Raw genomic sequence first — 56,297 nt, forward strand, 5'->3', positions numbered from 1 at the left:
CCCTTTGGTCAGGGGAGCCAGCGCGGGCTGGGAAAAGATCAATTCAACGACATAGGCGACGGCAACAAACAGCAGCAAGCCGCCAATCACCTTCTCCAGCGGTTTTTGCCCGCGCCGCTGCAGCATCAGGATCAGGAAAGTCGCCACCCCGGTCAGCACCGCCCCTTGCAGAAGCGATACACCCAGCACCAGCTTAAAGCCAATCGCAGCGCCGATAAATTCGGCCAGATCGGTGGCCATGGCGATGATTTCCGCCTGTACCCAGTAAAACCACACGACCGGGCGCGGGTAATGGTCGCGGATCTGCTCGGCCAGGTTTTTACCGGTGGCAATGCCCAGTTTGGCAGAGAGCACCTGGATCAGCATCGCCATCAGGTTGGCCCATACTACGACCCACAGCAGCTGATAGCCAAAGCTGGCGCCAGCCTGAATATTCGTGGCGAAATTACCCGGATCGATATAGCCAATGGCAGCGACGAAAGCGGGCCCCATTAAGGCGAGCTTCACCTTGCGCGCGGCGCGACTACTGCTATTCTCAACGCGACTGCTAGTCATCTTCTGCCTCTGGAAATATAGCCTTTGCTATGTTTCATGCTATCAAAATGCGAATGATTATCAAGTTCATTTAGAATGGAGATAATAATTGCTGTGATAGGAGGGAACAATTGCTGGCCGGATATGGAAAAGGGCGTCAGAAAACCCGATCGCGCCAAATATTAAGAGTAGTACAAGAATGCAACTTTTAAAACCTTTACGTAACATAACAAAAGTGGATGTTTGATCACTATTTTTGCCATTGGTCACAGTTCCTTGCAATAGTGTGCAATTGATCTCGTTTTCTTTAAAGCCGTTGCATAGAATGTGCACGGAAATTTAACCTGCCTCATATTTGGAGCAACTATGGACCGCGTCTTGCATTTTGTCCTCGCGATCGTTGTGGTGGCTATACTGGCCCTGTTGGTCAGTCATGACCGTAAAAAGATCCGTATTCGTTATGTTGTTCAACTGCTTGTCATTGAAGTCCTGCTGGCCTGGTTCTTCCTGAACTCCGATATTGGTCTGGGTTTTGTGAAAGGCTTCTCCGAGATGTTTGAAAAACTTCTCGGCTTTGCCAACGAAGGGACAAACTTCGTGTTCGGCAGCATGAACGACAAAGGTCTGGCCTTCTTCTTCCTTAAGGTTCTGTGCCCTATCGTCTTCATTTCCGCTTTGATCGGTATTTTGCAGCATATTCGCATCCTGCCGATTGTTATCCGCGCCATCGGTACCGTGCTGTCGAAAATCAACGGCATGGGCAAACTGGAGTCCTTCAACGCCGTAAGCTCGCTGATCCTCGGCCAGTCGGAAAACTTTATTGCCTATAAAGATATTCTCGGCAAAATGTCGCGCAACCGTATGTACACCATGGCAGCGACCGCGATGTCCACCGTATCGATGTCCATCGTCGGCGCGTATATGACCATGCTGCAGCCGAAGTACGTCGTCGCGGCGCTGGTGCTCAACATGTTCAGCACCTTTATCGTGCTGTCGTTGATTAACCCGTACCGCGTGGAAGAGAGTGAAGAAAATCTGCAGATGTCGAATCTGCACGAAGGTCAAAGCTTCTTCGAGATGCTGGGCGAATACATTCTGGCGGGCTTTAAAGTCGCGATTATCGTGGCGGCGATGCTGATCGGCTTCATCGCGCTGATCTCCGCGCTGAACGCCCTGTTCGCCACCGTGACCGGCTGGTTCGGCTACAGCATCTCCTTCCAGGGGATCCTTGGCTATATCTTCTACCCGGTCGCCTGGGTGATGGGTGTGCCGGCAAGCGAAGCGCTGCAGGTGGGTAGTATTATGGCCACCAAGCTGGTCTCCAATGAATTCGTCGCCATGATGGATCTGCAGAAAATCGCCTCGACGCTCTCCCCGCGTGCGGAAGGCATTATCTCTATCTTCCTGGTCTCCTTCGCCAACTTCTCGTCTATCGGCATCATCGCCGGGGCGATTAAAGGTCTGAACGAAGAGCAGGGCAACGTGGTTTCACGCTTCGGTCTGAAGCTGGTTTACGGCTCCACGCTGGTCAGCGTACTGTCTGCTTCTATTGCGGCTCTGGTTCTGTAACAGGCGCCAGTCCTCTGAGCCGGGCAATGCCCGGCTTTTTTTTACCCGTCATTTGCCCAGCGGCTGGGGCTTGCCCACCAGGTAGCCCTGCAGATAATTCACCCCCAGCTCCAGCAAGCGCGCTTTTTGCGGTTCGCTTTCGACATATTCCGCCACCACGCTCATCTGTTTCGCCCGCGCCATCTCGACAATCGATTTCACCATAATGGCGTCCAGCGGGTCAGTGAGGATGTCGCGAACGAAGCAGCCGTCAATCTTGATGATATCGGCCTGCAGATGCTTCAGCCGTTCATAGTTCGCATACCCGGTGCCAAAGTCATCAATGGCGATGGCGCAGCCAAACGCGCGCAGCGCTTCAAGATTTTGCTGGCTGATGTCGGCATTGGAAAAGGCCTGCTCTTCAGTGACTTCAATAGTGATAAGGCCTGGTGAGACCGCATAGCGTTGAAACAGCGCGATAATCTGCGCGGCGCTGTCCTTTTGCATTAGAGTTGCAGGCAGCAGATTGACCGAGAATCGCTGGCCAGGGTGCTGATGAAGCACGCTGAACAAGGTCTCCAGCACCAGCATGTCGAAACGTTGGCTGAGGTTAAACTGCACAATCAACGGGATAAACTGATCGGGCATAATGACGCTATCGCCACAGCGCATGCGGGTGAGGATCTCATGATATCCCTCCCCTTCCCTGTTATGAATCGGCTGCGCATAGAGCATCAGCGCCCGCTCTTTAAGCACCTGCTTGACGCGCATGAGGAGGCGCACCTGCTCGGTGGTTTGATCCACCACCAGCTCCTGCTCCTCATCCAGGGCCAGCACCCGACGTTCGCTACCCGCCTGTTCGGAAAGCCAGCTTAGCTGACCCAGCATCTGGTGAAGTCCCTCGCGCTGACCGTCGTCGCGGCCCCAGGCCGCGCCAAACTCCAGATCCAGCGGCTGATTGTGCCAGCTGAATTTTTTGTGATTGAGAACCGCGACCATATGATGCAAACGGGACGAAGGCTCCGGTCCGTCAAGCACGAGGATCAGTTCGCTGCCCGGCACCTGGAAAACTTTATCCGTCGCCCCCAGCAGCGGTTGCAACGCCCGAATAATCTGCCGTTTACAGTCCACCCCCATCATCAGGCCATAATGCCTGCTGAGAAAGTCGAGATTATGAATACGCAGGCTGCAGATAACCTGCTGCGGACAGCTCTGTAAATGGCTCTCCAGCGCGCGCAGGTTAGGCAAGCCAGTCAGCGGATCTTCTTCCGCCTGACTACGCCAGCGGCGTTTATTGCGGTCGCTACGGGCATAGGTGTCTGCCATATAAAACAAACAGATAGTAAAGGAGATCAGCACTGAGAGCACAAAGGATAATGAATACTCGCTTTGGACGCCCTGGAGAAAGTTTTTGTTATACACCACCAGTAAAAAAGCCGAGACCGACCATGAAATACGCAGCAGCGCATGACCAATTCGGCTAATCCCGATAAAGTAGACGATAAAAATCACCGGAACTAAATAACCGGCAATAAATTCAGACTGATACGGCGCACACAATAGCGTTAATATCACCGCCAGCGCAATAAACCAATATAGCGTAAAGGAACGATATTTTGCTGCCAGCCACGGTAAACATTCCTGCCGCCAGAAACGTCGGGCGTAGCGTGGATTGATAATCATCCGCATTGGATAATATAAAAAAGTGGTGAAAATTAATGCCGCGCTGATTAAACTTTGAATATCTATTACGGTATAAATCAATGGCATACTGCCAAAATAGCTGGTAATAGATAAGGGAAAAGCAAAATATTGCCCGGCAAGGTACATGGTGAGTTTCAGCAGCACCGGCGCGAAGAAGCCGCCCCAGAAGATCCGCGCTCCCATATGTTTTGCCGTCGGGCCACAGCGCCAGCGCTTACCCACCATCAGTCTTAGAATAGCGCAGGAGAAGAACACCGCAAACAGCTGACAAAAGAGTAAGATAAGCGCCTGCGGTAGCGTTAATTTAATAAGAAAGCAATTGGTGATGGCAAATGCGAGGATTAATGGCGCAATCGCATAGCGGCCAAAGATAAAAATAACAGAAAACATCACGCTAATGGGCAGCCAGGCAATATAAATAAGATTGCCATCAATAACCGTTTGCGGTGAAATAAAACGAGCCAGCGGAATAGCGACTAAACAGACGATAAAGGCCAACAGAGTTTTTTTGATATTAATGTTAATTTTATCAACCATTATTGTTAATTAAAACTCCGGCAACCTCATTACGTTTAATGGGGGAAATGTTATGTTGCTTATTTAGGGCAGGCAAGGTGATTTATCAGGAAAAAGTCTGAAATTACTTTCGATTTTAATTGCTGGAGATTAACTGACTTAAGCAGAAAATGCTTTACATGAAAATAGATAAAAACAAAAACCCCCGCCGAAGCGAGGGTTCTGAATTTTGGTGGAGCTAAGCGGGATCGAACCGCTGACCTCTTGCATGCCATGCAAGCGCTCTCCCAGCTGAGCTATAGCCCCACAGGACCTCTTTACGAACCAAATCCGCTGGGTGCAGAATTTGGTGGAGCTAAGCGGGATCGAACCGCTGACCTCTTGCATGCCATGCAAGCGCTCTCCCAGCTGAGCTATAGCCCCGTAACGTAAAGCGTGTCGTGTTGACGGGCGGCATAATATGAATTCCTCGCTCAGGTGTCAACGGCAAAATTATCCTTCTCGATTCAATCGCTGAAAAAGCAGGCAACCTGCTGACATTGCGAGCCTTATCGCAGCCAGAAGTTAAACAGGTCACCTTTACCAGTAAAAGGATGCTATAACATGGACAGCTAATTCCCATACATTTACTCAGGAAATAGTATGCTCAAGGAACGAATGACACCTGAAGAAATCGCCCATCTGACCGGCTACAGTCGGCAAACTATCAATAAGTGGGTGCGGAAAGAAGGCTGGCAGACCTCTCCGCGGCCTGGCGTCCAGGGCGGCAAGGCGCGCCTGGTCCATGTCAATGAGCAAGTCAGGGAGTTTATCCGCAGCGCCCAGCGCGTGGCGGAGACGCCCGGCACCTATTCTCCCCACGACAGCGATCTGGAATCGCTGCTGCTAACCCTCTGTAAAGAACTCACCCCCAGCGAGCAGAAGCAGCTTATGTCGCTGTTGCTGCGCGAGGGGATCACCGGGTTACTGCTTCGGTTAGGGATCCGCGATCGGTAAACCATGATGAAACTAAAAGATAAAATGACGCCCGCAGAGCTTGCCGACTGCCTGGGGCTGGCCAGACAAACGATCAATCGCTGGGTTCGGGAGAAGAAATGGCGCACAGAAGCGATACCCGGCGTTAAAGGGGGACGAGCGCGACTGGTGGTCATCGACCAACCGGTGCGTGAGTTTTTGACTAACATTCCCGCCAGACGCCATCTGTTTAGCGACAATCATCTCGCGGAATCGCCAGGCGCTTACCTGGTCAATGAGGCGGACGCGATCTGGCGGCAAATCACAGAAACCCTGCAACTGATGACTCCGGCAGAACAGCTGCAGCTCCGCGACCTGCTGGCCCGGGAAGGGATTAGCGGTTTTCTTGCCCGCCTCGGCATCGCCAGCCCGGCGTAACAGACAAAAAAAACGGCAGGAGTATATCCTGCCGTTATATCATCTACGTCCCCGTCAGGACGCCTGGCCTTCGCGCTCAGCGATAAAAGCCAGCGCTTTATTGATACGCTCTACGCTACGGGACTTGCCGATTGCATGGACGGTTACGTCAAGCGCAGGAGACTGCCCAGCACCGGTAACGGCCACGCGCAGCGGCATACCGACTTTACCCATGCCCACTTCCAGCTCATCAGCGGTTGCCTGAATCGCGTGGTGGACGTTTTCCGCCGTCCAGTCGCTAATCGCCGCCAGCTTGTCGCGGACGACCTCCAGCGGCTGACGCGCTACCGGACGCAAATGTTTCTTCGCCGCGTCGGCGTCGAACTCAGCGAACTCTTCATAGAAGTAGCGGCAGCTCTGGGCAATCTCTTTCAGCGTTTTGCAACGCTCGCCCAGCAGCTTCACCAACTCGGCCAGCTGCGGACCGTTGCGGGTATCGATATTTTCCTGCTCGATATGCCACTGCAGATGGGTCGCCACATACTCCGCTGGCAGCGTATTGATGTAATGATGGTTCAGCCACAGCAGCTTGTCGGTGTTGAACGCACTGGCGGATTTGCTGACCGCCCCCAGCGAGAAGAACTCGATCATCTCTTCGCGGGTGAAGATCTCCTGATCGCCATGGGACCAGCCCAGACGCACCAGATAGTTAAGCAACGCTTCCGGCAGGTAGCCATCGTCGCGATACTGCATCACGCTGACCGCCCCGTGGCGCTTGGAGAGTTTCTTGCCATCGTCGCCGTTAATCATCGATACGTGCGCGTATACCGGCACCGGCGCGTTCAGCGCTTTAAGGATGTTGATCTGGCGCGGCGTGTTATTGATATGATCTTCACCACGGATCACGTGGGTGATCGCCATGTCCCAGTCATCCACGACGACGCAGAAGTTGTAGGTCGGGGAACCATCGGTACGGCGAATGATCAGATCGTCCAGCTCCTGGTTGCTGAACTCGATAGGTCCGCGGATCTGATCGTCAAAAATAACTGACCCTTCCTGCGGGTTGGCGAAACGCACCACGCACGGCTCATCGTCGGCATGATGCTCGTGGCTATGGCGGCAGCGGCCATCGTAACGCGGCTTCTCACCGTTCGCCATCTGCTCTTCGCGCAACGCTTCCAGACGCTCTTTCGAGCAATAGCATTTATAAGCGGTACCGGCTTCCAGCATCTCATCGATCACGTTGTTATAACGATCGAAACGTTTGGTCTGGTAATAGGGACCTTCGTCCCATTGCAGATTCAGCCAGTTCATGCCATCCATGATGGCTTCAATTGCTTCCGGGGTGGAGCGTTCGAGATCGGTGTCTTCAATACGCAGTACAAACTCACCGCCGTGGTTACGGGCAAAAAGCCAGGAATAGAGAGCAGTACGCGCACCGCCAACGTGCAGATAGCCGGTTGGGCTTGGCGCGAAGCGAGTTTTGATTTTCATGAATTGGCCTTACGTTTAATAAAGATGCCGATAGACGGCAATGTCCGGTGGAAATTATGGGTCAATATTCTAACACCGTGGGCTGATTCCTCAATGTTGTTCCCGTCGGAACGTCGCGGTTTGCCATTTTTGTTTATAAATCATGCTATGACGCCGGTTTTACGATCGCTTTGTTTAATTTTACGACGAACGAACGAATTCTTTAGAAAAGGCGTTGACTCATTTTCAACTCTCCCTATAATGCGACTCCACACAGCGGGGGTGATTAGCTCAGCTGGGAGAGCACCTCCCTTACAAGGAGGGGGTCGGCGGTTCGATCCCGTCATCACCCACCACTACTTAACGTAGTCTCCGCCGTGTAGAACAGAAAATTGAGAAGTGGGTGATTAGCTCAGCTGGGAGAGCACCTCCCTTACAAGGAGGGGGTCGGCGGTTCGATCCCGTCATCACCCACCAATTTCTCGCCAGCTGGATTTTCTGTCAAAATGTGAAGTACCGAAGTGGGTGATTAGCTCAGCTGGGAGAGCACCTCCCTTACAAGGAGGGGGTCGGCGGTTCGATCCCGTCATCACCCACCACTTCGGGTCGTTAGCTCAGTTGGTAGAGCAGTTGACTTTTAATCAATTGGTCGCAGGTTCGAATCCTGCACGACCCACCAATGTAAAAAGGCGCCCTAAAGGCGCCTTTTTGCTATGCGCCGAACTCAACGATTCGAACCTGCAGCAGGTTCGGGTCGAACGCAGTGAGACAACGGAGCCGCTTGCGGCGACGGCCCGAAGGGCGAGGCGAAGTCGAGTCATCCTGCACGACCCACCAATGTAAAAAGGCGCCCTAAAGGCGCCTTTTTGCTATGCGTGGAACACAGCCCCGGCCACGAGCTTCCCCGTGGCGATAAACCGCGATCAACGCTGATACAGCGGATCTTCAACCCTGGCGGCGGTGAGATTGCCCCCTTCTTCTCGCACGATTTCCCATAACGCCTGGGCGGCGGTCGACAGCGAGCGGTTTTTCCGGCATGCCAGCATCAGCTGCCGCTCCATTACCGGAGCCAGTCGCTTTACCGCCAGATGGCTTCCCTGCGGTAACGGCAGCGCCAGCGCCGGCAGTACGCTGATGCCAATTCCCGATTCCACCATCGGAAACAGCGTTGCCGGATGGCCAATCTCCTGCACAATGTTCGCCCGGACAGCCAGCCTGCTGAGCGCCGCATCAATCAGCGGACGGCTGCCGGAAGCATAGTCCTGCAGGATCAGTCTCTCATTCTGTAGCGCCTGCCACGGCACTTCAGTCAGGCTGGCAAAAGGATGATCCTCCCGGCAGAGCAGCAAAAAAGGTTCCGCCAGGACCACCTCGCACTGCAGATCGGCCGCCGGGCCCGGATCAATCACGATGCCAAAATCCACTTCTCCCTGGCGAATACTCTCCAGGACCCACTGCTGGGGCCGGTCGTGCAGCACAAAATCGATATCAGGATAACGTCGATTACTGTGAGCAATACACTGCGGAATAAGGTGGGCGGAAATCGTCTGACTGGCGGCGACCTTAACGGTGCCACTCAGCTGCTGGCCTACCCGACCGGCATCGCGCAGCGTCACCGCAAGCTCATCGAGCAAACGCTCCAGCCTGCCTGCCAGCTGCTGACCCGCCTCGGTGAGGACCACCTCCCGGGTGGTACGGTCAAGGAGACGGACTCCGGTCTGATGCTCCAGCTCCTTGACGCTGTGGCTGACGGCCGACTGGCTTAAGCCAATCATCTCCCCCGCCCGGCTAAAGCTCCTGGCGCGGGCAACGGTAACGAATACTTTTAACTGACGCAGAGAGTAATTCATCTTTTTAATTCATGAATAGATGCAATAAATCAATTTTATTTCTCAAATCAAAAAAAGCACAATAGCGCATCTCTTTTCAGGAGCGTTTATGAAACTTTTCCGCATTCTCGATCCGTTTACGGCAACCCTGGTCACCGTTGTCCTGTTGGCCTCATTCTTCCCGGCCCGTGGCGCTTTCGTCCCCTTCTTTGAACATCTCACCACCGCCGCCATCGCCCTGCTGTTCTTTATGCATGGCGCCAAACTCTCCCGGGAGGCAATTATCGCCGGCGGCAGCCACTGGCGTTTGCATCTGTGGGTGATGTGCAGCACCTTTATCCTCTTCCCGGTGCTGGGGGTTCTGTTTGCCTGGTGGGCGCCGGTGAAGGTCGATCCGATGCTCTACAGCGGTTTTATTTATTTGTGCATTCTGCCGGCCACCGTGCAATCCGCCATCGCCTTCACCTCGCTGGCCGGAGGCAACGTCGCGGCGGCGGTCTGCTCAGCTTCGGCCTCCAGCCTGTTGGGCATCTTTGTTTCACCACTGCTGGTGGGGGTCCTGATGAACCTTCACGGCGCAGGCGGTAGCCTCGAGCAGGTCGGAAAGATCATGCTGCAGCTGCTGTTGCCTTTCGTGCTCGGCCATTTATCGCGGCCGTGGATCGGCAACTGGGTGGCGAAGCATAAGAAGTGGATTGGTAAGACCGACCAGACCTCGATTCTGCTGGTGGTCTACTCCGCCTTTAGCGAGGCGGTGGTGAACGGGATCTGGCATAAAGTGGGCCTGGGATCGCTGCTGTTTATCGTGGTAGTCAGCCTGGTGCTGCTGGCCATCGTCATCGCGGTCAACGTGTTCGTCGCCCGCCGCTGCGGCTTTAACAAAGCCGATGAAATTACCATCGTCTTCTGCGGTTCGAAAAAGAGCCTGGCCAACGGCATCCCGATGGCCAATATTCTCTTCCCGACCTCCATCCTCGGCATCATGGTGCTGCCGCTGATGATCTTCCATCAAATCCAGCTGATGGTCTGCGCGGTGCTGGCGCGGCGCTATAAACGGCAAACCGATGCGCGTCTCGCTCAGGAAAAAACTAACGCCGCCAAAGCCTAACGCGCTTTCTTCAGGGGCTGGACCAGATCGCTCAGCCCCTCGCTTTTAATCAGCAGGGTCAGCGCCATCAGCTCGCCGAGATGGCCGGCAGGGAATTGATCCTTGCGCGCGAACCACAATAAATACTCCTCCGGGACATCGATTAAACGACGCCCCTTGTATTTACCGAACGGCATCTCGGTATTGGCGATCTCGACCAGCTGCGCTTTATCCACGTTATTCTCCCAACAGGCGCATCATTTCGGCTTCGTCAATCACCTCGATGCCGAGCTCCTGCGCTTTCGCCAGCTTAGAACCCGCCGCTTCGCCTGCAATCACCAGATCGGTTTTCTTCGACACGCTGCCCGCCACCTTCGCCCCTAGCGCAACCAGACGCGCTTTGGCATCATCCCGCGACAACTGACTGAGGCTGCCGGTCAGGACGACGGTTTTGCCTGCAAACGGGCTGTCAATCTCTTCCGCCTTCACCACCACCGGCGCCGGCCAGTGAACCCCTTCCGCCAGCAGCTGCGCAATGACATCGCGGTTGCTCTCTTCGGCAAAGAAGTTGAAAGTATGGGTGGCGACGACGATGCCGACATCAGGGACCTTCTGCAGCTCCTCAATGGAAGCCTGCTCCAGGGCTTCGAGGGTGCCAAAATGCGCCGCCAGGCCTGCCGCCGTGGCTTCTCCTACCTCGCGAATGCCCAAGGCGTAGAGGAAACGCGCGAAGGTTGTCTCTTTGGCTTTCTCGAGAGCGTTGACCACGTTTTGCGCGGACTTCGGCCCCATCCTATCCAGCCCGGTCAGTTTCCCTGCGGTCAGCCGGAACAGATCCGCCGGGGTATGGACGTACTCTTTCTCCACCAGCTGGTCGATGATCTTATCGCCCATGCCGTCAACGTCCAGCGCACGACGGGAGACAAAGTGCTTGAGCGACTCTTTGCGCTGCGCGCCGCAGATCAGGCCGCCGGTACAGCGGGCTACCGCCTCGCCTTCCACTCGCTCAACGTCTGACTGACAGACCGGGCAGTGGGTCGGGAAATCAACATCCCGGGCATCTGCCGGACGTTCGGAAAGCACCACGTTGACCACCTGAGGGATCACGTCGCCTGCCCGGCGAATCACCACCTTGTCGCCGATTTTCAAGCCTAAGCGTTCAATCTCATCGGCGTTATGCAAAGTGGCATTACTCACCAGCACGCCGGCGACATGGACCGGCTCCAGGCGCGCCACCGGCGTAATCGCTCCGGTGCGGCCCACCTGGAACTCCACGTCCCGGACGAAAGTCATCTGCTCCTGGGCCGGGAACTTAAAGGCTACGGCCCAGCGCGGCGCGCGGGCCACGAAACCCAGCTGTTCCTGCAGCGCCAGCGAATCGACTTTGATCACCACGCCATCAATGTCAAAGCCCAGATGGGGACGATCTTCCTCGACTTTACGATAGTAAGTGAGCACTTCCTCGGGGGTATGGCAAAGGGTGACGCGATCGCTCACCGGTAATCCCCATGCTTTGAACTGCTGTAAACGGGCCGAGTGGCTGGCCGGCAGCTCACCGCCCTCCAGCACCCCAACGCCGTAGCAGAAGAAAGTAAGCGGTCGCTTCGCGGTGATGCGCGGGTCCAGCTGGCGCAACGAGCCCGCCGCCGCATTGCGCGGGTTAGCAAACACTTTTCCGCCGGTGCGGCGAGCTTCTTCATTGATTTTTTCGAACCCGGCCTGCGGGAGGAACACTTCCCCGCGCACCTCCAGGCGTGCGGGGATATTATCGCCATGCAGCCTGAGCGGGATGGTGCGGATGGTTCGCACGTTAGAGGTAATATCCTCGCCGGTGGTGCCGTCGCCGCGGGTCGCCGCCTGCACCAGCACGCCGTTTTCGTAGAGAATGCTCACCGCGAGACCGTCGAGCTTCAGCTCGCAGCAGTAGATGAGCGGGTCTGTGCTTTTCAGGCGATCCAGCACCCGCTTGTTGAAGGCCAGAAAGCTCTCTTCGTCAAACACGTTGTCCAGTGACAGCATCGGCACTTCATGGCGGATCTGGCTGAAGGCGGTCAGTGGCGCCGCCCCCACGCGCTGAGTCGGCGAATCCGGGGTAATCAGCTCCGGATGCTGGCTCTCCAGCTCGCGCAGCTCGCGCATCAGCCGGTCATACTCCGCATCGGGCACTTCCGGCGCGTCCATAACGTGGTACAGGTATTCATGATGGCGAAGCGTGGTTCGCAGTTCAGTCAGTTGTTGTTCGATCGGTTCCATATCACACCATCAATGATAAAAAACCCCCGACAGGCGGGGGTTGAGAAGGAGTTGAGATAACGCGGGACGTCAGGCGTTCGCGTCTTTCACTTCGCGAATACGATCCTGGTATTCACGCAGTTTTTGCGGCGTCATCATGCGACGCTGATCGTCAAGCACCACGCCGCCCACTTCATCGGCGATATACTGCGCAGACTGCAGCATCAGCTTGAAGTTCTGCAGCTCATCACCGTAGGAAGGGACCTGCATAAAGATAGTCACCCCAGGGGTCATCATATCCGCCATGCTGTCCGGATTGAAGGTCCCCGGCTTCACCATGTTGGCCAGGCTGAACAGCACCGGGCCGCTGCCGTCCGGGCTCAGATGGCGGTGGAAAATATTCATTTCACCAAACTTGAAGCCGGCCTGCTGGATGCTATTGATAAGCACCTCGCCGTTAAGCTGCGCGCCATGGTGCGCGGCGACGTTCATCACGATGACCGTCTCTTTACGCTCTTTCGGCTGCGGCGCTGCAGGCTGCTGCGGCTCTGTCGGCTGCGGTTCAGCCACCGCGGGCTGCGGCGCGGCAACAGGCTGTGGCGCAGGCTGCTGCGGAGCGGCCGGCTGCGGCTGGGCGACGGTCGGGGTCACCGGCTGCGGCGCGACAGGCTGTTGCATAACAGGCTGCGGCTGGTGTTGCGGTTGCACGGGCGGCTGCGCGGGTTGCGGCTGTTGCCAGCCCGGCTGTGGAGCCACATGCGGCGCAGACGGTTGTCCCTGCGGTTGTACCGGGGCCTGGCGCGGCGGCGGCGCCTGACGAACCGGTTCCTCAGGACGCACAGGCTGCTGCATCTGGCGCTCGTAAGGCGGCTGGTACTGGTGCTGCGGCGCCTGACGAGGGGCTTCATGCTCCCCATGCGCGCCGTGCGGAGCGTGAGTCACCGGATGAACGCGGACTTCACCTACGCCTTCAACATTATCATCAAAGTCGTCGTTTTCCGACTCATCGTCGCGCGACTTCATACGTTTCAGTGGGCGATCGCGAAACATCGAAGAACGTTCTTTACGGCTGGTCCAGAAACCATGTACCAGTAAAGCGATTATGGCGATCGCGCCAACAATGATTAATATCAGACGCAAATCCTGCATCATTATATTCTCTGTTGTTCTAACACCTTGCCACCACGGCAAACATTTACTCACTAAGAGTATTTGCCGATTACCTCAAGTGCAAGTGCGTCGGTCGCTTTCACCACATAAAGATGAACTAAATCGTGCTTTTTGCTGTTTTTTCGAACATTTCCTAACTGGTTATTGTCTGACGACCCGATAAAATAAGCGAGCATTCACACTGGATGTTAAAAAAGGAGCAATGCCTGGCTATGGTTTCATCATCCGCACCGACCCCGCGTAGCGGCGTACACTATTTTTCGCAGGGCTGGAAACTCATCGGGCTGCCGGGCATACGTCGTTATGTCTTCCTGCCTTTACTGGTTAACGTGCTGCTGATGGGCGGTGCTTTCTGGTGGCTGTTTACCCGTCTCGACAGCTGGATCCCTTCGCTGATGAGCCATGTACCTGACTGGCTGCAGTGGCTGAACTACCTGCTGTGGCCGGTGGTGGTGCTGTCGATCCTGCTGGTGTTTGGCTACTTCTTTTCTACTATTGCCAACTGGATTGCCGCCCCGTTCAGCGGCCTGCTGGCGGAACAGCTGGAAGCGCGTCTGACTGGCGCCACCCCGCCGGAAGTCGGCGTCTTTGGCATCATGAAGGATATTCCACGCATCATGAAGCGTGAGTGGCAGAAGCTGGCATGGTACCTGCCCCGCGCCATCGTGCTGTTGCTGCTCTACTTTATACCCGGCGTTGGCCAGACGGTGGCTCCGGTACTCTGGTTCCTGTTCAGCGCATGGATGCTGGCGATTCAATACTGCGATTACCCCTTCGATAACCACAAGGTCCCCTTCAGGACCATGCGCGAAGCGCTGCGCAGCCGCAAGGTGATGAATATGCAGTTTGGCGCGCTCACCAGCCTGTTCACCATGATCCCGGTGTTAAACCTGGTGATCCTCCCGGTGGCTATCTGCGGCGCCACCGCCATGTGGGTCGATTGCTATCGCGACAGACACGCCAGCTGGAAGTAGTCGTCACACCTCCCCCCGGGAGCGGCGAGCGCCGCTCCTTATATCTCCGCTTATTCCTTCTTGCTCATCATTATTTCCCTTACGCATATAGATATGCTAAATCCTTACTTCCGCATATTCTTTAAGCGGGTATGCTGATGCCGTACCCCCAAATTTCATACAGTTAAGGACGGGCCATGAGTAAGATTTTTGAAGACAACTCCCTGACTATCGGTCATACGCCGCTGGTACGACTGAACCGCATTGGTAACGGTCGTATCCTGGCAAAGGTAGAATCTCGTAACCCGAGCTTTAGCGTAAAATGCCGTATCGGCGCCAATATGATCTGGGATGCTGAAAAACGCGGCGTGCTGAAACCTGGCGTGGAACTGGTCGAACCGACCAGCGGCAACACCGGTATCGCCCTCGCCTACGTGGCGGCGGCACGCGGCTACAAGCTAACGCTAACCATGCCGGAAACCATGAGCATTGAGCGTCGTAAGCTTCTGAAAGCGCTGGGCGCCAACCTGGTGCTGACCGAAGGCGCCAAAGGCATGAAAGGCGCCATTCAGAAAGCGGAAGAGATTGTCGCCAGCAACCCGGAAAAATTCCTGCTGCTGCAGCAGTTCAGCAACCCGGCTAACCCGGAAATCCACGAAAAGACCACCGGTCCGGAAATCTGGGAAGACACCGACGGTCAGGTGGATGTCTTCATCTCCGGCGTCGGTACCGGCGGTACGCTGACCGGCGTCAGCCGCTACATTAAAAACACCAAGGGCAAAAAAGATCTGATCACCGTCGCGGTTGAACCGACCGATTCGCCGGTCATCTCCCAGGCACTGGCGGGTGAAGAGCTCAAGCCGGGCCCGCACAAAATTCAGGGCATCGGCGCCGGCTTCATTCCTGGCAACCTGGATCTGAAGCTGGTGGACAAAGTAATCGGCATCACCAATGATGAAGCGATCTCCACCGCACGCCGCCTGATGGAAGAAGAAGGCATCCTGGCGGGTATCTCTTCCGGGGCCGCCGTTGCCGCGGCGCTGAAGCTGCAGGAAGATGAGGCCTTTACCAATAAGAATATTGTGGTTATCCTGCCTTCCTCAGGTGAGCGTTATTTAAGCACCGCGCTGTTTGCCGATCTCTTCACCGAGAAAGAACTGCAACAGTAGTGCCAGCTTGTAAATAATGTGTAAAAAAGCACCTTTTCAGGTGCTTTTTTGTGGCATACGTCAAAGTTTTACCCCTCCTGGCATTGATTCACCTCGTAGGGTCTGGTATTTAACCAGCACATTTATTTTGATGCGCGAAATTATTCAGAAGAGGATTTCCGCCAGCTGAATCGATTTTATGATTTGGTTCAAGTCTTCCTTTCGCGGCATAATGTTTAATGACGTGCTAGACGTCAATGGCCCGCAGGTCTTCGCAGCGCCAGGCGCTGCCGACGCCAAGGCCGGAAACGTAACGCCGGCGCTAACAATACAGGCTAAAGTCGAGTCGTTAGACTAGACTTTAGGTCCACAACACTAAACCTATAAGTTGGGGAAATATAATGTTCCAGCAAGAAGTTACCATTACCGCTCCGAACGGTCTGCACACCCGCCCTGCTGCTCAGTTTGTTAAAGAAGCTAAAGGCTTCACTTCTGAGATCACTGTAACCTCCAACGGCAAAAGCGCCAGCGCCAAAAGCCTGTTCAAACTGCAGACTCTGGGCCTGACCCAGGGCACCGTAGTGACCCTCTCCGCGGAAGGCGAAGATGAGCAGAAAGCTGTTGAGCATCTGGTTAAACTGATGGCTGAACTCGAGTAAGTTCACGGGTTCTTTTTCATATCAGTCACAAGTAAGGTAGGGTTATGATTTCAGGCATTTTAGCATCCCCGGGTATCGCCTTCGGCAAAGCACTGCTGCTGAAGGAAGATGAAATTGTCATCGACCGGAAGAAAATTTCTGCCGATAAGGTTGATCAGGAAGTCGAACGTTTCCTGAGCGGCCGCGCCAAGGCCTCCGCCCAGCTGGAGGTCATCAAAACCAAAGCTGGTGAAACTTTCGGTGAAGAAAAAGAAGCCATCTTCGAAGGGCATATTATGCTGCTGGAAGATGAGGAGCTTGAGCAGGAAATCATAGCCCTGATTAAAGATAAGCACATGACTGCCGACGCGGCAGCCAATGAAGTTATCGACGGTCAGGCCACTGCCCTGGAAGAGCTGGACGATGAATACCTGAAAGAACGTGCGGCTGACGTACGTGATATTGGTAAGCGCCTGCTGCGCAACATCCTTGGTCTGGCTATCATCGATCTGAGCGCGATTCAGGATGAAGTCATCCTCGTCGCCGCCGATCTGACCCCGTCTGAAACCGCACAGCTGAACCTGAAAAAAGTGCTGGGTTTCATCACCGACGCGGGCGGCCGTACCTCCCACACCTCCATCATGGCGCGTTCCCTGGAACTGCCGGCCATCGTGGGCACCGGCAGCATCACGGCGCAGGTGAAAAACGGCGACTATCTGATTCTCGACGCGGTGAACAACCAGGTTCTGATCAACCCGTCTAACGAGCAAATTGAAGCGCTGCGTAATCTGCAGGCTCAGGTTGCGGAAGAAAAAGCCGAACTGGCGAAACTGAAAGATCTGCCGGCGATTACTCTCGACGGCCATCAGGTTGAAGTGTGCGCCAACATCGGTACCGTTCGCGACGTCGAAGGTGCTGAGCGCAACGGCGCCGAAGGCGTAGGCCTGTATCGTACTGAATTCCTGTTCATGGATCGCGACGCGCTGCCAACCGAAGAAGAGCAGTTTGCGGCTTATAAAGCGGTGGCTGAAGCCTGTGGCTCTCAGGCCGTTATCGTGCGTACCATGGACATCGGCGGCGACAAAGAGCTGCCGTATATGAACTTCCCGAAAGAAGAGAACCCGTTCCTCGGCTGGCGTGCCGTGCGTATCGCCATGGATCGTAAAGAGATCCTCCGCGATCAGGTTCGCGCCATCCTGCGTGCCTCCGCTTTCGGTAAGCTGCGCATTATGTTCCCGATGATCATCTCTGTTGAAGAAGTGCGTGCGCTGAAGAAAGAGATCGAAATCTACAAACAGGAACTGCGTGACGAAGGTAAAGCATTTGACGAATCCATTGAGATCGGCGTGATGGTGGAAACACCGGCTGCGGCGACCATTGCTCGTCATCTGGCCAAAGAAGTTGATTTCTTTAGTATCGGCACCAATGATTTAACGCAATATACTCTGGCAGTTGACCGTGGTAATGATATGATTTCACATCTTTACCAGCCGATGTCACCGTCTGTACTGAATCTGATTAAGCAAGTTATTGATGCTTCTCACGCTGAAGGTAAATGGACTGGCATGTGCGGTGAGCTTGCGGGCGATGAACGTGCTACACTTCTGTTGCTGGGTATGGGGCTGGACGAATTCTCTATGAGCGCCATTTCCATCCCGCGCATCAAGAAGATTATTCGTAACACGAACTTCGAAGATGCGAAAGTATTAGCAGAGCAGGCTCTTGCTCAACCGACAACGGACGAGTTAATGACGCTGGTTAACAAGTTCATTGAAGAAAAAACAATCTGCTAATCCACGAGATGCGCGGCCCAAATTACTGCTTAGGAGAAGATCATGGGTTTGTTTGATAAATTGAAATCTCTGGTTTCTGATGACAAGAAAGACACCGGAACTATTGAGATTGTTGCTCCCCTCTCCGGTGAGATCGTCAACATTGAAGACGTGCCGGATGTGGTTTTTGCGGAAAAAATTGTGGGCGATGGGATTGCCATCAAACCGACCGGCAACAAAATGGTCGCGCCGGTAGACGGTACCATTGGTAAAATTTTCGAAACCAACCATGCGTTCTCTATTGAATCTGATAGCGGCATCGAGCTGTTCGTTCACTTCGGTATTGATACCGTTGAACTGAAAGGCGAAGGCTTCAAGCGTATCGCTGAAGAAGGCCAGCGCGTGAAAGTCGGCGACCCGGTTATCGAATTCGATCTGCCGCTGCTGGAAGAGAAAGCCAAGTCTACCCTGACTCCGGTGGTTATCTCCAACATGGACGAGATCAAAGAGCTGATCAAACTGTCCGGTAGCGTGACCGTGGGTGAAACCCCGGTAATCCGCATCAAGAAGTAATGATTGCTGCATAGAAATGGCGCCGAAAGGCGCCATTTTTTTATATCGCGTGGGTCACCGGCTGATAGCATTTTTCGCGAGATAAGAGACGCAATCCTTCCGGGGTGCTCTCCAGAATGCGCCGCTCGCCGTCAGAGACCAGCAGTTCGCACTGATATCCTCCGGCCAGGCCGAACAGCGACCGCGCCACGCAGGCATCCTCCAGCGCCGCCTCCCCTGTGGTATCAAAATGACCAACAATGCGTCCCTGCTGACGGATCACTAACCGATAGCTTTTCATCTCTGTTGCTCCAGCGGCGGCAGGATCAGTTCGTCACACCCCTGCGCGGCAGTCCAGTTCATCACCTCCAGCACGCGCTGGGCGGCTGCTTCCGTCGCTGCCCCCAGCGCCAGGCCCGAAAGCAACCCGCTCACCAGCTCAGCGCAAAACAGATCGCCGGTACCCTTCAAGTCCGTCTCCACCCGCGGGTGAACCACCACCTGCACTGCATCGGCCGTCACCACCAGCACATTGATTGTCGAAGCGGCCTCTCCTGGCGCGCTGGTGATCACCACCCACTTGAGACTGTCCGACAGCAGGCTTCGAGCCGCGGCGACCGCCTCCTGCTGATTGCGACAGCGCCGGCCGCTCAGCGTCTCCAGCTCAAACAGATTAGGGGTGATCCCTTGCGCCAGCGGCAGCAGGTGCTGACGATAGGCTTCCGGGATCTCGGCCTTGACGTAGATGCCGCTGTCGACATCGCCAATCACCGGATCCACCAGAATACAGAGATCGGGATGGCGGTCGCGGACCCGCGTCAACCACTGCGCCAGGCGTTCAATTTGCACGCCGTTGCCCATATAGCCGGTGGTCACCGCACGCAGTTCGCGCAACGCGTCGCGCTCCTCAAGCGCCTGCAGGTACCCGACAAACCACTCCTCCGGGATAATGCCGCCATAGAACGTCTCATAATGGGGCGTATTGCTGAACAGCACCGTCGGCACCGCCAGCACGCGCAAACCGTGCTGTTTAATCGCCGGTACCGCGATGCTGTTGCCGACGCTGCCGTAAACTACCTGCGACTGCACGGCGACGATATCGACTTCCGACGCCCGGCTTTTGTCGTGAAAGAGCACTGATTGTATGTCATCTTGCTGGCCCATCTTTTCTCCCCTCGCTGGACAGCGGGTCACGCTCTGATTATGATTCGTCCTATGCTAAATTTCATTTTGTCATAGGTCAATAATGTTTGCCGGAAAAACCGCCAGCGATATCTTCGATCATATCCGCCATCTGGTGCAGAGCGGTGGCTTGCAGCCCGGAGAGGTTCTGCCGCCGGTACGCGAGCTCGCCAGCCAGCTGGCGGTGAATCGCAATACCGTCGCCGCCGCCTATAAACGGCTGGTGACATCTGGTCTGGCCGTGAGCCAGGGACGAAACGGCACGGCCATCAAAGCACGGGATCCGCTGCCGGCGCTGGAGGGCGGTGACCCCACGACGCCGCTGAACGATCTCTCCAGCGGCAATCCGGACCCCGCCAGACTGCCTGATTTAGCACGCTATCTGGGCCAAATTGCCCGCACGCCCCACCTGTATGGCGATGCCCCCATCGAGCCGCAGCTTGGCGAATGGGCTGAGGCATGGTTTGCCGGGGAGATAACCGTTCCCTTTGCCCTGAACCTCGCCAGCGGGGCGATTGACGCGCTGGAGCGTCTGCTCTGCGCCTTGCTGCTCCCCGGCGACGGCGTGGTGGTTGAAGATCCTTGTTTTCTTAGCAGCATCAATATGGTGCGTTACGCTGGCTTTACCCCCTGCCCGGTGGCGGTGGATGCCGAGGGGATGGATCCTGTCGGGCTGGAGGAGGCGTTACGCAACGGCGCGCGGGCGGTGATCTTAACCCCGCGCGCGCACAATCCTACCGGCTGTAGCCTGACGGAAACCCGGGCGCATGCCCTGCGGGAGGTGCTGGTCCGTTATCCGCAGGTGCTGGCGATCGTCGATGACCATTTTGCCCTGCTGTCGGCTACGCCCTGGTTTTCTCCTCTGCCCGCGAGCACCCAGCGCTGGGCGGTGGTGCGTTCGATGTCAAAAACCCTCGGGCCAGACCTGCGGCTGGCCTTTATCGCCAGCGATATCGACACCTCCTCGGCGCTGCGCCTGCGGCTTAACGCCGGCAGCCAGTGGGTCAGTCATCTGCTGCAGGATCTGACGCTGGCCTGTCTCACCGATGAGGCGTTTATCGCCTCGATGACGGAAACCCGCCGTCACTATCGCCACCAGAATGAGAAACTGGCGGCAGCGCTGGCCCGGCACGGCTACAGCCATGCTACGCCTGGCGACGGCCTTAATTTCTGGCTGCCGCTGCCAACGGCGAGCCAGCCCTACGCCTTACGGCTGGCCCGCGCCGGCTGGCTGGTCCGCGAGGGGGAGGTGTTTGGCATTCGTACGCCCTCCCACGGGCTACGTCTGTCGCTGGGCCGCCTGAATGACGATGAGATTGCCCGCCTGGCGGCCGATATAGCCCAGGTCTTAGACGCTCCCTGACGCAGGTAGTGCGTCGAACGCATCGGGGAGTGGTAGCTACTGCCGACAAGTTACTGTAAAAATAAACGAAAACAGGCGTAGTCTTACCTGCATGCCCGGATCGTCGAAACGGATGAAACGCTCACGGTGGCGGACACATCGCTCACAATAAGGAGCACCAGAGATGCATCACATTGACCTGACCCTAAAAGCAGTCATCGAAGCCTGCGATCGCGCTATCTCGCAGGAAGATTACGATACCCTGATGGGCTATTACGCGGAAGACGCCGCGCTGGTCGTCAAACCGGGCATGGTAGTCAGAGGGAAAGAGAATATCCGCAAAGCGTTTATCGCCATTGCCGACTATTTCCAGCACCGGCTGATAGTAACCCAGGGGAAAATGGAGGTCATTGAGGGCGGCGGCAATGCACTGGTGATTATGGAGACCCGGCTGGATATCCCGACGGCACAGGGAATAACACAGGTTACGCGACGCGCAACCTATGTCTTTCAGAAGCAGGGGGAGCGCTGGTTGTGCACGGTCGATAACTCCTACGGCACCGACCTGCTCGATGATTAAATACCCGCTCCCTGGCTAAAGTGTTCCTCGCCGAACACGCCGGTGGAGAGGTAGCGATCGCCGCGATCGCAGACGATCGCCACCACCACCGCGCCTGGATTTTCGCGGGCGATACGTAACGCCCCGGCTACCGCGCCGCCAGAGCTGACGCCGCAGAAAATGCCTTCCCGCACCGCCAGCTGACGCATGGTGTTCTCGGCATCCTGCTGATGAATATCCAGCACCGCATCCACCAGCGAAGCGTTAAAGATCCCCGGCATATACTCTGCCGGCCAGCGGCGGATCCCGGGAATACTGCTGCCCTCCTCCGGCTGCAGGCCGACGATGGTCACCGGTTTACTCTGTTCGCGCAGAAATCGTGACACGCCGGTAATGGTGCCGGTGGTCCCCATACTGGAGACAAAGTGGGTGATACGCCCTGCGGTCTGCTGCCAGATTTCCGGCCCGGTGGTGGTGTAGTGGGCGTAGGGGTTGTCCGGGTTGTTAAACTGATCGAGCAGTTTGCCCTCCCCGCGCTGAGCCATCTCGAGGGCCAGGTCGCGAGCCCCTTCCATCCCCTGCTCTTTGGTGACCAGGATCAGCTCGGCGCCGTAGGCGCGCATCGCGGCCCGGCGCTCCTGGCTCATGTTGTCGGGCATCAGCAGCTTCATCCGGTAGCCTTTCAGCGCGGCGATCATCGCCAGCGCGATACCGGTGTTGCCGCTGGTCGCTTCGATCAGCACGTCGCCGGGCTGAATTTCGCCGCGCTTTTCCGCTTCGACGATCATCGACAGCGCAGCGCGATCTTTCACCGAACCGGCCGGATTATTGCCTTCGAGTTTGACCCAGATTTCGCTGCCGTTGTCCGGCCCCAGACGCTGAAGTTTGACCAGAGGGGTATTGCCGATGGTGTGTTCGAGTGTATTCACGATGTTTACTCAATAAAAAAGCCGGGCGGCGCTTCGCTTACCCGGCCTACCAGACGCGTGATAATTTCAGACCGGGTAAGCACAGCCTCACCCGGCAAAAGCACATGGATTTAAGCTATCAGGCCGACTGCGCCAGAGCAAGCTCGCCGCGCGGCTCGATACGTTCGGTACCGTTGTACAGGCGCGCATTTTGCAGCCCGACAAACAGCCGTTCGCCGCGGGACGGCGCCTCATCGCCCGTTAACACCACGCTCAGCGGTTCGTCATACCACCCCAGAGGCTGGACGACTAATTGGGTGTAGTGTCCTTTCGGACTGGCCTCCAGGACCTGCACCGGCAGCGGCGAATCCAGGCTGGTTCGGCGGCTGATGTCCACTTCCCACGGACGCAGGAACAGATCCACCGGCCCCTGGTATGCCGGGGTATAGCCTAACGGCCAGCGGTGGGCGCCAACGTGGAACTGTCCGCCGCGGATAACCCCCTGCAGACGATTCACTTCCCCCATGAACTCCAGCACGAAGCGGGTGGACGGCTCACGCCACACGCGTTCAGGCGCATCGGCTTGTTCGATGTTGCCCTGGCTCATCACCACCACCCGGTCGGCAACTTCCATCGCCTCTTCCTGATCGTGGGTGACGAACACGCTGGTAAATTTTAGCTCTTCATGCAGCTGACGCAGCCAGCGGCGCAGCTCTTTACGCACCTGCGCATCCAGCGCGCCGAAAGGTTCATCCAGCAGCAGAATTTGCGGCTCTACCGCCAGGGCGCGCGCCAGCGCCACGCGCTGCTTCTGACCACCGGACAGCTGCGCCGGATAGCGATCCGCCAGGTGAGCCAGCTGCACCATCTCCAGCAGTTTGGTCACTTTGGCTTTAATCGCCGCCGCATTGGGTCGTTCACGGCGCGGCAGCACGGTCAGGCCAAAAGCGATGTTATCGAACACCGTCATATGGCGGAACAGCGCATAGTGCTGGAAGACGAAGCCCACTTTACGGTCGCGGGCGTGCATCCGGCTGACGTCGGTGCCGTGGAAGCGGATATGACCGCTGGTCTGATGCTCCAGCCCGGCGATAATCCGCAGCAGGGTAGTTTTCCCGGAGCCGGAAGGCCCCAGCAGCGCGACCATTTGTCCGGAAGGGATATCCAGCGAGATATCATTCAGCACCTGGGTGCGACCAAACGATTTCTTAATATTGGCAATCTCAATGCTCATGATTTCCCTCCTGTTGCGCGCGTTTTTCCTGGTTGGCCAGACGCCATTGCAACATACTCTTTAAAAACAGGGTCAGAATAGCCATTAACGTCAGCAGGGCCGCGGCGGTAAACGAGCCGACGGTGTTGTAATCCTGCTCCAGTAATTCAATTTGCAGCGGCAGCGAAAGCGTTTCTCCGCGGATCGAACCGGAGACCACCGATACCGCGCCGAATTCGCCGATGGCGCGGGCGTTGGTCAACACCACGCCGTACAGCAGCGCCCAGCGAATATTGGGCAACGTCACCCGGCGGAACATCTGCCATCCGGAAGCCCCCAGCAATACCGCCGCCTCATCTTCATGGCTGCCCTGACTCATCATCACCGGCACCAGCTCACGCACCACAAACGGACAGGTGACAAAGATCGTCGCCAGCACCATGCCCGGCCAGGCGAACATGATTTGCAGATTATGTGCATCAAGCCAGCCGCCCAGCGGACCGTTAGAGCCGTAGAACAGCAGATAAACCAGACCCGCGACCACTGGCGAGACGGCGAACGGGATATCCAGCATCGTCAACAGCAGCTGGCGTCCCGGGAACGTAAAGCGCGTGACCAGCCAGGCCAGCAAGGTCCCGAACACCAGGTTCACCGGCACGGTAATCAAGGCGATCATCACCGTCAGCCAGATGGCGTGCAGCATGTCCGGGTTCGCCAGGTTTTCCAGCACCGGCATTAACCCTTTGCTGAAGGCCTGGATGAAGATGTAGAGCATCGGCACCACAAGGATGAAGGCGGAAACCAGCATCCCGACGCCAATCAGAAACCATTTGCCCCAGTTGATGCGGGGCGCGTCGTAGCGTTTCAATTGAGTAACTTCCGCCATTAGTGACCTACCACGCGTCGACCAAAGCGACTCTGCAGGGTATTGATGGAAAACAACAGCAGCAGCGAGGCGGCCAGGATCACTGAGGCGATGGCGCTCGCCGCCGGATAGTCAAACTCCTGCAGACGAATAAAGATCATCAGCGACGTCACTTCCGTCTTCCACGCGATGTTGCCGGCGATAAAAATCACCGCGCCGAATTCGCCGAGGCTGCGGGTAAACGACAAGGCGATGCCCGCCAGCAGCGCCGGCGACAGCTCCGGCAGGACCACCTTGCGAAAACTCTGCCAGCGCGTGGCGCCCAGCGTTTCCGCTGCCTCTTCATATTCCGGTCCCAGCTCTTCCAGCACCGGCTGCACGGTACGCACCACGAACGGGATGCTGGTGAAAGCCATCGCCACGGCGATACCGAGCCAGGTATAGGTCACTTTAATATCGAACTTCGCCAGCCATTCCCCGTAAATGCCGTTTACCGAAAACAGCGAGGCCAGGGTCAGGCCGGCTACCGCCGTCGGCAGCGCAAACGGCAGGTCCATTAAGGCATCCAGCAGCGTGCGGCCCGGAAAACGATAGCGGGTAAGGATCCACGCCATCAGCAGACCGAAGACGCCGTTAAAAATCGAGGCCACGAACGCCGACAGCAGCGTCACCTTATAGGCCGCCACCACCTGCGGGTTGGTGATCACATCCCAGTACTGCGCCCAGCTCATCTGCGCCAGCTGCATCACCAGCGCGCTGAGCGGTAATAACAGAATCAGACAGACAAACAGCAGGCTGGTGCCGAGGCTCAGGGTAAAGCCCGGCAGCACGCGCTTGGACGACACAGCAAACATTACTTACGCCCCGCCGCCAGCAGTTTGTCCAGTTCGCCGCCGCTGGCGAAGTGGGTTTTCATCACCTCAGGCCAGGAGCCAAACTTGTCCTCCACGCGGAACAGTTCGGTCTGCGGGAATTTATCCTTCAGCGAATCCATCACTTTCGGGTTGTTTACCCGATAGTAGTAGTCGGTAATGATGGTCTGCGCCTGCGGGCTGTAGAGCCAGTTCAGATAGGCTTTCGCCGCCTTTTCCGTGCCGTTGGCTTTGACGTTTTTATCCACCCAGGCCACCGGGAACTCCGCCAGAATGTTGGTTTTCGGGATCACCACTTCAAATCCCTGCGCCTCATACTGCTTGCGAATATTGTTCACTTCCGACTCGAAACTGATCAGCACATCGCCCAGGCCGCGCTCGGCGAAGGTAGTGGTCGCCCCGCGTCCGCCGGTGTCGAAGACTTCGACGTTCTTCAGGAACTGGGTCATAAACTGTTCGGTTTTGGCTTTATCGCCACCGTCGGCTTTATCCGCCGCGCCCCAGGCCGCCAGGTAGGTGTACCGCGCGTTGCCCGAGGTTTTCGGGTTCGGGAAGATCAGCTTAACGTCAGAGCGGACCAGGTCGTTCCAGTCATGAATGTTTTTCGGGTTGCCTTTGCGCACCAGGAAGCCCATCGTCGAATAGAACGGCGAGCTGTTGTTTGGCAGGCGGCTTTGCCAGTCGGCCGGGATCAGGTTGCCTTTGTCATGCAGGATCTGCACGTCCGTCACCTGGTTGTAGGTCACCACGTCCGCCTTCAGGCCCTGCAGGATCGCCAGCGCCTGCTTGGAAGAGCCGGCGTGCGACTGCTTGATGGTCAGCTTGTCTCCACCATTGTCCTTCGCCCACTGCTGCTCAAAAGGCGGGTTAAGGGCGGCAAACAGCTCGCGGGAGACATCATAGGAGCTGTTCAGCAGCTCCGTCGCCTGCGCCTGCGCCACCAGCAGCAGGGAAGCCGCCAGCGCCAGATATCCTTTTTTCAGTGATTTAACGGCCATTGCGCACCCTTATCAAAAATGATCATTTACTGATGATCATCATATTTATAACGGGTACGAAAGGAGTAACGGTTTTATATACCGTTTGGCGATTTGGAAGTCGAAAAGGGAATAAGCACCTGGCAAAGCTTAGCTGAAAGCGGCTCGCAGATTAGACGTGTCATTGTGACCAACGGCAGCCAGGCGCGCACTGTGTTTATATGAAAAACACACAGATATATGCTCGTCAGCTCAGACGTAGCTTAACGCCAACAGAACGTCGACTATGGTACTTACTGCGCAACCGCCGTTTTGCTTGCTATAAGTTTCGCCGCCAGCATCCCGTTGGCCCCTATATTCTCGATTTTGCCTGCTGCGCAACACGGCTGGCGATTGAACTGGACGGCGGTCAACACGATCAGAGACGCGTCTACGATGTTCGCCGTACCCGCTGGCTACAGAGTCAGGGATGGCGGGTTTTACGCTTCTGGAATAATGAGTTTGAAGAGTATGAAGAGGCGGTGATGGAGCGGATACTTGAAGCGCTTGAGTCGCCAATGCCCTCACCCCGCCCCTCTCCCTGAGGGAGAGGGAGAAAGAGAGTCCGCACGCAGATTCCATAACCGCACCGAACAGTTCCCTCTCCCTCAGCGAGAGGGAGAAAGAGAGTCCACACGCAGATTCCATAACCGCACCGTACCGTACCCTCTCCCCTTTGGGGAGAGGGTTAGGGTGAGGGGACAAATTACAGCGCCTGAATACGCTCCAGGGAGGGCGCGAAGTAATAGCCGCCGGTCACTGGTTTGGTGAAGCGCAGCATCGCATCGCGTTTGCCGTCGGTATCGCCGAACATGCTCAGCAGCTGCTGCTCGATGTTGTACAGACGCGCGCAGTAAGCGCAAAAATAGAGGCCATGGGTACCGCTGGCGGTGCCATACGGCAGGCTCTGGCGAACAATTTTCAGCCCTTTGCCATCTTCTTTTAAGTCAACGCGGCTCAGGTGCGACGTGACCGGACGTTCGTCGCCATCGATCTCTTCATTGGCTTCCTTGGTGCGGCCGATCATCATCTCCTGATCCGGCACGCTCATGCGGTTCAGCTGTTTGAGATTATGCTCCCAGCGCTGGACGAACACGTAGCTGCCGCCCGCGTCCACGCCGTCTTTGATCACCGCCACTTCACGACGGGTTTCTTCCCCCGCCGGGTTTTCGGTGCCGTCGACGAAGCCGCTGAGGTCACGCTCTTCCACCCAGCGGAAGCCATGGATCTCTTCTTTCACCTCAATAGCGTCGCCAAAGGCGGCCAGCGCGGCCTGCGCCACCGAGAAGTTCACTTCATGGCGGGCGGATAAAATATGAATCAGCAGGTCATACTGGGTGGACGGAGCCAGCCCTTTGCCGTAGACCGGAAAATCTTTTAACTCTTCCGCCCCTTCGCCGCCGCTCAGCTGACGCCAGACGTTATTGCCGAACGCCACCACGGCACCGAGTTTGGCGTCAGGGAATTTAGCCTGAAAGGTGGCCACTTTATCGACAAAAATTTTGCTCGCTTCGCGCAGGGCGTTAACGTCCCCTTTGACATTGGCTTCAATCCAAATCGCCGCGCGGCAATGTTCCGGCAAAATGCCGCTCTGAACCTGAGACATCGCTCCTCCTGAAATGATGCAACCACAACGCTGTCGCGTTGCTAACGCGCCATTGTAACCGTTTTTCAGGGCCGTCGTGTCTCTTCAGATCAATTTAGCGACGCCAGATAATTTTGCTGACCTTCCAGTTTTTCAGCGTATCGTCGGAGGGCATCAGTTCGTCCGGGCCGCTCCAGTGGCCGGTGAAGGCGTAACTGATATGCTGGCTCCCCTCGGCCTGACACTCGACGACCGCCCCGTTGTCATTGCTGCCTTTCTGGCAGTTGCCGAAGGCTTTGCTGTACAGATCGCTGAACGGTGTGCCGATTTTCACGCCGCTGGCGGTTTTGATTTCGGCATCACGCACCTCAATCCGGCTGATGGCGCCGTTGTCGCCATTGATGGTCAAGGCCACGCTGTTGTCTTTCAGCGCTTCAAAGTAGTGGACGATATTGCCCTTATCGGTCTTCATTCCGCTGCGCAAACGATAGTCGCCCCCCAGGGCATCGCTAATGGCCTGTTCGTTGAGCGGCGTGGACGCCGTCAGTTTACCCACCCCCTGCTCGGTCACCTCGGTGGAAGAACCAAACCAGTTCCACGGATAGGCCGCCGACCAGTTGACCGCGCTCATCGTTGAGCAGCCGGTGAGCGCCAGCGGAAGCGCGCAGAGCATTACACGTAGCGATATCATTTCACAATCCTTTCTGAGTCATTCAACGCATGTTGGAGTTCACGATCGGTAAAAAGTGCCATTAAAAGCTAGTCTGGCGAAAACAGGCGCCGAGGCGACGGCTGGTTGCCAGCCACCACAGGGCATAACCATCCGCGACCAGCAGCGCAATGGTCAGCGATGAGGGCGATTCGCCGCTCAGCCATAGCATCGGCTGCCAGAGCAACAGCAGCACTTGCGATAGCACCAGCAGCCAGCGCATCGCCCGCCACAGGCGCGGCAGGCGCTGACGATAGCCGCTAAGCAGAAAGGCCAGCACCGCCGGCACGCCGGGAAGTAAACCGAGCCAGAAGCGGTCGTGATCGGGATAGAACAGATTCAGAATCGCGTCGCCCTGCTGGCGCGACGCGCCGGCCATCAAGAACAGCACCCACGTGCGGGCCTGTAACAACAGTACGCACCAGAAAAGAAAAGGCAGGCGCAGACGGCCATGGGCATCAAAATCGGCGGGGATAAACTCAGTATTCTTCATCTTCAATCAGGCGTTTGCCCAGGGTCAGAACGTCGGCGTACTCATAGCCCAGCCGCTCATACATCCCCTGCACCACGTCGTTGTCCTCGCGGACCATAATATTGATTTTCGGGCAGCCGCGGGCAATCAGCTTTTTCTCGAGCCGGTTGAGCAACGCGTTCGCAATCCCCCGGCCGCGATATTCCGGATGGACCCCCAGATAGTAGGCCGACCCGCGATGGCCGTCATATCCGCCCATCACCGTACCGACGACTTCGCCGTTCACTTCCGCCACCAGGAACAGGCTGACATCGTGATTCAGCTTGCGCTCAATATCCATCTCCGGATCGTTCCAGGGACGCAGCAGATCGCAACGCTCCCACAGCGTCACAACCTCTTCGAAATCCTGCTGGCGAAAAACGCGAATCTCCATGGTATTCCCCACCATTGACGGTTAAAAACAGTGATTATGGCGCGAATATGACTGATAGCCAATATCAGGCGAAATCAGCGACAAAAAATGGCATAATATGACTTTGTCATGTATTGAAATGAAAAGTAAAACAATTCTTATTTTGAATGGTCGTAACGGCAAACGCGATACGATATAACATTGGACATCACTTGTTTACAATTCAGGCCGAATGAGCACTTTTAAACCCTTAAAAATACTTGCTTCGCGCCGTCAGGTGCTGAAAGCCGGGCTGGCTGCCATGACGCTGAGCGGCGTCACTGCACAGGTCAGCGCAAAAGAGCAGCCACTGAAAACATCAAATGGACACAGCAAACCCGCCGCCAAAAAGGCCGGCGCCCGCCGCATTGTGATGCTCGACCCGGGCCACGGCGGCATCGACACCGGGGCTATCGGCCATAATGGCTCGAAAGAGAAGCATGTGGTACTGGCGATCGCTAAGAACGTGCGCAGCATCTTGCGCAGCAACGGCATTGACGCCCGCTTGACCCGCACCGGCGATACCTTTATCCCGCTGTATGACCGCGTGGAGATTGCCCATCAGCACGGCGCCGATCTGTTTATGTCGATCCACGCCGACGGCTTCACCAACCCGAGCGCCGCCGGCGCCTCGGTGTTCGCCCTGTCAAACCGCGGGGCGAGTAGCGCCATGGCGAAATACCTCTCCGATCGCGAAAACCGCGCCGACGAGGTCGCCGGTAAGAAAGCGACGGATAAAGACCATCTGCTGCAGCAGGTGCTGTTCGATCTGGTGCAGACCGACACCATTAAAAACAGCCTGACGCTGGGCTCGCATATCCTCAAAAAGATCAAGCCGGTGCATAAGCTACACAGCCGCAATACCGAACAGGCGGCGTTCGTGGTGCTGAAGTCGCCGTCCATACCGTCCGTGCTGGTGGAAACCTCGTTCATTACTAACCCGAACGAGGAGAAACTGCTCGGCACCACCGCCTTCCGGCAGAAAATCGCCACCGCGATTGCCAACGGCATTATCAGCTATTTCCACTGGTTCGATAACCAGAAAGCCCATTCGAAGAGACGTTAATGAAACCCGATGCCGCGCAGGTTAAAACTTTTCTGCTCCAGCTGCAGGACAGCCTCTGTCAGCAGCTGAGCGCCGTAGATGGCGCGCCGTTTATTGAAGACGCCTGGCAGCGGGAAGGCGGCGGCGGCGGACGCAGCCGGGTGCTGCGCGAGGGCAATGTGTTCGAACAGGCCGGGGTCAACTTCTCCCACGTCCATGGCGACGCCATGCCTGCCTCCGCCACGGCCCACCGCCCGGAGCTGGCCGGACGCAGCTTTGAAGCCATGGGCGTCTCGCTGGTGGTTCATCCGCTGAACCCCTATGTGCCCACCAGCCATGCCAACGTGCGGTTCTTTATTGCCGAGAAGCCCGGCGCCGACCCGGTGTGGTGGTTCGGCGGCGGCTTTGATTTAACCCCTTACTATGGCTTTGAAGAGGATGCCGTCCACTGGCATCGTACCGCCCGCGATCTGTGTCTGCCGTTCGGCGAGGAAGTCTATCCGCGCTATAAAAAATGGTGCGATGAGTACTTCTATCTCAAGCACCGCCAGGAGCAGCGCGGCATCGGCGGTCTATTCTTTGACGACCTGAACACCCCGGATTTTGACCACTGCTTCGCCTTTATGCAGGCGGTCGGGAACGGCTATGCTGACGCCTATTTACCCATCGTCGAACGCCGGAAAGCCACGCTGTACGGCGAGCGCGAGCGCCACTTTCAGCTCTATCGCCGCGGCCGCTACGTCGAGTTCAATCTGGTCTGGGACCGCGGCACCCTGTTCGGTCTGCAGACCGGCGGTAGGACGGAATCGATTCTGATGTCGATGCCGCCGCTGGTACGCTGGGAATATGATTACCAGCCGGAGGCCGGCAGCCCCGAAGCGGCGCTGAGCGAGTTTATTAAAGTGAAAGCTTGGATCTAAACGAAGCCAATTCAGACCAAAAGCCCCGGAGTACCGGGGCTTTTTTATGACGTTTACAGCGGTTCGGTTTGCGCTTCGACAACCGCCAGCGCCACCATATTCACGATGCGACGTACGGAGGCGATCGGCGTCAGAATATGCACCGGCTTCGCCACTCCCATCAGCACCGGCCCGACGGTTACCCCTTCCGAACTGGAGACGCGCAGCAGGTTATAGCTGATCCGGGCGGCTTCCATATTCGGCATCACCAGAATATTGGCCGACCCTTTCAGCGGGCTGTCCGGCATGCGATCGTTGCGGATGCTTTCCACCAGCGCGGCGTCGCCATGCATTTCACCATCGATCATCAGCTCCGGGGCGCGGGCCTTCACCAGCTCCAGGGTTTTACGCATCTTGCTGGCTGACGGGCAGTCGGCAGAGCCAAAGTTGGAGTGCGACAGCAACGCCACCCGCGGCTCAATACCAAAGCGACGCACGCTTTCCGCCGCCATCAGGGTGATCTCTGCCAGCTCTTCCGGCGAGGGATCGTGATTGACATAGGTATCGGCGATAAAGGTGTTACCGCTCGGCAGCAGCAGCGCATTCATCGCCCCGGCGGTGCTGACGCCGTCGCGATAGCCGAACAGCGGCTGCACCACGCGGTAGTGGTCATGATATTCGCCGATAGTCCCGCAGATCATCGCATCCGCTTCGCCACGGTGAACCATGATGGCGCCAATCACTGTGGTGTTGCTAATCACCGCCCGCTGCGCCTGCTCCTGGGTAATGCCGCGGCGCTTCATCAGCTGATAGTACTCGCTCCAGTACTCTTTAAACCGCGGGTCGGATTCATTATTGACGATCTCGAAGTCAACGCCGGCCTTGATCTGCAGGCCCAGCTTCTGGATGCGCATTTCAATCACGCTTGGGCGGCCCACCAGAATCGGTTTGGCCAGCCCCAGCGACACCAGCTCCTGGGTGGCGTGCAGCACCCGGGTCTCCTCCCCTTCCGCCAGCACCACACGCTTCGGCTCTTTGCGCGCCTGAGAGAAGATAGGCTTCATAAACAGGTTGGTCTTATAGACGAACTCGCTCAGCTTCTCGATATAGGCGTCAAAATCAGCGATCGGGCGCGTCGCCACGCCGGAGTCCATCGCCGCCTTCGCCACCGCGGGGGCGATCTTGACGATCAGCCGCGGGTCGAACGGTTTCGGAATGATGTAGTCCGGGCCAAAGCTTAAATCCTGATCGCCGTAGGCGGAGGCCACCACTTCGCTCTGCTCAGCGTGGGCCAGCTCGGCAATGGCATGCACCGCCGCCAGCTTCATCTCTTCGTTGATCGCCGTCGCGCCGACGTCCAGCGCGCCGCGGAAGATGAACGGGAAGCAGAGCACGTTGTTGACCTGGTTAGGATAGTCGGAGCGGCCGGTGCAGATGATGGCATCATCGCGGACCTGCTTCGCCAGCGGCGGCAGAATTTCCGGCTCCGGATTGGCCAGGGCGAGGATCAGCGGCGCGCGCGCCATCTTCTTCACCATCTCCGGGGTCAGCACTTTCGGACCGGAGCAGCCGAGGAAAATGTCCGCGCCGTCGATCACGTCATCGAGGGTGCGTTTGCCGTCGTCTTCCACTGCATAGGCCGCTTTGGTTTCCGCCATGTTGGGCTCACGATCCTTATAGATAACGCCTTTCGAATCGCAGACCACGATGTTGTGCTTTTGCATCCCCAGCGCCACCAGCAGGTTCATGCAGGCAATTGCCGCCGCCCCGGCGCCGGAGACCACCATCCGCACGTCGGACAGATTCTTCTCAACGACGCGCAGGCCGTTGAGGATCGCCGCGGTGCTGATGATCGCCGTGCCGTGCTGATCGTCGTGGAAAACCGGAATATTCATCCGCTCGCGCAGCTGCTGCTCAATGTAGAAACACTCAGGCGCTTTAATATCTTCGAGGTTGATACCGCCGAAGGTCGGCTCGAGGGCGGCGACGACGTTAATGAATTTATCCGGGTCCAGCTCATCGACTTCGATATCAAACACATCGATGCCGGCGAATTTCTTAAACAGGACGCCTTTGCCCTCCATCACCGGCTTGCCGGCCAGCGCGCCGATGTTGCCGAGTCCCAGCACCGCGGTGCCGTTGGAGACCACCGCCACCAGGTTGCCGCGGGCGGTATATTTGTAGGCCGCCAGCGGATCTTTTTCAATTTCCAGACAGGGGGCCGCGACGCCCGGCGAGTAGGCCAGCGCCAGATCGCGCTGCGTGGCGAGAGGTTTGGTCGGCGAGACCTGGATTTTTCCGGGAACCGGAAATTCGTGGAAGTCGAGGGCGCTCTGTTTTAACTGCTCATCCATTTTATATTCCTTTCTTTCACGTATCGTTCGTAGGGAAAAAGCGTGATGACCATCCTGTCGTTCACCTTTCAATGGCAGACAGTATCCCTCCTGGCGGGGCGATAAACTTTGAACACCGCCAAACTCTGGCCATCGCTATGATCTGGTTGTTATCAATTTATAGCGGTTATGTTACCCGGATTCGCCGCCAATAATAGCCCCGTCTGCTATGCTTTTTGGTTATGTACCTCATCAATATTTATACCGCATACCGGCAAGCACTCATGTAACACCTTGTTCCAGGAGGACTTATCTATGAATCAGCTAGACAGTATCAAGCAGTTCACCACCGTGGTCGCCGACAGCGGCGACATCGAATCCATCCGCCACTACCATCCGGAAGATGCCACCACTAACCCCTCCCTGCTGCTGAAGGCCGCCGGCCTGGCGTCCTATAGCGGACTCATTGACGACGCGATCGCCTGGGCGAAAAAGCAAGGAGGCGGCCGTGAAGCGCAGGTGACTCACGCCTGCGATAAGCTGGCGGTCAATTTTGGCGCGGAGATCCTCAAAAGCATTCCTGGCCGGGTCTCCACCGAGGTGGACGCCCGGCTCTCCTTCAACCGGGAGAAGAGCATCGAGAAAGCGCGCCATCTGGTGGCGCTGTATCAGGAGATGGGCATTGATAAGTCGCGGATCCTGATCAAGCTGGCCTCCACCTGGGAGGGGATCCGCGCCGCCGAGACCCTGGAAAAAGAGGGGATCCACTGCAACCTGACGCTGCTGTTTTCCTTCGCCCAGGCCCGGGCCTGCGCCGAGGCCGGGGTCTATCTGATCTCCCCTTTCGTCGGACGTATTTATGACTGGTATCAGGCGCGCAAACCGCTGGATCCTTACGTGGTTGAGGAAGATCCCGGGGTGAAATCCGTGCGCAATATCTATGACTACTTCAAATAGCATAAATACAACACCATCGTGATGGGCGCCAGCTTCCGCCGCACCGAGCAGATCCTCGCCCTGGTCGGCTGCGACCGGCTGACCATCGCCCCGCCCCTGTTAAAAGAGCTGCAGGCCAGCGACGCCCCGGTGGTGCGCAAACTGATCCCTGCCAGCCAGATCCTGCCGCGCCCGGTGCCGCTCAGCGAGGCGGAGTTCCGCTGGGAACATAATCAGGATCCGATGGCGGTCGAAAAGCTGGCGGAGGGTATCCGCCTGTTCGCCGTCGATCAACGCAAACTGGAAGATCTGCTTGCCGCCAAACTGTCACTTTAGTCTCACGGAGAAAACTATGTCCCGAAGAGAGCTTGCCAACGCCATCCGCGCCCTGAGCATGGACGCGGTGCAGAAAGCCAATTCCGGCCACCCCGGTGCGCCAATGGGGATGGCAGACATTGCCGAAGTGCTGTGGAACGATTTTCTCAAGCACAATCCGCAGAACCCTGGCTGGGTGGACCGCGACCGTTTTATTCTGTCCAACGGCCACGCGTCGATGCTGCTCTACAGTCTGCTGCACCTGTCCGGCTACGATCTGCCGCTGTCAGAGCTGAAGCAGTTCCGCCAGCTGCACTCTAAAACGCCGGGTCACCCGGAGCATGGCTATACCCCCGGGGTGGAGACCACCACCGGCCCGCTGGGCCAGGGGCTGGCGAACGCCGTCGGTATGGCCATCGCCGAACGCACCCTGGCGGCGCAGTTTAACCGCCCCGGTCATGAGATTATCGACCATCACACCTGGGTTTTCATGGGCGATGGTTGTCTGATGGAGGGGATCTCCCATGAGGCCTGTTCGCTGGCAGGCACGCTCGGACTGGGCAAGCTGATCGGTTTTTACGACCACAACGGCATCTCCATCGACGGCAAAACCGACGGCTGGTTTACCGATGATACGGCAGAACGGTTCCGCGCCTACCACTGGCACGTGATCGGCGACATTGACGGCCACGATCCTCAGGCCATCAAACAGGCCATTACGGAAGCGCAGGCGGTGAAAGATAAGCCGTCGCTGATCATCTGTCGGACCATCATCGGCTTCGGTTCGCCCAACAAAGCCGGCTCAGAGGAGTCGCACGGCGCGGCGCTGGGTGAAAAAGAGGTGGCCCTGGCCCGCCAGCAGCTGGGCTGGAAACATCCCCCCTTTGAGATCCCGAAAGAGATCTATCAGGGCTGGGATGCGCGTCCACGCGGCGAAAAAGCCGAGCACGCCTGGAACGAGAAATTCGCCGCCTACCGGCAGCAGTTCCCGGAGCTGGCCGCTGAGCTGACCCGCCGCATGGATGGCGCCCTGCCGGAGGATTTTGCCGCGACCGCCCGCGACTACGTGGCGAAGCTGCAGGCCGAGCCGGCGAAGATCGCCAGCCGGAAAGCCTCGCAGAACGCGCTGAACGCGTATGGCCCGCACCTCCCGGAGCTGCTGGGCGGTTCGGCGGATCTGGCGCCGAGTAACCTGACCATATGGTCTGGCTCGACATCGATTAAAGAGGATGCCGCGGGCAACTATATTCACTACGGCGTGCGCGAATTCGGCATGACCGCGGTGGCCAACGGCATCGCCCTACACGGGGGATTCATCCCCTATACCTCGACCTTCCTGATGTTTGTGGAATACGCCCGCAACGCCGCGCGCATGGCGGCGCTGATGAAGGCCCGGCAGATCATGGTCTATACCCATGACTCCATCGGTCTGGGGGAAGACGGTCCGACCCACCAGGCGGTGGAACAGCTGGCCAGTCTGCGGCTGACGCCCAACTTCAGCACCTGGCGCCCATGCGACCAGGTGGAGACCGCTGTCGCCTGGCAGGCGGCCATCGCGCGTCAGGGCGGACCGACGGCGCTGATCCTGTCGCGACAAAACCTGGCGCAGATGCCGCGCACCCCGCAACAGGTGCAGGATATCGCCCGGGGCGGCTACGTGCTGAAGGATGCCGGAGGCAAACCCGACCTGATCCTCATCGCCACCGGCTCAGAAGTGGAGATCACCGTCCTGGCGGCGGAAAAACTGTTGGCCAACGGGGTGAATGTGCGAGTGGTTTCGCTCCCCTCCACTGATGTGTTTGACGCTCAGGACGAGGCCTGGCGCGAGTCGGTGCTGCCGTCGGACGTCAGCGCCCGGGTGGCGGTCGAGGCCGGGATAGCGGACTACTGGTATAAATATGTCGGCTTAAAAGGCAAGATTGTCGGCATGACCGGCTACGGTGAATCCGCCCCGGCGGAGCAGCTGTTCCCGTTCTTTGGCTTTACGGTCGACCATATCGTCGCCACCGCCGAACAGGTGCTTAACGGGTGATCCACAGCGTGGGCCAGGCGTCTGGCCCCTGCCAGTTGTCGCACGTCGGCTGCTGCGCGTAGCGGGAGAGGCTGAACCGCTGGCCGTCAAAACGCCAGCGGGTCTGGATCCCGCAATCGCCAGACGCGCGCCCCTTGTCCAGGGTCACCAGCTCATGGCGGCGGTCATCATAGCTGGCGTTAATAAGCTCTATCTCCCGCGGCGCCTCGCCCGGCGGCTGAAATGGCAGCGTTAGCCGCACCTGGCGGGCGACATACGGGCGCTGGCGGGAGACCAGCCAGGCCAGCCAGACGGTGTTGTACGCCCCGGATTCGCAGCTGGTCATCAGCAGCACTTTGTCATCCGTCAGGGCAGTGACGCGAATTTCGCGGCGGAACGGATCGAGGGAGCAGTTACTGTTGCTCATCCGCTCATTGCCATAGTCCATCAGATCGTTGAGCTCATCACGCCCCAGCGGCGACTGCGCCATGTCTGCGCTCGCCACCGCGCGCAGCGCCGGCGCCGGCGGTACGCTGAGCGGCGGCTCCTCCCCTTTGCCAACCCAGGCCGTTTCGCTGCCCACCCGCTTTTGCCGGGCGTCGATAAAAAACAGGGCCGCTTTCAGCCCCTGCAGGGAGATAGTCTGCAGGCCGTTGGCCAACGAGAGGGTTTTTCCCTCCTGTACCCGCTGGAGGAACGCATCGATCGTCACGCTGTCGTCAGTTTTAATGAGTTTATCTTCAATGCGCCAGCGCTTGTCGGTCAGGGACAGCGGTTTACCATCCAGCAGCAGGCGCGGCGCTATCGGCGCGAGCGTCGCCACCGGATTGCCGGTGCCGCCCAGTTCGATACGCAGGCTGGCATCAGTAGCCGCCCCGGCGCTGCGGCTGAGGGTCATCACCAGACCATAATGCAGCCCCACGTTGCGGGTGACGCAGAAGTTTTGGTTATTACAGGTGACCTGCCAGTCGTTGAAGCGCTGCTGCGCCGGTGCCGACCATGCCTGTGAGCAAGGCAGCACCGCCAGAAAGAGGAAAAAAATGATGCGAAAAAGCATGAACCGCCCGACCCCAGATAAACCCAACCACGGCGCCTATCCTGGACAACGGCAGCCGCTGACTCAATCGGATTTGTCAGAGTTCCCCGACATCAGGCCAGAGGTTTGCAAATACTGCAGCAGAATGACCGCTTTCCCGTCGCGGATCTCCCCGTCAGCGACCATCTGCAGCGCCTGGCTAAAGGGCAGCTCCAGCACCTCGATGGCTTCGTCATCCACCCCGCCGCCGCTGGTCGTTCGCTGCGCGTCGCTGTACTCAGCGATAAAGAAATGCACCACTTCGGTGACGCCCCCTGGCGACATAAACAGCTCAAACAGCTTTTGCACCTCGCCCACTTCATAGCCGGTCTCTTCCACTGCCTCTTTACGAATGCAGGCCTCCGGCTCGTCGTTGTCCAGCAGCCCGGCGCAGGTTTCAATCAGCATGCCGTCATGATTGCCATTGACCCAGGTGGCGACCCGAAACTGACGCACCAGGACCACCGTCTGCTTATGGCGGTTATAGAGCAGCACGGTGGCGCCATTGCCGCGATCGTAGACCTCGCGCTTGTGGCGCACGACGCTGCCGTCCGCCCGCGTCAGCTCATAGGTCATGTTGCGTAGTACGAACCAGTTCTCAGAGAGGATTTTATCTTTAATGACGTGAATATTGAGTGACATACCGACCCCACAGCGTAAAAGGACGCCCTCATACTACGCTGCGGAGCCGGGTTTGTCGTCAGTGAAGCGGCGTCGTTTTCAGCCCCAGGTAGTCAAGGATCCCCTGCGCCGCGTGACGGCCTTCCGCCATCGCCGTCACCACCAGGTCGGCGCCGCGCACGGCATCGCCGCCGGCAAAAATCTTCTCCTGGCTGGTCTGATAACGGTAACGGCTCTCCACTCCGGCTTTAATACGCCCCTGGCTGTCCAGTGCCACCCCCGCCGCTTCCAGCCAGGGCATGCGGTGCGGGTGGAAGCCAAAGGCCATGATCACCGCATCTGCCGGCATAACAAACTCGCTGCCGGGGATCGGCGTCGGGCGGCGTCTTCCCCCGGCGTCCGGAGCACCCAGCTCGGTGAGCAAAAAGCGAACCCCGTTCACCCGCCCGTTCTCGTCCAGCTCAAGCGTCACCGGCTGGACGTTAAACTCAAAAAGCGCTCCCTCTTCGCGGGCGTTTTTGACCTCTTTTTTCGAGCCCGGCATGTTGGCTTCATCCCGCCGATAGGCGCAGGTCACCTGGCGGGCGCCATGGCGCAGCGCGGTACGCACGCAGTCCATTGCCGTATCGCCGCCCCCCAGCACCACCACGTTCAGCCCGGCGGTGTTGACATAAGGCTCCTGCGCCGATTCCGCCAGCCCCATCACCTGTTTGGTGTTGGCGATAAGAAACGGCAGCGCATCGTAGACCCCGGGGGCCTCTTCATTCGGCAGGCCGGCCTTCATGGAGCGATAGGTTCCGGCGCCGACGAACACCGCGTCATACTCGGCCAGCAGCGTCGCCAGAGGGATATCTTTCCCCACCTCGCAGTTGAGCTCAAAGCGGACGCCCATCTCGCTGAAAATCGCCCGCCGCCGGGTCAGCAGCGACTTATCCAGCTTGAACGCCGGAATGCCGAAGGTCAGCAGACCGCCGATCTCCGGATGACGGTCAAAGACCACCGGCTGCACGCCGTGGCGCACCAGCACATCGGCGCAGGCCAGACCGGCCGGCCCGGCGCCGATAATCGCCACCCGTTTACCGTTCAGCTTAATCTGCGAGAGGTCCGGACGCCAGCCACTGGCCAGCGCCTGGTCGGATATAAATCGCTCAATATTGCCGATGGTGACCGCACCGCTTTCCTCGCGCAGGGTGCAGGCGCCCTCACACAGCCGGTCCTGGGGGCAGACGCGGCCGGTGATCTCCGGCAGACAGTTGGTCTGATGGGACAGGGCGACCGCGGCGGCGATATCCCCTGCCTTCACCAGCTCGACCCACTGCGGAATAGTGTTATGTAGCGGGCAGGTCCATTCACAGATGCTGTGTTCTCCACATTTCAGGCAGCGGGCGGCCTGCTGCCGGGCCTGGGTCGGGCTGAACGGCTGATAGATCTCCTCAAAGTGGTTCTTGCGCACCTCCGCCGGCAGCTTATCCGGCTCTCCGCGCGGCGGCGTCATCGCCATCTGCCTGACCTTCTCGCCGGCGTCGGGCTGTCTGGCGGGGGCCGCGCCGCGCTGCCACGGCTGCGCCTCCTGGCAGGCCGAACGCAGACGCCGCTGCCTGGCCATCGTGGTCAATGTCTCATCGTCGGCGAGGGTCAGCGCCTGCGCCGGACAGTTTTCCACACAGGCCGGTCCCGCCTCGCGGCCCGCGCACAGATCGCATTTCTGCGCGCTGGCTTTCACCTGGCCTGCGGCCTGCGGCGTCACCACCACCTCCATCACCCCGAACGGGCAGGCCACCATGCAGGATTTACAGCCAATGCATTTCTCCTGACAGACCTGAACGCTGTCGCCAGTCTGGGCGATGGCGCCGTTGGGGCAGCTGCGGAGGCAGGGGGCGTCTTCGCAGTGGCGGCAGGTGATGGCGTTACGCTGCCCCTCTGCTTTAATCACGGTGATACGTGGCAAAAAGCGCTGCGGGGTCAGCGCATGTTGCTCCTCGTTATGCGCCATTACGCAGGCCACTTCGCAGGCCTGGCAACCGATACATTTTCGGCTATCGCTCAATATAAAGTGGTTCATGGCTTCCTTTTGTCTTATTGGTGAATAACCCCTTAATGCGCATGCCTATTTATTACCCGACAAGACGAGGCCGGAACAATGTTCATTTGCCCAGGATACCCTTTTTCTGGAAAGAATCCGTTTTGGATCAATTTTTTTGACTTATATGAAATCAGGTTTCACACCGGCAAGGGATAATGCGTCCCCGGGTGCGGCGGGCGAAGCGGTGTGGCCGACCTGGCGGCACGAAAGGTCGATGTTTCTTTACGATACGGCAAAAGCAACATGATAAATTACACTATCTCCTTAATTTCTCCACGATTGCCGGAGGCGCTGGCGCTAAAGTGGCACAGGCTGTGCAATAACAAGAACATGTGCATATGAGGTTTTCATTCTGATGGCGAATTTCTTTATCGATCGCCCCATTTTTGCGTGGGTGCTGGCAATCCTGTTATGCCTGACGGGCACCCTTGCCATTTTGTCGCTGCCAGTTGAACAGTATCCCGATCTGGCCCCGCCGAATGTACGGGTTACAGCCAACTATCCTGGCGCCTCCGCACAAACCCTGGAGAATACCGTCACCCAGGTTATCGAACAGAATATGACCGGCCTCGATAACCTGATGTATATGTCATCCCAGAGCAGCGCCACCGGCCAGGCGACCATCACCCTCAGTTTTACCGCCGGTACCGACCCGGACGAAGCGGTACAGCAGGTGCAAAACCAGCTGCAGTCGGCGATGCGTAAACTGCCGCAGGCGGTGCAAAACCAGGGGGTTACGGTACGCAAGACCGGCGATACCAATATCCTGACCCTCGCCTTCGTCTCCACCGACGGCAGTATGGATAAACAGGATATCGCCGACTACGTCGCCAGTAACATTCAGGACCCGCTCAGTCGCGTCAACGGCGTGGGGGATATCGACGCCTACGGCTCGCAATACTCAATGCGCATCTGGCTCGATCCGGCAAAGCTCAATAGCTTCCAGCTGACCACCAAGGATGTTACCGACGCTATCAGTTCGCAGAACGCCCAGATTGCCGTCGGCCAGCTCGGCGGCACGCCTTCCGTGGATAAGCAGGCGCTGAACGCCACCATCAACGCGCAATCTCTGCTGCAAACCCCCGAACAGTTCCGCAATATCACCCTGCGCGTCAATCAGGATGGCTCAGAGGTGACCCTCGGCGATGTCGCTACCGTGGAGATGGGGGCGGAGAAGTATGACTATCTTAGCCGCTACAATCGCCAGGCCGCCTCTGGCCTGGGAATTAAGCTCGCCTCCGGCGCCAACGAAATGGCCACCGCGGAGCGCGTGATCGCTCGCCTCAATGAGCTCTCGCAGTATTTCCCGCACGGGCTGGAATATAAAGTCGCCTACGAGACCACCTCCTTCGTGAAGGCTTCTATTACCGACGTGGTGAAAACCCTGCTGGAGGCGATCCTGCTGGTTTTCCTCGTGATGTATCTTTTCCTGCAGAACTTCCGCGCCACTCTGATCCCGACCATCGCCGTACCGGTGGTGCTGATGGGCACCTTCGCGGTGCTCTATGCCTGTGGTTACAGCATCAACACCCTGACGATGTTCGCGATGGTGCTGGCGATCGGCCTGCTGGTGGATGACGCCATCGTGGTGGTGGAGAACGTTGAGCGCATCATGAGCGAGGAAGGCCTGTCGCCGCGGGAAGCCACCCGCAAATCGATGGGACAAATTCAGGGCGCGCTGGTGGGGATCGCGATGGTGCTGTCGGCGGTGTTTGTGCCGATGGCCTTCTTCGGCGGCACCACCGGCGCTATCTATCGCCAGTTCTCTATTACGATTGTCGCGGCGATGGTCCTCTCGGTGCTGGTGGCCATGATCCTCACCCCGGCCCTTTGCGCTACCCTGCTCAAGCCGATTAAACCAGGTGAATCCCATGAGCGAAAAGGCTTCTTCGGCTGGTTCAACCGCACCTTTAACCGCAGCGCCAGCCGCTATGAAACTTTCGTCGGCAAGATCCTTCACCGCTCGCTGCGCTGGATGCTGATCTACATCGTCCTGCTCGGCGGGATGGTGTTCTTGTTCCTGCATCTGCCCACTTCGTTCCTGCCGCTGGAGGATCGGGGGATGTTCACCACCTCGGTACAGTTGCCGAGCGGCAGCACCCAACAGCAGACGCTGAAAGTGGTACAGAAAGCGGAAGATTACTTCCTCAATAACGAGAAGCAGAACGTCGAGTCAGTGTTTGCTACCGTTGGCTCCGGCCCCGGCGGCAACGGGCAGAACGTAGCCCGCATGTTTGTGCGCCTCAAAGACTGGGACCAGCGCGATCCGCAAACCGGCTCCTCCTTTGCCATTATTGAACGCGCCACCAAAGCGTTTAATCAGATCAACGAAGCCCGGGTCATCGCCAGCAGCCCGCCGGCAATCAGCGGCCTCGGCAGTTCGGCAGGCTTCGACATGGAGCTGGAAGATCACGCCGGTAAGGGGCACGATGCGCTGATGGCGGCGCGCGATACGCTGCTTGAGCTGGCGGCTAAAAACCCGCTGTTGACCCGCGTCCGGCATAACGGGCTCGACGACAGCCCGCAGCTGCAGGTCGATATCGATCAGCGTAAAGCTCAGGCGCTGGGCGTCTCCATTGATGACATCAACGATACGCTGCAAACCGCCTGGGGGTCGAGCTACGTCAACGACTTTATGGATCGCGGGAGGGTGAAGAAAGTCTACGTCCAGGCGGCGGCGAAATATCGGATGCTGCCTGACGATATCAATCTCTGGTACGTCCGCAACAGCAGCGGCACGATGGTGCCGTTCTCGGCCTTCGCCACCTCGCACTGGGAGACCGGTTCGCCGCGCCTGGAGCGCTACAATGGCTACTCGGCGGTGGAGATCGTCGGTGAAGCGGCGCCGGGCATCAGTACCGGTACCGCGATGGACATGATGGAGAAGCTGGCCGCGCAGCTGCCGACCGGCTTTGGCCTCGAATGGACCGCCATGTCCTATCAGGAACGCCTCTCCGGCGCTCAGGCGCCGGCCCTGTACGCGATTTCCCTGCTGGTGGTGTTCCTGTGCCTGGCGGCGCTGTACGAGAGCTGGTCGGTGCCGTTCTCGGTGATGCTGGTGGTTCCGCTCGGGGTGATTGGCGCTCTGCTGGCGACCTGGATGCGCGGCCTGGAGAATGACGTTTACTTTCAGGTGGGCCTGTTGACGGTGATCGGCCTGTCGGCGAAAAACGCCATTCTGATCGTCGAGTTCGCCAATGAGCTTAACGAGAAAGGCCAGGATCTGCTCAGCGCCACGCTGTCGGCCTGCCGTCAGCGCCTGCGCCCTATCCTGATGACCTCGCTGGCGTTTATCTTCGGCGTGCTGCCGATGGCCACCAGTACCGGCGCCGGTTCCGGCAGCCAGCATGCGGTCGGCACCGGGGTGATGGGCGGGATGATCTCCGCCACCGTGCTGGCCATCTTTTTCGTACCGCTGTTCTTTGTGCTGGTGCGTCGCCGCTTTCCGCTGAAGGAGCGTCCGCAATAAACCGTCGGGCGACGGCGGCGAGCCGTAATAACAGAAAAGGCGACCTGGATGGTCGCCTTCTTTATGTGTTCAGAACTATGACGCGCTTATTTACGTCGCGTTATTCCCCTGCTCACATTGCGGAAATTTATTTACGAAGCATGCCTTCAATAAAATCTTTCCAGTTCCCCAGTTCATGTTCAATCATAATAGCCTCTCTTATTATTATGGTCGATTCTATATAACTTCATTGCTGATGGGAAGTTGTGCTCCCCTATTGCTCTGATTGTCTTGTGGACCGCTGACAGAGATAAAACCTCTGGTTGCCGCCACTATGCCGTCTCGTATGTAAAAATTATGTGATACAGAGCACCATCAAGCAACATTTTCGTAATATTGTTAATGCCCTCACATCATGCCCGCGGCTGGGCGAATTTTAATCACCCTAACGCATTGCATGAGATACCCGGTAAAAGGTTATATTTATTCATCTGAATCACGTATTATTTCAACAAGGCTTATATATTCGGAAATATCTGAGTTAACCGCTTAATTGAATGTTAAAGGTTTATCTATGCTCACCATGTACGGAATTAAAAACTGCGATACCATTAAAAAAGCCCGCCGCTGGCTGGAAGCACATCAGATTGACTATCGCTTCCATGACTACCGCACCGATGGCCTCGACCGCGCGCAACTGGATACCTTTATTGCCGAACTGGGCTGGCAGGCGCTGCTGAACACCCGCGGCACCACCTGGCGCAAACTGGACGAATCGCTGCGCAACAGCATCGATAATGCCGATGCCGCCGCCGCATTGATGCTGGAAATGCCGGCGATCATCAAACGCCCATTGCTCTGCGCGCCCGGTCGTCCTATGCTGCTGGGTTTTAGTGAAGCAAGTTATCAGCAGTTTAACGAGGTATAGTCTATGTCTTGCCCGGTCATTGAGCTGGCTCAGCAGCTTATTCGCCGCCCTTCCCTTAGCCCCGATGATGCGGGATGCCAGGCGTTAATGATTGAACGCCTGCGTGCGATCGGCTTTACCGTTGAACCGATGGATTTCGGCGATACGCAGAACTTCTGGGCCTGGCGCGGCCACGGCGAGACGCTGGCCTTCGCCGGCCACACCGACGTGGTCCCGGCAGGCGACGCCGACCGCTGGATCAACCCCCCGTTCGAACCCACCATCCGCGACGGGATGCTGTTTGGCCGCGGGGCGGCGGATATGAAAGGCTCGCTGGCGGCGATGGTGGTTGCCGCAGAGCGTTTTGTCGCGCAGTACCCGAACCACCGGGGCCGACTGGCGTTTTTGATCACCTCTGATGAAGAGGCCAGCGCGAAAAACGGCACCGTCAAAGTGGTGGAGACGCTGATGGCGCGTAACGAGCGTCTGGACTACTGTCTGGTCGGCGAACCCTCCAGTACCGAAGTGGTCGGCGATGTGGTGAAAAACGGCCGCCGCGGCTCGCTGACCTGCAACCTGACCATTCACGGCGTACAGGGCCATGTCGCCTATCCGCACCTTGCCGATAACCCCGTCCATCGCGCCGCGCCGATGCTGGCGGAGCTGGTCAATATCGAGTGGGATAAAGGCAATGAATACTTCCCGCCGACCAGCATGCAGATTGCCAACGTGCAGTCCGGTACCGGCAGCAACAACGTGATCCCTGGCGATATGTTCGTCCAGTTCAACTTCCGCTTCAGTACGGAACTGACTGACGAGACGATCAAAGCCCGGGTGGTCGCCCTGCTGGAAAAATACCAGCTGCGTTACAGCGTGGAGTGGTGGCTCTCCGGACAGCCGTTCCTTACCGGACGGGGCAAGCTGGTGGATGCGGTCGTCAATGCCATTGAGCACTATAATGAGATCAAACCGCAGCTGTTAACCAACGGCGGCACCTCAGACGGACGGTTTATCGCGCGCATGGGGGCGCAGGTGGTTGAGCTGGGCCCCGTGAACGCCACGATTCACAAAATTAATGAATGTGTGAACGCCGCCGACCTGCAGCTGCTGGCGCGGATGTATCAACGCGTAATGGAACAGCTGGTCGCCTGACGTACTGACGTAAAGAGGAAGCGCGCATGGAATGGCTTATTAAACACTGGTGGATTCTGGTGCTGGTCTTTTTGGTGGGGGTAATTATCAACGTGATTAAAGATCTAAACCGCGTTGACCACAAAAAATTCCTCAACAACAAACCCGATCTGCCGCCGCACCGTGATTTTAACGATAAATGGGACGATGACGACGACTGGCCGAAGCACGACCAGTCGAAGAAACCGTAAGTTTGCCGTTATCGCGGTAGCGCCCGCCTGTAACCCCGCCCGCCGGGGTTACAGCATTTCGATGATATCGTCCCCTTTCGGCGTACTGCCGCTCAGCGCCTCATCAAAATAGTGCTTCGGCACGGTGTAGCGCAGTCGCTCGATCGCGAACTGCATGCTGCGATCGTCAATGGCATGCCCCAGATCGTCCACAATATCTAAGGTCACGTCGCCCCCCGCCTGCAACAGCGCCTCCTGTGCCGACACCGCCCACGCCAGATCGATAACCCGATCGTCACCACCGTGGATCAGGTGAATGGTGGTGGCCGTCGTTGCGGTAACCGGCAGCGTCGCATAGCGGCCATTAAAGGCGATCACCCGCGAAGCCAGATCCGGCGCTGCTTTGATGCTTTCCAGCGACATGATCGCCCCCTGAGAGAAGCCGATCAGCGCGGTGGCCAGTGGGCTGATGCCGCTCTTTTCCTGCCAGTAGCGCACAATTTCAATAAAGGTCGGCATAATGGCGTCGATACGCTGCTGACGATTCTCTTCCGTCACTCCCTGCACCGAAAACCACTGCCGACCGTCAGGACCGCAAGGCTCCACCCCGCCAATGCTCACGATCAGCGCATCAGGAAACTGCGGCGCGAACCAGCTGCCAATTTGCCCCATGGAGACCGGGTTATCCCCCACGCCATGAAACAGCAGCAACAGCTGTTGCGCAGGCGTCGCAGGGCTTTGAACAATAAAATGATCGTGTTTCATGGCTGTCTCCTTAGTGTATGCGGGCAGTGTACGCCGCTCGCCAGATATGACCATGCCATTTAACTGAATGAGTTAGTTAAAAAAATTGCAGGTTCGCCACCTGCTGATGCAGCGCCTCGGCGCGCGCTGCATCGAGGAAGCGCAAGGCGTCAGCGGCCTCCTGACGCCATCTCGCCAGCAGGGCTTTACGCCCTGTTAGCTGCAGCGCGGCGCAGAGTTCGGCCTCTTCTTCCCCCTGCAGACGCCCGCGCAGGGCCGGCAACGGGATGTCGGCCTGCAACAGCAGGCGATTGAGGCAACCCAGCGCCGCGGCCAGCGGGCGATGGGCGAAGGCAAAGCTCGCCGCTTCCAGCCAGTCCTCATCACTAAGCATAGCCCCTGAAACGGCCGGCAGCGGCGCGGACGCTTGCCGCCACGGGCGCAGCCAGTATTCATCACGCTGTAGCCGCTGTGCCTCCCGTTGCGCGAGCTGATGCCCCGCTGCAGTCAGCGGGAACAGAGCCATCGCGGTATAGCACCCGCTGCTGGCCTCGCGATGGGTGCCCAGCCGCACGAGAATAAACCCACAGCGTTGCCAGAAGCGCCACAGCTCAGGGGTATAGCCAAAGCTGACGGAGAGATAATCATAACCTGCGGCATCGGCGGCGATATCGGCGATCATCTGTTGCCCCAGCCCTTCGCGCTGGCGGGCGGGGTGGACGGCGATCCGACTGACCCGCAGCCCGCGCAGCGTCGCCGCCAGGGGACTGCCGCCATGCGCCGCCAGCGACTGGGCGACCAGGTTCCCCCGCGGCCGGCGAAAACCCGCCCACACCGCCCGGCTGAGTTCGGGAGAAAGTCCCCCTTCGGCCACCAGCCACAGGGCGCCCGCCACCGCACCGCCGGCGCGAGCGCAGCGGAAAGCCTGGCCTGGAGCGTCCATCATGCGCCGCAGATCGAGAGGAGAAGTGCGGTAATGCGCCCCGGATAACAGCTGGTACATCGCTTCCGGCAGCGCCGGCTGCGTTTGCCAGCTGGACTGATTGACCGCCTCCAGGCCTACCTCCCCCGTCGGCGCGTCGCGAAATGCCTCATCGCTGAAGATCAGCAGCTGGCTGATGGCCGACTCCAGCGGGCAGCCTGCGGCCCAGCGGATCGGCGCGCTCAGGCTGAACAATTGCAGATAGGGCAGGCTGGCGCAAAATTTCAGCAGGAACCCGCGACCGGTGCCCTCATAACCCTGCACCGTCGTGGTAAGTAGCGTGCGGGGAAAACGGCTAACCAGCTGCCGGAGAAGCGGAGCCGGTATAGCCGCGGCCTCATCGACAATCAGCCAGGACGCCTTTTCCTTCGACGACAGCAACGCATCAGGAGCCATAAAGCGAAACGCCTCGCCGGCAAAGCTCGCCAGCACGTCGACGGCGCTGCGGGTCGGGGCGGTAACGATGGCCTCACCCGCGAGCTGGCGCAGCAGCATGCCCGCGAGGGCGGATTTCCCTCGCCCTCGTTCAGCCGTCACTGCTGCGATACCAGGCGGTAGACGCAATAATTGCCCAAGGATCGCCGCCTGTTCGGCCAGCGGGTGACCATCGGCGGGATGCCAGTCAGTGCGCCGGACGGCCAGCGGGAGCCGCGGCGAGTCCGACTGCCGCCAGAGCAGCACCTCGGGGTCGGCGATAAACTGCCGACAGCAGCGGAGAACAAAGTTGGGGGTAGAGATCGGGTCGGGCGTATCGCTCCAGCGCAGGGAGTCCTCATCCACCCGGGACGGCCAGTCGGCGAAAGAGGGCGTCAGCAGCACCAGCCAGCTTCCCGCCCGCAGCGTACCGCTCAGGGCCGCCAGGGCGGCCACATCAAACCCGCGCCGGGCATCGAAAAAGGCGTGCATCACTTCCCGCCCCAGCAGCGTCTTCAGGGCGCCAGGCGCCACGCCGGGGGCAGAAACCGGCTCGGAGCCCACCCACAGGCCATCGCCGCCGAGCCGCTCCCGCAGCGCCTGCGCCTGCTGCAGCGTCCAGGCCTCGTCGCCGCTGAGCACCAGCAGGCGGCGAATCCCCTCCCGCGCCATCTGCGCGGTGAGGTCAAGCAGCGCGTCCATCATCAGGGGCGATTACAACGCGCTGCCGAAGGTGTTGCACTGCGCCGGGTCGCCGCTGTCGAAACCGCGTTTGAACCAGGTGTAGCGCTGTTTTGACGTTCCGTGGGTAAAGCTGTCCGGTACCACCCGCCCCTGGCTCTGCTGCTGCAGACGGTCGTCGCCGATGGCCTCGGCGGCGTTTAACGCCTCCTGCAGATCGCCGGTTTCCAGAATATCCTGCTGCTGCATATTATGCCCCCAGACGCCGGCGAAGCAGTCTGCCTGTAGCTCCATCTTAACCGACAGCCGGTTGGCTTCGGCCTCGGTGGCATGCTGCTGTTGCTGGCGAACCTTCGGCTCAATGCCCAGCAGTTTTTGTACGTGATGACCCACTTCATGGGCAATGACGTACCCCTGGGCAAAGTCGCCATCGGCGCCCAGTTTATTTTTCATTTCATCGTAGAATGACAGGTCGATATAGACCGTACTGTCGGCAGGACAGTAGAACGGCCCCATCACCGACTGGCCGGTACCGCAGCCGGTACGGGTCGCGCCGCGGTAGAGCACCAGCTTTGGCTGAGGGTACTGGCGGCCCATCTTTTCAAAAATCGGTCCCCAGGTATCTTCGGTGGTGGCCAGAATGACGGAAGTAAACTTCGCCGCTTCATCGTCTTTCGGACTGATGGAGCGCTGCGTGGAGGTCTGCTGCTGCGGCATCGGTTCGCCGGTCAACATGCCGGTCAAATCCACGCCGTAGTAGCCCGCCACCAGCACAATAATCAGCAGTACAATGCCGCCCTTCCCGCTCGGCAGACGGAAGCCGCCGCCCCCGCCGCCGCCAAACGGCGAGCCTGATTGTCCACGTCGATCTTCAACATTGTCGCTTTCGCGACGCCCTTGCCAGCGCATAAGCACCTCATTCCCTGTTATGTATCAATAGCAGAGATCGTAGGCGGTTCAGCGCAGGATTACCACAGGAAACAGCAAGAGACGCCAGAAGATGAGGCCATCTTCTGGCGGCGGGCGGGTTAGTCGAGCTTAACGCCCAGACGGTGAGCCACTTCTTCGTAGGCTTCGATCAGGCCGCCAAGGCTCTGGCGGAAGCGGTCTTTGTCCATTTTATCGAGGGTGTTTTTGTCCCACAGGCGGCTGCCGTCCGGCGAAAACTCATCGCCCAGGACCACTTCGCCTTTGAACAGACCAAACTCCAGCTTAAAGTCCACCAGAATCAGACCGGCGTCATCGAACAGCTTTTTCAGCACGTCGTTGGCTTTGTAGGTCAGCTCGCGCATCCGCGCCAGATTCTCTTTGCTCACCCAGCCGAAGGTTTCGCAATAGGAGTCGTTGACCATCGGATCGTGCATGGCATCGTTTTTCAGGAACAGATCGAACAGCGGCGGATTCAGCTCGATTCCTTCTTCAATGCCTAAACGTTTTACCAGCGAGCCTGCCGCACGGTTACGCACCACGCACTCCACCGGCACCATATCCAGTTTTTTTACCAGGCATTCGGTATCGGAGAGCAGCGCTTCCATCTGGGTAGGGATGCCCGCTTCTGCCAGTTTGCTCATAATGAAGTGGTTGAACTTGTTATTCACCATGCCTTTACGATCGAACTGCTCGATGCGCGCGCCATCACCTGCTGACGTATCGTTACGGAATTCCAGTACCAGCAGGTCCGGATTATCGGTGCTGTATACTGTCTTCGCCTTACCACGATACAACTCAGCTTGCTTTTTCATCTTTCACTACTCCAGTGATATTGAGCCTAAAAATACGTTTCCACCTATACACAAAATCATTCAAAGTGCATCGAGGCGGCAACTGAGCGAATCCCCAGGAGCTTACAAAAGTAAGTGACTGGGGTGAACGAAGGCGGCCAACAAAGAGGCAATTTGAAGGATGATGTGCATACGCACACGTTTGCGTCACTATATATTAAAAGGGCCGGATTGCTCCAGCCCTTTCGTTTACTTGTTAAATGCGGCCTGGAATACGGCTACCAGGGCGTCATTTTGCGACTGCGTCAGGGTGTGGCCTTTCGGGTCGATGAACTGCAGGCTACTGCGGTTATCGAGGTCGCCGACCTGAAGTTTGTAGTCACCGGAGGCCAGCTGCGGGTCGCGTGCGCCCAGCTCCTGCCAGCTGCTGTCAGACAGCGGCTTGTAGGTCAGCGCCATGCTGCCCTGAGAGCGCGTGCTGTCGGTCACTTTCATCCCCACTTTCTCGAGGGCGCCTGGCAGACGCTGCCACACCATGTTAAACGGCGCGCGAACAACGAGCATCGGCAGACCCGTATCGTCGGCAGCGCTCTGCACGTCGAAGGTGGCGCCCGCGCTGCGCTGGGCGGCGTTCTGGGCGCTGGTGGCGTTCATGTCCAAGCCTTCCGAAATGACGTTCAGCATGGCGGTGCTGTAGCGCTGCAGTGACGCCGGATCGGCAACCGGTTTACCCGCCTGCTCCAGATTCACCAGCTTGACCACCACCGCTTGCTGATAGCCCTGCGGTTTGACGGAGATTTGATAACGACCGCGATACTGCTGATCTTCATCAAGACGGTTCCACTCAACCCAGTCGGTGTTCAGCGTCTGGCTCGCATCATCGCGCTTGGCGATAACGTAGTTCTTCGACTGAAGAATGCTGGTAACCTGCGCCCACAGCGAACCGCTGCGGCCGTTCTCGACCATCAGCGTCGCGGTATCGCCGTTGAACTGGGTGCGGGCGCCGCTAACCAATGCCAGCGGCTGCGCCGGCGGGCGAATGTCCAGCGCCTTGCCGACCGCGCCGGTGCTGTTGGCCACCGGAATGTTGTAATCACCCACCTGAATCGGCAGGATCATCCCCGCCGGCGCGTGAAGTTCGCTCAACGGTGACGCCTGTAAATAGGCCTCATCACCGCTCACCTGACGCTTATAGCGCGAGTCGGAACTACAGGCCGCGAGGAGTAGAACCAGCGAAACACCCGCAACCTTCGCCAGGCGCGACTTCTGTACTGAGTAAGCCATCAAATCTCCCTAAACTTTACAGCAAACCGGCATGCTTCAGCGCGGCGGTAACGGCTTCACGACCCTGGTCGGTGATAGGCGTCATCGGCAAGCGCAGCGTATCGGTCGCCACAAGACCCAACGCCTTGCATCCCCATTTCACCGGGATAGGATTGGGTTCGACAAATAATTTTGTATGCAATGGCATCAGACGCTGGTTAATCGCCCGGGCTTCGGCAAATTGACCCGCCAGCGCCAGACGGCACATGTCGGCCATTTCGCGCGCCGCCACGTTGGCGGTGACGGAAATCACGCCCACGCCGCCGAGCTGCATGAAGTCCATACCGGTCGCATCGTCACCGCTCAGCAGAATAAAGTCGTCTGAAACCAGCTCTTTGATCTGGTGAACGCGACTTAAGTTCCCTGTAGCTTCCTTAATACCGACAATATTTTTAATTTCCGCCAGACGGCCAACGGTTTCCGGCAGCATATCGCAACCGGTACGGGACGGCACATTATACAGAATTTGCGGCAGGTCAGTATGTTCGGCGATAGCTTTAAAGTGCTGGAACAGGCCTTCCTGGGTAGGACGGTTATAATAAGGAGTGACCGTCAGGCAGCCGACAACGCCGCTGTCGTTAAAACGCTTGGTCAGGCTAATCGCCTCTGCGGTTGCATTGGCTCCCGTTCCAGCGATCACCGGGATACGCCCGTCAGCCAGTTCCAGCGTCATCATCACCACGTCGCCGTGCTCTTCATGGCTCAGCGTTGCGGATTCACCGGTAGTCCCTACCGAAACGATCGCCGAGGTTCCGTTGGCGACATGGTAATCAATCAGTTTTTTCAGGCTTGTCCGGCAGACATTACCGTTTTCATCCATCGGCGTGACAAGCGCTACAATACTTCCCGTGAACATGGGCCATCCTCAGAGCAGAAGTGCGACAAGATTCTCAATGTTACGTTTGGAGCTGCAATAAAAGCAAGAGACCCGACGCCATCAGGGATGTTGTATGGCGGTTTTTTTTATGCTTTCCTAATGTTACCTCACCTTTTTAAAGGAAGAACAGGTTTGACAGCCTCATTACAACACTATCTGGTTATTACCGCCCTGGGGGCTGACCGTCCCGGCATCGTGAATACGATCACTCGCCACGTCAGCAGCTGCGGTTGTAATATCGAAGACAGCCGGCTGGCCATGCTCGGTGATGAGTTTACGTTTATCATGCTGCTTTCCGGGTCGTGGAATGCGATTAACCTGATCGAATCAACCCTGCCGCTGAAAGGCGCGGAGCTGGAGCTGTTGATCGTGATGAAACGCACCACCGCGCGCCCCCCGCAGGCCATGCCAAACACCGTCTGGGTCCAGGTTGAGGTGCCGGACTCACCGCATATCATCGAGCGCTTCACTGCCCTGTGCGATACATGGAATATGAATATCGCGGAACTGGTGTCCCGCACGCAGCCGGGAGACGGTGATTCCGCGCAGCTTTTTATTCAGATAACTGCCCACAGTCCTGCGACGCAAAATGCAGCAAATATCGAACAAGCGTTCAAAGCCCTATGTACAGAACTCAACGCACAAGGCAGTATTAACATCGTTAATTATTCACAGCATGATGAACAGGATGGAGTTTAACCCATGACCCCACTGAAAGCCGGTGATCTTGCACCGAAATTTAGCTTACCGGACCAGGACGGCGAGGAAGTAAATTTAACCGACTTCCAGGGACAGCGTGTCCTGGTTTATTTTTACCCGAAGGCCATGACCCCGGGCTGCACCGTCCAGGCGTGCGGCTTGCGCGACAACATGGACGACCTGAAGAAAGCCGGTGTGGAAGTGCTGGGCATCAGCACCGATAAACCGGAAAAGCTCTCCCGCTTCGCCGAAAAAGAGCTGCTGAACTTTACGCTGCTGTCTGATGAAAACCATCAGGTTTGCGAGCAGTTTGGCGTCTGGGGCGAAAAATCCTTTATGGGGAAAACCTACGACGGGATCCACCGTATCAGCTTCCTCGTCGATGCCGATGGCAAAATCGAACACGTCTTTGATGACTTCAAAACCAGCAATCACCACGACGTGGTGCTGAACTGGCTGAAAGAAAACGCCTGATGCAAAGCAAGACGCCGGGTGAGAGAACCTCGCCCGGCGTCTTTTTTTATCCTCAATGCCTTAGTCGTCGTCGACCACCAGGCCATCCGGCCAGGCATGCACCACCGCTTTAATCAACGTGGCCAGCGGAATGGCGAAGAAGACGCCCCAGAACCCCCACAAACCGCCAAAGATCACCACCGACAGGATAATCACCAGCGGGTGCAGATTCACCGCTTCCGAGAACAGCACCGGGACCAGCAGATTGCCGTCAAGCCCCTGAATAATCAGATAGACCGCGAACAGACTCCAGAACTCGGTGCCCGCGCCAAACTGAAACAGCGCCACCCCCACCACCGGAATGGTCACCACAAATGCGCCGATATAGGGGATCAGCACCGAGAAGCCCACCAGCACCGCCAACAGCAGCGAGTAGTTAAGGCCGAAAAGGATGAAGCCTATCCAGGTGGCGACGCTGACGACAATCATCTCCAGCACCTTACCGCGAATGTAGTTGGTGATTTGCTGGTTCATCTCCTTCCATACCTGCCCGGCCAGGCCGCGGTTGCGCGGCAGCACGCGGCGTACCGCGTTGAGCATCTGCTCTTTATCCTTCAGCAGGAAGAAGACCATCAGCGGCACCAGCACCAGATACACCGCCAGCGTAAGCAGCCCCACCAGCGAGGCGAGAGAATACTTGACCACTGAGTCGCCCACCGTCAGCATCCGGGTGCGCATATTTTCCGCCATCGCATCGATGATGCCGGCATCCATTAACGCCGGATAGCGCCGCGGCAGCGTGGCGGCAAAATCAGAGAGCTTGTTGAGCATGCCCGGCATATCGCGGATAAGGTAGATCCCCTGCTGCCAGGCCACCGGCAGCACCACGAAAGCCAGCAACAGCAGGATGCCCACGAAGAGGATCAGCACCAGCGAGGTCGCCCAGGTGCGCGACAGACCGATGCGCTCCAGGCGCACGGTCGGCCACTCCAGCAAATAGGCCAGCACGATAGCCACCAGTAACGGGGCCAGCAGGCCGCTGAAAAAGAACATGATGCCGAAACCGGCAAGCAAAATAACCAGCAGCGCTATCGCCTCAGGGTCGCTGAATCGACGGCGGTACCACTGCATTAACATCTCGAGCATAAAACCTTCCCTGAAGCGCAAAGCGGCGACAAACGGAGGAATTGTATCGAAATGTCACAAAAAAGACTTCGCTTTTTGATGCGCAGCAGACAAACCCGTCTCCGCCGTGAAGAACCTATTTTCAATGTGTCTAACGCCAGCTAAACTCGCTGGGATGCGGCCAGGGAACATTGCGTCGCACAATCGGTCAAACTGGCACACCCACATTACAGGACAGAGGTTATGTTCAGGCAGTTGAAGAAAACGCTGGTGGCGACCGTGATCGCGTCGCTGACGCTGGGTTCGTTAGGCCCTGCTTTTGCTGACTCCGCAGATACCCTGCCGGACATGGGGACCTCCGCAGGAAGCACGCTGTCGATTGGTCAGGAAATGCAGATGGGGGATTACTACGTCCGCCAGCTGCGCGGCAGCGCGCCGCTGATCAACGACCCTCTGCTGGTGCAATACATCAACGGGCTGGGCATGCGTCTGGTCTCGCATGCGAATTCGGTGCGCACCCCGTTCCACTTCTATTTGATTAAT

General features: G+C 57.8%; 53 protein-coding genes, 6 tRNA genes, 1 other RNA gene and 1 pseudogene (2 of these 61 running past the window's edge). 28 read left to right on the forward strand and 33 right to left on the reverse strand.

From position 1 onward, the window contains the following. Nucleotides 1-555, reverse strand: partial view of an Nramp family divalent metal transporter gene (locus tag MKS11_RS14845; RefSeq protein ID WP_004202021.1) — the beginning only. The gene continues 687 nt to the left of window position 1, outside the view; 555 of the gene's 1,242 nt are visible here — the first part of the coding sequence; it begins with the start codon at nt 553-555; the stop codon falls past the left edge of the window. A gap of 345 nt (nt 556-900) precedes the next feature. Here MKS11_RS14845 and nupC point away from each other — a divergent pair, with 345 nt between their 5' ends. After that, nucleotides 901-2,103, forward strand: coding sequence for a nucleoside permease NupC (gene nupC, locus MKS11_RS14850; RefSeq protein WP_012540950.1), 1,203 nt, complete (start codon nt 901-903; stop codon nt 2,101-2,103). A 48-nt stretch (nt 2,104-2,151) separates the two neighbouring features. Here the strand turns inward: nupC and MKS11_RS14855 are convergent, their stop codons facing one another. The 3 genes from MKS11_RS14855 to MKS11_RS14865 form a co-directional block, all read right to left on the reverse strand. After that, nucleotides 2,152-4,323 (reverse strand): EAL domain-containing protein, encoded by a 2,172-nt coding sequence (locus MKS11_RS14855; protein ID WP_049093300.1) that lies wholly within the window; start codon nt 4,321-4,323, stop codon nt 2,152-2,154. A gap of 209 nt (nt 4,324-4,532) precedes the next feature. Beyond that, nucleotides 4,533-4,608 (reverse strand) — tRNA-Ala (locus tag MKS11_RS14860). A gap of 41 nt (nt 4,609-4,649) precedes the next feature. Next, nucleotides 4,650-4,725 (reverse strand) — tRNA-Ala (locus MKS11_RS14865). 219 nt (nt 4,726-4,944) lie between these two features. On the opposite strand from MKS11_RS14865, the gene MKS11_RS14870 reads away from it, so the two are divergent. Continuing rightward, entirely contained in the window at nt 4,945-5,298 is a 354-nt protein-coding gene (locus tag MKS11_RS14870) for a YfeC-like transcriptional regulator (protein ID WP_004202017.1), read from the forward strand. 3 nt (nt 5,299-5,301) lie between these two features. Further along, nucleotides 5,302-5,694 (forward strand): YfeC-like transcriptional regulator, encoded by a 393-nt coding sequence (locus MKS11_RS14875; RefSeq protein WP_004202015.1) that lies wholly within the window; start codon nt 5,302-5,304, stop codon nt 5,692-5,694. A 54-nt stretch (nt 5,695-5,748) separates the two neighbouring features. Here the strand turns inward: MKS11_RS14875 and gltX are convergent, their stop codons facing one another. Further along, entirely contained in the window at nt 5,749-7,167 is a 1,419-nt protein-coding gene (gene gltX, locus MKS11_RS14880; protein WP_004202014.1) for a glutamate--tRNA ligase, read from the reverse strand. A gap of 259 nt (nt 7,168-7,426) precedes the next feature. Between gltX and MKS11_RS14885 the strand changes: the two genes are divergently transcribed. The 5 genes from MKS11_RS14885 to MKS11_RS14905 all read left to right on the forward strand — a co-directional run bounded on the left by MKS11_RS14885 (nt 7,427) and on the right by MKS11_RS14905 (nt 7,983). After that, nucleotides 7,427-7,502: transfer RNA gene (locus tag MKS11_RS14885), tRNA-Val, on the forward strand. Between the two features lie 45 nt (nt 7,503-7,547). Then, nucleotides 7,548-7,623 (forward strand) — tRNA-Val (locus MKS11_RS14890). Between the two features lie 46 nt (nt 7,624-7,669). Then, a tRNA-Val gene (locus MKS11_RS14895) sits at nt 7,670-7,745 on the forward strand. A gap of 4 nt (nt 7,746-7,749) precedes the next feature. Beyond that, nucleotides 7,750-7,825: transfer RNA gene (locus MKS11_RS14900), tRNA-Lys, on the forward strand. A gap of 22 nt (nt 7,826-7,847) precedes the next feature. Beyond that, a non-coding RNA gene (locus MKS11_RS14905) (RtT sRNA) lies at nt 7,848-7,983 on the forward strand. A gap of 86 nt (nt 7,984-8,069) precedes the next feature. Here the strand turns inward: MKS11_RS14905 and MKS11_RS14910 are convergent. Further along, on the reverse strand, nt 8,070-8,996 hold the full coding sequence (locus tag MKS11_RS14910) for a LysR family transcriptional regulator (protein ID WP_064183430.1): 927 nt from the start codon (nt 8,994-8,996) through the stop codon (nt 8,070-8,072). Between the two features lie 88 nt (nt 8,997-9,084). Between MKS11_RS14910 and MKS11_RS14915 the strand changes: the two genes are divergently transcribed. Further along, nucleotides 9,085-10,083, forward strand: a complete 999-nt coding sequence (locus MKS11_RS14915) for a bile acid:sodium symporter family protein (protein ID WP_004202009.1) — start codon at nt 9,085-9,087, stop codon at nt 10,081-10,083. Here MKS11_RS14915 and MKS11_RS14920 read toward each other — a convergent pair. From MKS11_RS14920 to zipA, 3 genes are all read right to left on the reverse strand, one after another. Continuing rightward, nucleotides 10,080-10,298, reverse strand: coding sequence for a DUF3820 family protein (locus MKS11_RS14920; protein ID WP_004202007.1), 219 nt, complete (start codon nt 10,296-10,298; stop codon nt 10,080-10,082). The two genes, MKS11_RS14915 and MKS11_RS14920, sit on opposite strands and share 4 nt — an antisense overlap. 1 nt (nt 10,299) lies before the next feature. Then, nucleotides 10,300-12,315, reverse strand: coding sequence for an NAD-dependent DNA ligase LigA (gene ligA, locus MKS11_RS14925; RefSeq protein WP_087771355.1), 2,016 nt, complete (start codon nt 12,313-12,315; stop codon nt 10,300-10,302). Nucleotides 12,316-12,384: 69 nt separating this feature from the next. Continuing rightward, nucleotides 12,385-13,446, reverse strand: a complete 1,062-nt coding sequence (gene zipA, locus MKS11_RS14930; protein ID WP_167878763.1) for a cell division protein ZipA — start codon at nt 13,444-13,446, stop codon at nt 12,385-12,387. A gap of 230 nt (nt 13,447-13,676) precedes the next feature. On the opposite strand from zipA, the gene cysZ reads away from it, so the two are divergent. From cysZ to crr, 5 genes are all read left to right on the forward strand, one after another. Continuing rightward, complete coding sequence (gene cysZ, locus MKS11_RS14935) at nt 13,677-14,438, forward strand: sulfate transporter CysZ (RefSeq protein ID WP_087771354.1); 762 nt, start codon at nt 13,677-13,679, stop codon at nt 14,436-14,438. 176 nt (nt 14,439-14,614) lie between these two features. Continuing rightward, nucleotides 14,615-15,586 (forward strand): cysteine synthase A, encoded by a 972-nt coding sequence (gene cysK, locus MKS11_RS14940; protein ID WP_004202001.1) that lies wholly within the window; start codon nt 14,615-14,617, stop codon nt 15,584-15,586. A gap of 380 nt (nt 15,587-15,966) precedes the next feature. Beyond that, a complete protein-coding gene (gene ptsH, locus MKS11_RS14945; RefSeq protein ID WP_002913505.1) occupies nt 15,967-16,224 on the forward strand; it encodes a phosphocarrier protein Hpr in 258 nt (85 codons plus the stop codon). A gap of 44 nt (nt 16,225-16,268) precedes the next feature. Then, nucleotides 16,269-17,996: a phosphoenolpyruvate-protein phosphotransferase PtsI gene (gene ptsI / locus MKS11_RS14950; RefSeq protein WP_004201998.1), complete on the forward strand. Its 1,728-nt coding sequence runs from the start codon at nt 16,269-16,271 to the stop codon at nt 17,994-17,996. Nucleotides 17,997-18,038: 42 nt separating this feature from the next. Next, a complete protein-coding gene (gene crr, locus MKS11_RS14955; protein WP_000522253.1) occupies nt 18,039-18,548 on the forward strand; it encodes a PTS glucose transporter subunit IIA in 510 nt (169 codons plus the stop codon). Between the two features lie 40 nt (nt 18,549-18,588). Here the strand turns inward: crr and MKS11_RS14960 are convergent, their stop codons facing one another. Then, a complete protein-coding gene (locus MKS11_RS14960) occupies nt 18,589-18,828 on the reverse strand; it encodes a hypothetical protein (RefSeq protein ID WP_017900460.1) in 240 nt (79 codons plus the stop codon). Next, on the reverse strand, nt 18,825-19,691 hold the full coding sequence (pdxK, locus tag MKS11_RS14965) for a pyridoxine/pyridoxal/pyridoxamine kinase (protein WP_043520180.1): 867 nt from the start codon (nt 19,689-19,691) through the stop codon (nt 18,825-18,827). Before pdxK ends, MKS11_RS14960 begins: the two co-directional genes overlap by 4 nt. 82 nt (nt 19,692-19,773) lie before the next feature. Here pdxK and ptsJ point away from each other — a divergent pair, with 82 nt between their 5' ends. Next, nucleotides 19,774-21,072: a transcriptional regulator PtsJ gene (gene ptsJ / locus MKS11_RS14970; RefSeq protein ID WP_087771353.1), complete on the forward strand. Its 1,299-nt coding sequence runs from the start codon at nt 19,774-19,776 to the stop codon at nt 21,070-21,072. 163 nt (nt 21,073-21,235) lie between these two features. Next, complete coding sequence (locus MKS11_RS14975; protein WP_004201993.1) at nt 21,236-21,631, forward strand: nuclear transport factor 2 family protein; 396 nt, start codon at nt 21,236-21,238, stop codon at nt 21,629-21,631. Here MKS11_RS14975 and cysM read toward each other — a convergent pair. The 5 genes from cysM to cysP all read right to left on the reverse strand — a co-directional run bounded on the left by cysM (nt 21,628) and on the right by cysP (nt 26,466). After that, entirely contained in the window at nt 21,628-22,539 is a 912-nt protein-coding gene (cysM, locus tag MKS11_RS14980; RefSeq protein ID WP_004201992.1) for a cysteine synthase CysM, read from the reverse strand. The genes MKS11_RS14975 and cysM overlap by 4 nt on opposite strands. 118 nt (nt 22,540-22,657) lie before the next feature. Then, the gene (gene cysA / locus MKS11_RS14985; protein WP_004201991.1) at nt 22,658-23,752 is read right to left on the reverse strand and encodes a sulfate/thiosulfate ABC transporter ATP-binding protein CysA; all 1,095 of its coding nucleotides are present in this window, start codon (nt 23,750-23,752) and stop codon (nt 22,658-22,660) included. Continuing rightward, nucleotides 23,742-24,617, reverse strand: coding sequence for a sulfate/thiosulfate ABC transporter permease CysW (cysW, locus tag MKS11_RS14990; protein ID WP_004201990.1), 876 nt, complete (start codon nt 24,615-24,617; stop codon nt 23,742-23,744). The genes cysA and cysW overlap by 11 nt, the downstream gene beginning before the upstream one ends. Beyond that, nucleotides 24,617-25,450: a sulfate/thiosulfate ABC transporter permease CysT gene (gene cysT / locus MKS11_RS14995; protein ID WP_002913626.1), complete on the reverse strand. Its 834-nt coding sequence runs from the start codon at nt 25,448-25,450 to the stop codon at nt 24,617-24,619. Before cysT ends, cysW begins: the two co-directional genes overlap by 1 nt. Then, entirely contained in the window at nt 25,450-26,466 is a 1,017-nt protein-coding gene (gene cysP, locus MKS11_RS15000) for a thiosulfate/sulfate ABC transporter substrate-binding protein CysP (RefSeq protein WP_017900457.1), read from the reverse strand. The genes cysT and cysP overlap by 1 nt, the downstream gene beginning before the upstream one ends. A 200-nt stretch (nt 26,467-26,666) precedes the next feature. Between cysP and MKS11_RS15005 the strand changes: the two genes are divergently transcribed. Continuing rightward, on the forward strand, nt 26,667-27,029 hold the full coding sequence (locus MKS11_RS15005; protein ID WP_004201988.1) for an endonuclease domain-containing protein: 363 nt from the start codon (nt 26,667-26,669) through the stop codon (nt 27,027-27,029). Nucleotides 27,030-27,190: 161 nt separating this feature from the next. On the opposite strand, the gene MKS11_RS15010 is transcribed toward MKS11_RS15005, so the two are convergent. The 4 genes from MKS11_RS15010 to MKS11_RS15025 all read right to left on the reverse strand — a co-directional run bounded on the left by MKS11_RS15010 (nt 27,191) and on the right by MKS11_RS15025 (nt 29,683). After that, nucleotides 27,191-28,090: a Dyp-type peroxidase gene (locus tag MKS11_RS15010; protein WP_004201987.1), complete on the reverse strand. Its 900-nt coding sequence runs from the start codon at nt 28,088-28,090 to the stop codon at nt 27,191-27,193. 94 nt (nt 28,091-28,184) lie between these two features. Next, nucleotides 28,185-28,760, reverse strand: coding sequence for an RpoE-regulated lipoprotein (locus MKS11_RS15015; RefSeq protein WP_087771352.1), 576 nt, complete (start codon nt 28,758-28,760; stop codon nt 28,185-28,187). 61 nt (nt 28,761-28,821) lie between these two features. After that, a complete protein-coding gene (locus tag MKS11_RS15020; protein ID WP_017900453.1) occupies nt 28,822-29,271 on the reverse strand; it encodes a DUF2919 domain-containing protein in 450 nt (149 codons plus the stop codon). Continuing rightward, nucleotides 29,258-29,683: a GNAT family acetyltransferase gene (locus MKS11_RS15025; protein WP_002913637.1), complete on the reverse strand. Its 426-nt coding sequence runs from the start codon at nt 29,681-29,683 to the stop codon at nt 29,258-29,260. Before MKS11_RS15025 ends, MKS11_RS15020 begins: the two co-directional genes overlap by 14 nt. 211 nt (nt 29,684-29,894) lie before the next feature. Here MKS11_RS15025 and amiA point away from each other — a divergent pair, with 211 nt between their 5' ends. Both amiA and hemF read left to right on the forward strand, forming a co-directional pair. Then, on the forward strand, nt 29,895-30,767 hold the full coding sequence (gene amiA, locus MKS11_RS15030; RefSeq protein ID WP_004201984.1) for an N-acetylmuramoyl-L-alanine amidase AmiA: 873 nt from the start codon (nt 29,895-29,897) through the stop codon (nt 30,765-30,767). Then, nucleotides 30,767-31,666, forward strand: coding sequence for an oxygen-dependent coproporphyrinogen oxidase (gene hemF, locus MKS11_RS15035; RefSeq protein ID WP_087771351.1), 900 nt, complete (start codon nt 30,767-30,769; stop codon nt 31,664-31,666). Before amiA ends, hemF begins: the two co-directional genes overlap by 1 nt. A 53-nt stretch (nt 31,667-31,719) precedes the next feature. On the opposite strand, the gene maeB is transcribed toward hemF, so the two are convergent. Then, a complete protein-coding gene (maeB, locus tag MKS11_RS15040; protein WP_004201966.1) occupies nt 31,720-33,999 on the reverse strand; it encodes an NADP-dependent oxaloacetate-decarboxylating malate dehydrogenase in 2,280 nt (759 codons plus the stop codon). Nucleotides 34,000-34,293: 294 nt separating this feature from the next. Between maeB and tal the strand changes: the two are divergent. Then, nucleotides 34,294-35,250 (forward strand): annotated as a pseudogene (tal, locus tag MKS11_RS15045) (transaldolase). Nucleotides 35,251-35,266: 16 nt separating this feature from the next. Next, nucleotides 35,267-37,261, forward strand: a complete 1,995-nt coding sequence (tkt, locus tag MKS11_RS15050; protein ID WP_023318853.1) for a transketolase — start codon at nt 35,267-35,269, stop codon at nt 37,259-37,261. On the opposite strand, the gene MKS11_RS15055 is transcribed toward tkt, so the two are convergent. The 3 genes from MKS11_RS15055 to aegA form a co-directional block, all read right to left on the reverse strand. Further along, nucleotides 37,251-38,297, reverse strand: coding sequence for a DUF1176 domain-containing protein (locus MKS11_RS15055; protein ID WP_004201962.1), 1,047 nt, complete (start codon nt 38,295-38,297; stop codon nt 37,251-37,253). The genes tkt and MKS11_RS15055 overlap by 11 nt on opposite strands. Before the next feature lie 63 nt (nt 38,298-38,360). Next, nucleotides 38,361-38,957, reverse strand: coding sequence for a GDP-mannose pyrophosphatase NudK (gene nudK, locus MKS11_RS15060; protein ID WP_049093419.1), 597 nt, complete (start codon nt 38,955-38,957; stop codon nt 38,361-38,363). 58 nt (nt 38,958-39,015) lie between these two features. Further along, on the reverse strand, nt 39,016-40,998 hold the full coding sequence (aegA, locus tag MKS11_RS15065; RefSeq protein ID WP_087771350.1) for a formate-dependent uric acid utilization protein AegA: 1,983 nt from the start codon (nt 40,996-40,998) through the stop codon (nt 39,016-39,018). A 376-nt stretch (nt 40,999-41,374) separates the two neighbouring features. On the opposite strand from aegA, the gene acrD reads away from it, so the two are divergent. Next, the gene (acrD, locus tag MKS11_RS15070) at nt 41,375-44,488 is read left to right on the forward strand and encodes a multidrug efflux RND transporter permease AcrD (protein WP_017900450.1); all 3,114 of its coding nucleotides are present in this window, start codon (nt 41,375-41,377) and stop codon (nt 44,486-44,488) included. Nucleotides 44,489-44,615: 127 nt separating this feature from the next. Here the strand turns inward: acrD and ypfM are convergent, their stop codons facing one another. Beyond that, nucleotides 44,616-44,675: a protein YpfM gene (ypfM, locus tag MKS11_RS15075; protein ID WP_100181659.1), complete on the reverse strand. Its 60-nt coding sequence runs from the start codon at nt 44,673-44,675 to the stop codon at nt 44,616-44,618. A 366-nt stretch (nt 44,676-45,041) separates the two neighbouring features. Between ypfM and MKS11_RS15080 the strand changes: the two genes are divergently transcribed. From MKS11_RS15080 to MKS11_RS15090, 3 genes are read left to right on the forward strand one after another with little or no spacing between them, the layout of a single operon-like run. Then, nucleotides 45,042-45,395: an ArsC family reductase gene (locus MKS11_RS15080; protein WP_004201956.1), complete on the forward strand. Its 354-nt coding sequence runs from the start codon at nt 45,042-45,044 to the stop codon at nt 45,393-45,395. A gap of 3 nt (nt 45,396-45,398) precedes the next feature. Continuing rightward, nucleotides 45,399-46,526 carry a succinyl-diaminopimelate desuccinylase gene (dapE, locus tag MKS11_RS15085; protein ID WP_004201953.1) on the forward strand — a complete coding sequence of 376 codons (1,128 nt, stop codon included), beginning with the start codon at nt 45,399-45,401 and terminating at the stop codon, nt 46,524-46,526. 26 nt (nt 46,527-46,552) lie between these two features. Further along, nucleotides 46,553-46,756, forward strand: coding sequence for a YpfN family protein (locus MKS11_RS15090; RefSeq protein ID WP_002913768.1), 204 nt, complete (start codon nt 46,553-46,555; stop codon nt 46,754-46,756). Nucleotides 46,757-46,804: 48 nt separating this feature from the next. Here the strand turns inward: MKS11_RS15090 and ypfH are convergent, their stop codons facing one another. The 6 genes from ypfH to dapA all read right to left on the reverse strand — a co-directional run bounded on the left by ypfH (nt 46,805) and on the right by dapA (nt 53,456). Then, a complete protein-coding gene (ypfH, locus tag MKS11_RS15095) occupies nt 46,805-47,500 on the reverse strand; it encodes an esterase (protein WP_004201952.1) in 696 nt (231 codons plus the stop codon). A gap of 76 nt (nt 47,501-47,576) precedes the next feature. Next, nucleotides 47,577-49,580, reverse strand: a complete 2,004-nt coding sequence (locus tag MKS11_RS15100) for a tRNA(Met) cytidine acetyltransferase TmcA (protein ID WP_087771349.1) — start codon at nt 49,578-49,580, stop codon at nt 47,577-47,579. A 9-nt stretch (nt 49,581-49,589) separates the two neighbouring features. Continuing rightward, nucleotides 49,590-50,465 carry a neutral zinc metallopeptidase gene (locus tag MKS11_RS15105; RefSeq protein ID WP_004201945.1) on the reverse strand — a complete coding sequence of 292 codons (876 nt, stop codon included), beginning with the start codon at nt 50,463-50,465 and terminating at the stop codon, nt 49,590-49,592. 119 nt (nt 50,466-50,584) lie between these two features. Beyond that, entirely contained in the window at nt 50,585-51,298 is a 714-nt protein-coding gene (gene purC / locus MKS11_RS15110) for a phosphoribosylaminoimidazolesuccinocarboxamide synthase (protein WP_002913801.1), read from the reverse strand. A gap of 228 nt (nt 51,299-51,526) precedes the next feature. Next, entirely contained in the window at nt 51,527-52,561 is a 1,035-nt protein-coding gene (bamC, locus tag MKS11_RS15115; protein WP_004201942.1) for an outer membrane protein assembly factor BamC, read from the reverse strand. A 16-nt stretch (nt 52,562-52,577) separates the two neighbouring features. Continuing rightward, nucleotides 52,578-53,456, reverse strand: coding sequence for a 4-hydroxy-tetrahydrodipicolinate synthase (dapA, locus tag MKS11_RS15120; protein WP_017900447.1), 879 nt, complete (start codon nt 53,454-53,456; stop codon nt 52,578-52,580). A gap of 153 nt (nt 53,457-53,609) precedes the next feature. Here dapA and MKS11_RS15125 point away from each other — a divergent pair, with 153 nt between their 5' ends. After that, entirely contained in the window at nt 53,610-54,176 is a 567-nt protein-coding gene (locus tag MKS11_RS15125) for a glycine cleavage system transcriptional repressor (RefSeq protein WP_002913804.1), read from the forward strand. A 3-nt stretch (nt 54,177-54,179) separates the two neighbouring features. Next, complete coding sequence (gene bcp, locus MKS11_RS15130) at nt 54,180-54,650, forward strand: thioredoxin-dependent thiol peroxidase (protein ID WP_004201935.1); 471 nt, start codon at nt 54,180-54,182, stop codon at nt 54,648-54,650. 60 nt (nt 54,651-54,710) lie between these two features. Here bcp and MKS11_RS15135 read toward each other — a convergent pair whose 3' ends face one another. Next, nucleotides 54,711-55,775, reverse strand: a complete 1,065-nt coding sequence (locus MKS11_RS15135; protein WP_004201933.1) for an AI-2E family transporter — start codon at nt 55,773-55,775, stop codon at nt 54,711-54,713. 54 nt (nt 55,776-55,829) lie between these two features. Then, nucleotides 55,830-55,946: a hypothetical protein gene (locus MKS11_RS15140; protein ID WP_032425793.1), complete on the reverse strand. Its 117-nt coding sequence runs from the start codon at nt 55,944-55,946 to the stop codon at nt 55,830-55,832. 51 nt (nt 55,947-55,997) lie between these two features. Here MKS11_RS15140 and bepA point away from each other — a divergent pair, with 51 nt between their 5' ends. Continuing rightward, nucleotides 55,998-56,297: the beginning of a beta-barrel assembly-enhancing protease gene (gene bepA / locus MKS11_RS15145; protein WP_004201932.1), read on the forward strand. 1,164 nt of this gene lie beyond the right edge of the window; 300 of the gene's 1,464 nt are visible here — the first part of the coding sequence; its start codon is at nt 55,998-56,000; its stop codon lies off the right edge, out of view.

The organism is Klebsiella sp. K5-45 (genome assembly GCF_030128605.1).
GTDB classification, from domain to species: Bacteria; Pseudomonadota; Gammaproteobacteria; order Enterobacterales; family Enterobacteriaceae; genus Klebsiella; species Klebsiella quasipneumoniae.

Bases quoted from the DNA above. Each gene is read 5' to 3' on its own strand.
- nupC (WP_012540950.1), top strand. From the start codon at position 901: ATGGACCGCGTCTTGCATTTTGTCCTCGCGATCGTTGTGGTGGCTATA.
- cysZ (WP_087771354.1), top strand. From the start codon at position 13,677: ATGGTTTCATCATCCGCACCGACCCCGCGTAGCGGCGTACACTATTTT.
- MKS11_RS15015 (WP_087771352.1), bottom strand. From the start codon at position 28,760: ATGATATCGCTACGTGTAATGCTCTGCGCGCTTCCGCTGGCGCTCACC.
- cysK (WP_004202001.1), top strand. From the start codon at position 14,615: ATGAGTAAGATTTTTGAAGACAACTCCCTGACTATCGGTCATACGCCG.
- dapA (WP_017900447.1), bottom strand. From the start codon at position 53,456: ATGTTCACGGGAAGTATTGTAGCGCTTGTCACGCCGATGGATGAAAAC.
- MKS11_RS15135 (WP_004201933.1), bottom strand. From the start codon at position 55,775: ATGCTCGAGATGTTAATGCAGTGGTACCGCCGTCGATTCAGCGACCCT.
- bcp (WP_004201935.1), top strand. From the start codon at position 54,180: ATGACCCCACTGAAAGCCGGTGATCTTGCACCGAAATTTAGCTTACCG.
- zipA (WP_167878763.1), bottom strand. From the start codon at position 13,446: ATGATGCAGGATTTGCGTCTGATATTAATCATTGTTGGCGCGATCGCC.
- cysA (WP_004201991.1), bottom strand. From the start codon at position 23,752: ATGAGCATTGAGATTGCCAATATTAAGAAATCGTTTGGTCGCACCCAG.
- ptsH (WP_002913505.1), top strand. From the start codon at position 15,967: ATGTTCCAGCAAGAAGTTACCATTACCGCTCCGAACGGTCTGCACACC.
- MKS11_RS14910 (WP_064183430.1), bottom strand. From the start codon at position 8,996: ATGAATTACTCTCTGCGTCAGTTAAAAGTATTCGTTACCGTTGCCCGC.
- MKS11_RS15140 (WP_032425793.1), bottom strand. From the start codon at position 55,946: ATGTTCCCTGGCCGCATCCCAGCGAGTTTAGCTGGCGTTAGACACATT.
- ptsI (WP_004201998.1), top strand. From the start codon at position 16,269: ATGATTTCAGGCATTTTAGCATCCCCGGGTATCGCCTTCGGCAAAGCA.
- MKS11_RS15005 (WP_004201988.1), top strand. From the start codon at position 26,667: ATGAAAAACACACAGATATATGCTCGTCAGCTCAGACGTAGCTTAACG.
- MKS11_RS15080 (WP_004201956.1), top strand. From the start codon at position 45,042: ATGCTCACCATGTACGGAATTAAAAACTGCGATACCATTAAAAAAGCC.
- MKS11_RS14855 (WP_049093300.1), bottom strand. From the start codon at position 4,323: ATGGTTGATAAAATTAACATTAATATCAAAAAAACTCTGTTGGCCTTT.
- MKS11_RS15010 (WP_004201987.1), bottom strand. From the start codon at position 28,090: ATGTCTCAGGTTCAGAGCGGCATTTTGCCGGAACATTGCCGCGCGGCG.
- dapE (WP_004201953.1), top strand. From the start codon at position 45,399: ATGTCTTGCCCGGTCATTGAGCTGGCTCAGCAGCTTATTCGCCGCCCT.
- gltX (WP_004202014.1), bottom strand. From the start codon at position 7,167: ATGAAAATCAAAACTCGCTTCGCGCCAAGCCCAACCGGCTATCTGCAC.
- MKS11_RS15105 (WP_004201945.1), bottom strand. From the start codon at position 50,465: ATGCGCTGGCAAGGGCGTCGCGAAAGCGACAATGTTGAAGATCGACGT.
- ligA (WP_087771355.1), bottom strand. From the start codon at position 12,315: ATGGAACCGATCGAACAACAACTGACTGAACTGCGAACCACGCTTCGC.
- ypfH (WP_004201952.1), bottom strand. From the start codon at position 47,500: ATGAAACACGATCATTTTATTGTTCAAAGCCCTGCGACGCCTGCGCAA.
- amiA (WP_004201984.1), top strand. From the start codon at position 29,895: ATGAGCACTTTTAAACCCTTAAAAATACTTGCTTCGCGCCGTCAGGTG.
- MKS11_RS14875 (WP_004202015.1), top strand. From the start codon at position 5,302: ATGATGAAACTAAAAGATAAAATGACGCCCGCAGAGCTTGCCGACTGC.
- acrD (WP_017900450.1), top strand. From the start codon at position 41,375: ATGGCGAATTTCTTTATCGATCGCCCCATTTTTGCGTGGGTGCTGGCA.
- MKS11_RS14975 (WP_004201993.1), top strand. From the start codon at position 21,236: ATGCATCACATTGACCTGACCCTAAAAGCAGTCATCGAAGCCTGCGAT.
- MKS11_RS14960 (WP_017900460.1), bottom strand. From the start codon at position 18,828: ATGAAAAGCTATCGGTTAGTGATCCGTCAGCAGGGACGCATTGTTGGT.
- ptsJ (WP_087771353.1), top strand. From the start codon at position 19,774: ATGTTTGCCGGAAAAACCGCCAGCGATATCTTCGATCATATCCGCCAT.
- MKS11_RS15100 (WP_087771349.1), bottom strand. From the start codon at position 49,580: ATGATGGACGCGCTGCTTGACCTCACCGCGCAGATGGCGCGGGAGGGG.
- MKS11_RS15025 (WP_002913637.1), bottom strand. From the start codon at position 29,683: ATGGAGATTCGCGTTTTTCGCCAGCAGGATTTCGAAGAGGTTGTGACG.
- crr (WP_000522253.1), top strand. From the start codon at position 18,039: ATGGGTTTGTTTGATAAATTGAAATCTCTGGTTTCTGATGACAAGAAA.
- MKS11_RS15020 (WP_017900453.1), bottom strand. From the start codon at position 29,271: ATGAAGAATACTGAGTTTATCCCCGCCGATTTTGATGCCCATGGCCGT.
- MKS11_RS15055 (WP_004201962.1), bottom strand. From the start codon at position 38,297: ATGCTTTTTCGCATCATTTTTTTCCTCTTTCTGGCGGTGCTGCCTTGC.
- aegA (WP_087771350.1), bottom strand. From the start codon at position 40,998: ATGAACCACTTTATATTGAGCGATAGCCGAAAATGTATCGGTTGCCAG.
- cysW (WP_004201990.1), bottom strand. From the start codon at position 24,617: ATGGCGGAAGTTACTCAATTGAAACGCTACGACGCGCCCCGCATCAAC.
- nudK (WP_049093419.1), bottom strand. From the start codon at position 38,957: ATGTCACTCAATATTCACGTCATTAAAGATAAAATCCTCTCTGAGAAC.
- MKS11_RS14915 (WP_004202009.1), top strand. From the start codon at position 9,085: ATGAAACTTTTCCGCATTCTCGATCCGTTTACGGCAACCCTGGTCACC.
- maeB (WP_004201966.1), bottom strand. From the start codon at position 33,999: ATGGATGAGCAGTTAAAACAGAGCGCCCTCGACTTCCACGAATTTCCG.
- tkt (WP_023318853.1), top strand. From the start codon at position 35,267: ATGTCCCGAAGAGAGCTTGCCAACGCCATCCGCGCCCTGAGCATGGAC.
- cysT (WP_002913626.1), bottom strand. From the start codon at position 25,450: ATGTTTGCTGTGTCGTCCAAGCGCGTGCTGCCGGGCTTTACCCTGAGC.
- hemF (WP_087771351.1), top strand. From the start codon at position 30,767: ATGAAACCCGATGCCGCGCAGGTTAAAACTTTTCTGCTCCAGCTGCAG.
- MKS11_RS14870 (WP_004202017.1), top strand. From the start codon at position 4,945: ATGCTCAAGGAACGAATGACACCTGAAGAAATCGCCCATCTGACCGGC.
- cysP (WP_017900457.1), bottom strand. From the start codon at position 26,466: ATGGCCGTTAAATCACTGAAAAAAGGATATCTGGCGCTGGCGGCTTCC.
- MKS11_RS15090 (WP_002913768.1), top strand. From the start codon at position 46,553: ATGGAATGGCTTATTAAACACTGGTGGATTCTGGTGCTGGTCTTTTTG.
- bamC (WP_004201942.1), bottom strand. From the start codon at position 52,561: ATGGCTTACTCAGTACAGAAGTCGCGCCTGGCGAAGGTTGCGGGTGTT.
- purC (WP_002913801.1), bottom strand. From the start codon at position 51,298: ATGAAAAAGCAAGCTGAGTTGTATCGTGGTAAGGCGAAGACAGTATAC.
- pdxK (WP_043520180.1), bottom strand. From the start codon at position 19,691: ATGGGCCAGCAAGATGACATACAATCAGTGCTCTTTCACGACAAAAGC.